This window comes from Leucobacter sp. gxy201 (genome assembly GCF_051043335.1).
GTDB lineage: Bacteria > Actinomycetota > Actinomycetes > Actinomycetales > Microbacteriaceae > Leucobacter.
The window spans coordinates 55,040-111,354 of the sequence record NZ_JAMXWS010000006.1; the positions used below are offsets into that span (position 1 = coordinate 55,040).

Sequence of the window (56,315 nt, forward strand, 5' to 3'; positions counted from 1 at the left end):
CGCACCATGCCGACATCGATGCCCATGCCGGTTCATCACGCATCCCGATCCTGTTCTGCGGGCCGCTGCTGCACCGGCTCGGAGAGGCGTTCATCCCCGATCTCGGCGGCTGCCGCATCGGCGACCGCCCGATCGACTTCCATCTCGACGCGCTGCGCAAGTTCGGCGCCGTCGTCGAGAAGCTGCCGAGCGGCATCAGCCTCTCGGCCCCGAACGGGCTCAAGGGTGCCAACATCGAGCTGCCCTACCCGTCGGTCGGCGCGACCGAGCAGGTACTGCTCACGAGCGTGCTCGCCGAGGGCCAGACCGAGCTGCGCAACGCGGCCATCGAGCCCGAGATCATCGACCTCATCTGCATCCTGCAGAAGATGGGCGCGATCATCAACGTGGAGCCGAACCGCGTCATCTTCATCGAGGGCGTCAAGGAGCTGCGCGGTTACGACCACCGCGCCATCTTCGACCGCAACGAGGCCGCGAGCTGGGCCTCCGCAGCCCTCGCCACCAAGGGCGACGTGTTCGTCGGCGGTGCGCAGCAGGAAGAGATGATGACCTTCCTCAACGTCTTCCGCAAGGTCGGCGGCGACTTCGATGTGCAGGACGACGGCATCCGCTTCTGGCACCCGGGCGGCGACCTCAAGCCGGTGACCATCGAGACCGATGTGCACCCGGGGTTCATGACCGACTGGCAGCAGCCGCTCGTGGTCGCGCTCACGCAGGCCCAGGGCGTCTCGACCATCCACGAGACCGTCTACGAGAACCGTTTCGGCTTCACCGACGCGCTCAACAAGATGGGCGCCGACATCCAGGTCTACGAAGACGGCCTGGCCGATGCGAACCGGCGCGTGAAGCGCCGCGAGTTCGAGCAGGCCGCGGTCATCACCGGCCCCAAGCCGCTCACGGGCGCCGAGATCGAGGTGCCCGACCTGCGCGGCGGCTTCAGCTACCTCATCGCCGGGCTCACCGCCGAGGGGCAGACGAAGGTCACGAACCTCGGCATCATCTCGCGCGGCTACGAGAACTTCATCGAGAAGCTGCGGCAGCTCGGCGCAGATTTCGTCTTCGAAGGCTGAGTTCTTCGGATTATCTCTCGGATTCCGCGCCTCCCGGCGGATATGCAGTCGGGAGGCCGCGGCTCCGGGATAATCGAGGTATGAGTCACACGGTGAAGCTGCGCAGTCGGCCATCTGCTGAGAAACGTCGTCCGTCGATGTTCTGGTTTCTCGCGTCGGCGATCCTGCCGATCTGGTCGCTGATGGTGCGCTACCGCTTCACGCCCACGTCGAAGCTGCCGCGGACCGGGCCGTTCATCCTCGCCCCGAACCATTACAGCGAGATCGACCCGATCGCCATGGGCGCCGCGGTCTGGCATCTCGGCCGGCTGCCCCGTTTCATGGCGAAGGCCAGCCTCTTCAAGGTCCCGGTGCTCGGCTGGGCGATGCGCCGTTCCGGTCAGATCCCGGTCGAGCGCCAGGGGTCGGCGCGCGGTGGGAGCCCCATGGGGGCCGCGAACCAGCTCATCGCGCAGGAGTCCGGCGTGATCGTCTACCCCGAGGGCAGCCTCACCCGAGACCCGCAGCTGTGGCCGATGCGCGGCAAGAGCGGCGCGGTGCGTCTCGCGATCGAGTCGGGCATCCCGTTGATCCCTGTCGCCCACTGGGGCACTCAGAAGCTCATGCCGCGCTACGGCAAGCGCATCCACCCCTTTCCCCGCAAGACCATCGAGGTGTCGGTCGGCGAGCCGATCGATCTCGACAAGTACCGGGGCCGCCCGCTCGATCAGCGCGTCGTCACCGAAGCGACGAAGGAGCTGATGGACGCGATCACCGTACTCCTCGTCGAACTGCGCGGCGAGCCCGCGCCGTCCGAGCAGTGGGATCCGAGCAAGCACGACCAGAGCGAGACGGGGCGCTTTTGAATACGCGCCCGATTCCCGTCGTCACCGGTAACGGCAAGCGCAATCGCGGCCGCAAGGTCGCCGTCATCGGCGGCGGCAGCTGGGGCACGACCTTCGCGAAGATCCTCTGCGATGCGGGCTGCGACGTGCGCATCTGGGCGCGCCGCCCCGAGGTCGCGAACGAGATCCGCGTCGCCAAGCGCAATTCGCAGTATCTCCCGGGCATCAACCTGCCCCGCTCGCTGCACGGAACCTCCGACCTCGCCGAGGCGCTGAAGGGCGCACGGCTCGTCTTCCTCGCAGTGCCGAGCCAGACGCTGCGGCAGAACCTGCTCGATATCGAGCCGTACCTCGACCGCCGCAGCGTGCTCGTGAGCCTCGTGAAGGGCGTCGAGAAGACGACGACCATGCGCATGTCCGAGGTCATCATGGACACGCTCGATGTCGGCCCCGAGCGCGTCGGCGTCGTCTCGGGCCCGAACATCGCCCTCGAGATCGCCAAGGAGCAGCCGACCGGCGCGGTCGCATCGTGCGTCTCGCTCGATGTGGCGCAGGAGATCGCGACGGCGGCCTCGGCCCCCTACTTCCGCACCTACGTCAACACAGACGTCGTCGGCACCGAGCTCGGCGGCGTGCTCAAGAACCTCATCGCGCTCGCGATCGGCATCGTCGACGGCGTCGGCTACGGCGAGAACACGAAGGCCGCCATCATCACACGCGGCCTCGCCGAGATGACGGAGTTCGCGATCGGGCAGGGCGCCGACCCGACGACGCTCTCGGGCCTCGCAGGTCTCGGCGACCTCATCACCACCTGCCAGTCGCCGCTATCGCGCAACAACACCGCCGGCCGTCTCATCGGCCAGGGGTATACGCAGGAGGAGACGCGCGAGCAGATGCAGCAGGTCGCCGAGGGCATCACCTCGGTGGCCCCGATCCTCGAGATCGCGCACGAGCGCGGCATCGCCATGCCGATCGTCGAACAGGTGCGCATGGTGCTCGACGGCCGCATGCCGCCGAAGAACCTCGGCCCGCACCTCGCGACCGAGGACGACGTGCCGCAGCCCGAGCTGAGCCTCAACGTCGCGAAACCCGGGCGCTGGCGCACACTGCTCGGACGCTTGAGGGGAGCCGCAGAATGATCACGTCCGTCACCGGGGCCGCGCCCCGCAAACGCACCGTCGTGCTGCTGTTCGGCGGCCGTTCGAGCGAGCACGGCATCAGCTGCGTCACCGCCGCCGGCGTGCTGCGCGCCATCGACCGCGAGGCCTTCGACGTCATCACGGTCGGCATCACCCGGCGCGGTGCGACCGTGCTGATGCGCGAGGACGACCTCGCCGACTACCGCCTCGACGCGGGAGCGCTGCCCGAGGTCGTCGACAACGGCACGCGCGTGCTGTGGCCGGCGTCGGTCGATGCGCACGCGCTGACCGTCGTACACGAGGACGGCTCCGTGCGATCCCTCGGCCATATCGACGCGGTGCTGCCGATGCTGCACGGCCCGTTCGGCGAGGACGGCACGATTCAGGGCCTCTTCGACCTCGTCGACCTGCCCTATGTGGGCAGCGGCGTGCTCGGTTCGGCGCTGTGCATGGACAAGCACGCCGTCAAGACGCTGCTGCAGGCCTCGGGAATTCGGGTGGCGCCGTGGCGCATGATCACCCGTGAAGAGCTCGATCGGGGCGACTCGGCCGTCGCCGGCCTCGACGCCGGCCTCGACTACCCCCTCTTCGTCAAGCCCGCCCGCGCCGGCTCCTCGGTCGGGGTGACTCGCGTGACCGAGCCATCGGGCCTGCCGGAAGCCCTCGAGACCGCGTTCGCGGAGGACCGCATGGTGCTCGTCGAGTCGGGGGTCACCGGCCGCGAGATCGAGATCGCGGTGCTCGAAGGGCGCGCAGGGGCGGCACCCCGCGCGAGCTCCGTGCTCGGCGAGATCGTATTCACGGGCCGCGAGTTCTACGACTTCGAGGCGAAGTACCTGGGAGCCTCGGGCGTCGAACTCGAACTGCCCGCCGACGTCACCCCGGAAGAACTCGCCGCGGTGCAGCAGGCCGCCATGCGCGCGTTCGAGGCGGCGCAGTGCGCCGGGCTCGCGCGCATCGACTTCTTCCTCACCGACGACGGTCCGGTGCTCAACGAGATCAACACCATGCCGGGCTTCACCCCGATCTCGATGTACCCGCGCCTGTGGGAGGAATCCGGGCTCGCCTACTCCGACCTCATCACCGAGCTCATCGAGCTCGCGCTCGAGAAGCCGCGCGCGCACTGACCCGCGACTCCGGGCGGACGCGCTCACGTCGTTACTTCATTCGGAGATGAGCGCTCGCTCGGATGAATTCGGCGGTTTTCGTCCGAACGAGCTCGCAACTCCGAGCGAGCTCGCGCGCCCGGCTGCGTTCGCCGAGAGTGCGGGCCGATTGCGGGCGGTGCGTACCGGGTCAGCCGGCGTCGGGGCCGAGCTCGAATGTGTCGTTCACGCTCGTGCACTGGCGCATCTGGGGCAGCTGCTTGACGACCGCGCTGAGGTCGAGCACGGCGGCGGTGCCGCTCGCCTTCTCGGAGTCCACGACGACCTGGAGGCCGGGTTCGCGGCCGTACGCCTCGAAGCGGTAGAGCGGGGCGCGGGTGTCATCGACGATCCAGTCGACGCCGTTCACATTGACGCACTCCTGCGTGGTGGGGCCCGTCGGCTCGATGCCGCAGTAGAGCAGCACGCCGGCCGGATCGCCCCACGCGCCCGTCGCCTGGGCGTTCGTGGTGCGCTTGTCAAGCTCGGCGACCGTCGCGGGCAGTCGCACGATGACGTCGGCGCATGCCGGGTCGTTCGAGTTCTCCGCAGACTCCATCGGCACGTCGCCGGCGCATCCGGCGAGAAGCGACACGGCCCCCGCGATGACGGCGATTGCGGCGATGAAGCGGGTGCGTCGAATGGTCACGGATTCAGCCTAGCGCGGGCCGCCTGCGCCGCAGCCGTGACGCCGATCGGTGCCCGCAGGCGCTAGCGTGGAGAGGTGCGAATCGAAGCGGAGAGCGAACCCCTGCAGGGCCCCGATGCGGGTGTCACCGTGGGCGACCTGGGGGAGTCGGGCGTGCTCGCGCGCGTGCTCGCGAAGCTCGGCGCTGCGGATGCCGCGGTGGTGGGCCCGGGCGACGACTGCGCCGTGATCAGCACCGATGCCTGCACCGTCGTGACGACCGACACCATGGTCGAGGGGCCCGACTTCAGGCGGGCCTGGCACGACGGGTTCGAGCTGGGGTGGAAGCTCGCGGCGACCAACCTCTCCGACGTCGCCGCGATGGGGGCCCGCCCGATCGCGCTCACCGCGGCGTTCGCCGTGCCCCGCGATACCCCCGTAGTGCTGCTCGAACGCATCGCCGAGGGGCTCGACGCTGCTTGCCGCGAACTCGCGCCCGGATGCGGTGTCGTGGGCGGCGACCTCGGTACGGCACCGGTCGTCATGGCCTCGGTGACTGCGCTGGGCGCGCTCGAGGGGCGACCGCCGGTGCCGCGCTCGGGCGCTCGCGCGGGCGATGTCGTCGCCTACGCCGGCGACCTGGGGCTCGCGGGTCTGGGGCTGTCGCTGCTCTTCGCCGAGGCGGCGGATGCCGATGGCACGGCGCACGCGCGCACGCTGGTCGAGCTGAAACGCGCGCATCCGGCCGAGCTCGCGGCCCAGCTCGCTCCGGCTCCGCCGATCGGGCTCGGTGCCGCGGCTGCAGACGCCGGTGCCACAGCGATGATGGACGTCTCGGATTCCCTCTCGATCGACGCAGCCCGCATGGCGCGCGCGAGTCGTGCCGACGTAGTGCTCGATACCGCCCTGCTCGAATCCGGATTCGGCGCGCAGCGGGGTGCGCAAGTGCCCGTCGCTGCCATGCTCACCGGGGGAGAAGACCACGGGCTCCTCGCAACGTTCCCGCCGGGCACGGTGCTCCCCGAGGGATTCCGTGAGATCGGCACGGTCGGCCCGGCTCAGGACCCGCGGCGGCCCGGCGTGCGACTCGACGGCGAACCGTTCGAACCGCGGGGCTGGGACCCGTATACGGTGCGCCTTCCGGGCTGGTGAACCGGGTGCGCTGATGGTGCTCGACCTCGCGATGAAGCGACACGCCCGGGATTCCCGGCCGTGAAGTGTCGGGCCGCTTCGGAGCAATACCCGGTATGAGACAGACGCACGTGCCGAATGATGCGCAGGTGATCATTCGCTCCAGGGATCGGCCCGAGGAGTTCAGCGAACTCTACCGGCGCCACGCCAGGGCGGTGTTCCGCTACGCGGCGTCGAGGCTCGGGCGCGAGCACGCCGACGATGTCGTTTCGGAAGCGCTGCTGGTCGCCTTCCAGCGACGCGGATCATTCGACCCGGAGGTGGAGTCGGCCCTGCCCTGGCTGCTCGGCATCGCGACGCGGCTCATCCGCAAGCGCCGGCGCGAGGAGACCGCAGCCTGGCGGGCGGTGGCGCGGGCGAGCGGGCTCGGCGGCGCCGGCACCGACCGCTCGGGGCACGACCCGGCCGAAGCCATCGACGACCGACTGGACGCTCATGCGTCGATCGAGCGCATCTCATCCGCGATTGCGGCGCTTCCTGCACGCGATCGCGACGTGCTCACGCTGACCGCCTGGTCAGACCTCGACGCCTCGGGCATCGCCGAGGCGCTCGCCATTCCCGAGGGCACCGTGTGGTCTCGGTTGAATCGGGCCCGCAGGGCCCTTCGCAACATCCTCGACGCGGATGCGGTCCGCATTTCGGAGAACGATCATGAATACACGACTGAACGATGACGAACTGCGGCTGATCCGCTCTGCACGCAGCGGCGCCGAGATCGAGATGAGCGATGACGAGTTCGCTCGGGGCCTGGCCGCGTTCGAGCGCACCATCGAGGCTTCATCACAGGGATCGCATCGTGCCGTTTCCCAGGCGCGCCGGAGTCGCCGTCGGCGTCGCGGCCTGATCTGGACGGGAGCCGGCGTCGTCGCAGTGGGCGCCCTCGCCGGAGTCGCCCTCGTCGCGACGCCCGCGCCGGTGCTGTCGCCCGTGCTGGGCCCCGCGACGCCAAAGGATCCGCACGCTGAGGCAGTCGAACTGCTGCAGCGCGCCGCCGATGAGGTGCTTGCCGTCGATACGGAGTTGCAGCCGGGCCAGTACCTGAAGCGGAGCTGTCGTGTCATCGGGGTGACTTTTCCGGGCACACCCGAGACTCTCTTTGAAGGGCAGCCACCGACTGTCTGGGAGCGTAGATCGATGAACACAGCGAACTACTTTCCCGCCGATGACTCTGATGATCATGTAGTCCGCACTTCACCCGAATACGGCACAGAAGCCATCGCAGGCGACTGGCCCGATGAGCCCGAAGGTGTGCCGTACGACGGCAAATCAGCATTAAACCCTGGCGAGTACTTCGAGATGCGGGTGCCGGCAGATCAGGCGTCTCCCGGTTTCGTGGTTCCGGACACTGCGGCCCAGCTGCAGGACGTCGCTCTGAAGCAGTGGGAAGAGATGCAGCGACAGGATGTCGAATATTCGGAGGATCAGGCACTTCCGAATGCTCTCCTGCCCTATTTCAACGACACAATGCCACAGGAGATCAGGGCTGAAGCATTTCGGTTGCTGTCCGAGCAACCCGGGGTCAGGTCGCAGGAGTTCTCGGGAAACGATGCGGAGCTCGGTATCAAGAACACCGAGGGCAGGATCGTCAGCTTCGAGATCATGGACGGTCATGCCATTGAGATGATCTTCGATGTGAAGCATGCGCGACTCATCGGTACACGGAATGTTCTGACGGCCCCGGATCCTTCGACACCGGGTTTGGAAATCGGCGAAGTGCTGAACGCGATAGCCTGCACGGCCTCGGTGGTCGACGAGATCCCTGATATCGAAACCTGGAAATGAAGCCTTCCGAGGCGCGGATCCTGTTGAGCGAGGGCCGCGCCCTGTTCCGCCCGAGCGACTTCGCGAAGCTCGGTGATCCGCGTCTCAGACCCGTCGAATGGTGCCGCGATGCGATCGGAGCTCTGGTCGAGGAGGCCTGCTGGGCTCCGGAGATCCATTGGATTCCGAGCGACGAAGTACGACTGGAGTTTCGTCGGGCCGGCAACGCGGAGTGGGCGTTGTCGGCGGCGAAACGGGCGGGCTTGGAGGCTCGGCATCTCGAAGCTGGGTGCGTCGTGTTCGTGAATTTCGAACACGAACGTCCTCGGGCGTAGAGTGCCGGGCTCAGATGGGCGGCGCGAGGAGGCGCAGCGCAGCCCAGAGCTCGGCGCGCGCGTCGGGGGAGTCGAGGTCCATGCGCAGCAGCTCGGCCGCCGTGCGCATGCGCGCGGTGAGCGTGTGGCGGTGCACGCCGAGCTCGAGCGCGGCGGGGCTCGTCTGGCCGTGGTGGGCGAGCCAGACGCGCAGGCTCGCCTCGATGGCGTCGCGCTGCTTCTCGTCGTGGCGTCGCAGCGGCTCGAGGAGCCCGGCGGCGCGGCGCGGCGCCTCGGGGTTCTCGTGCAGCAGGCGGATGACGCCGGGATGGAGCTCGGGAGAGTAGTCCGTAGGCGCATCGATCGCCTCGGCCGTCGCATGCTCGAACGCGCGCTCGGCCTGGTCGAGCATGAGTTCGAGCTGCTCGAGCGGTGCCCGCTCCGAGAGCCCGGCGGCCTCGTGGTGGGTGCGGAACCGTCGGCGCAGCGCCTCGGCCTGACGAGCCTCCGCGATGATGACGGCGGCGCCGTGGAGCGTCGCCGCGAAGACACCGCTCGATGCCCCTTCGAGTTCGCGCAGCTCGTCCACGAGCTCGAACGGCAGGCGCTCGCGATCCCTGTGGCGCACGACGACCGCGTCGCTCCTCGGCAGCGCCGTTCGGGCACCCGCGACGAGCCGCTCCGCGAGGGCGTACTCGTGCCCGAGCAGCAGCTCGACTACGGCCTCGCGCAGGGCCGCTTGCTCGGCATCGGCCCCGACGCGGCGCTCGAGATGCATCGTGGCGAGCGCAGCGACGAGCGCGAGCAGATTCCGCTCGGCGGCATCGGGCGGCCCGGCCTCCTCGACGACGAGCACGCCGCGCACCGGGCGCCCGAGCGCCTGCAGCTGCAGGCCGCCGCTCCGGGCGCCGATGCGGACGGCGCTCACACCGCGGTCGAGCATGCGCTGCACCTCGGTGCGCAGCAGCTGCGCCGGCGCGTCGGCACGCTCGGCGGCCGGCGCGAACTCGATGATGCGGCCGGTGCGATCCGTCACGCCGACCGGCCGGCCGAGTCGCGCCGCGGTTTCGGCGAGCACCGCCGAAAGACCCGTCGGGTGCAGCGACGCGTTCGACACGGCGCGCTGCGCATCGAGCGCCCAGAGATCGCGTTCGCGATCCCTGGCCTCGAGCAGTCGCACCGATGCCTGCACGATCGCGATGAACGGAGTGTCGTAGGGCACCCGGAAGAGCGGTAGCCCGAGGCGGTCGCAGGCCGACACGATGCGGGGCGGCACGCGGTCGAGATGCAGGCCGACGCCGACGCCGAGCGCGGCGACGCGGGCGTCGATGAGGCGCCCGATGTAGGCGTCGGCATCGCTCTGCCGTCGGATCGCCGAGAAGCGGGCGCCCGTCGTGAGCAGCACCGTGTCGGGGGTGAGGAAGGGCGCCGGGTCCTCGATCTCGCTGACGTGAACCCACTGCACCGCGCGTTCGCCGGTGCGGTCGTCGGCTCCGGCGATGAGCACGAGCCCGAGATGGTACTGGTGCAGCAGCCCGCCGAGCGGGATGATGCGCACGGCTGATTCCGTCGTCATGGGCAACCCCTCTCTTGGTGCCAGGCTGTAGAAAGTTGCTCCTAGAAATATACATTCTGGCACGAGGTTGTACGGTATCGCGAGATTAGGCTGAGACGGAAATCGCAGCATGCCGGCCCGACCGGGCCAGAACCGAAGCGCATGCCCGACCCAAGGAGAACATTCATCATGGTCGATGTCATCGGCGGACCGTCGCTTCCCCAGGAGCGCAAGCTCGTCACGAGCATTCCCGGACCGAAGTCGCAGGAGATCATCGCGCGCAAGAACGCTGCGGTCGCTGCGGGCGTCGGCGCGGCTCTGCCGATCTCGATCGTCGCGGGCGGCGACGGCGTGCTCGTCGACGCCGACGGCAACTCGCTCATCGACCTCGGCTCGGGCATCGCGGTCACCGGTGTCGGCAACTCCGCGCCGCGCGTCGTCGAAGCGGTGCAGCGCCAGGTCGCCCAGTTCACCCACACCTGCTTCACCGTGACCCCGTACGAGGGCTACATCGCCGTCGCCGAGAAGCTGAACGAGCTCACCCCCGGCGACCACGAGAAGCGCTCGGCCCTGTTCAACTCGGGCGCCGAGGCGGTCGAGAACGCGATCAAGATCGCGCGCCACTACACGAAGAAGAACGGCGTCGTCGTGTTCGACCACGCCTACCACGGACGCACCAACCTCACCATGGGAATGACGGCGAAGAACATGCCGTACAAGGACGGCTTCGGCCCGTTCGCGCCCGAGGTGCACCGCGTGGCCACCTCCTACCCGTTCCGCGACGGCCTCAGCGGCGCCGAGGCGGCAGCGGTCGCCCTGACCCAGATCGAGAAGCAGGTCGGCGCATCGAACCTCGCCGCCATCATCATCGAGCCCATCCAGGGCGAGGGCGGCTTCATCGCTCCCGCAGAGGGCTTCCTCCCCGCGCTGCAGGAGTGGGCGACCGCGAACGGCGTCGTCTTCATCCTCGACGAGGTGCAGACGGGCTTCGCCCGCACCGGCCAGATGTTCGCCGCCGAGCACGAGGGCGTCGTTCCCGACCTGGTGACCACGGCGAAGGGCATCGCGGGCGGCCTGCCGCTGTCGGCGGTCACCGGCCGCGCCGAGATCATGGATTCGGCGCACGCGGGCGGTCTCGGCGGCACCTACACCGGCAGCCCGATCGCCTGCGCCGCTGCGCTCGCCACGATCGAGACCTATGAGCAGGAGAACCTGCTCGAGAAGGCCACCGCCATCCAGGCCACCATCGAAGAGGTCTTCGGCGCACTCCAGCAGTCGGACGACCGCATCGGCGACATCCGCGGACGCGGCGCGATGATGGCGATCGAGCTCGTCGAGTCGGGTTCGAACACGCCGAACGCCGCGCTCACCTCGGCCGTGGCGAAGGCCGCCGCCGATCAGGGCGTGCTCGTGCTCACCTGCGGCACCTACGGCAACGTCATCCGCTTCCTGCCCGCGCTCACGATCTCCGACGCGCTGCTGCGCGACGGCCTGCAGGTCGTCGTCGACGCGATCACCAATAACTGAAGCGAACCCCCAGTACTCAGGCAGAGCGACGACAATCGAGTCGTCGACCCAGTGTGTAAGGAGCCACAGCATGGTACTCAAGCCCAATGAGCAGGATCTGCTCGATCGCGTCCAGTCCGGTCTCGGCATCGGCGGCAAGTGGGAGGCCTCGACCTCCGGCGCGACGTTCGACGTGCAGGATCCCGCGACCGGCGAGACCATCAAGACGATCGCCGATGCGACGGTCGAGGACGCCGTGCGCGCGCTCGACGCCGCGGTCGAGGCGCAGGCCGAGTGGGGTCGCACCCCGACCCGCGTGCGGTCGAACATTCTGCGCCGCGCGTTCGATCTGCTGATGGAGCGCAAGGAGGAGTTCGCGCTGCTCATGGCGATGGAGATGGGCAAGCCGATCGCCGAGGCGCGCGGCGAGGTCGTCTACGGCGGCGAGTTCCTCCGCTGGTTCTCGGAGGAGGCCGTACGCGTGCAGGGCGACTACCGCCAGAACCCCGAGGGCACCGGCAACATGGTCGTCTCGCACCTGCCGGTCGGCCCGTGCTACTTCGTGACGCCGTGGAACTTCCCGCTCGCGATGGCGACCCGCAAGATCGCGCCGGCGATCGCCGCCGGCTGCACTTCGGTCATCAAGCCCGCGGGGCTCACCCCCCTCACCACGATCTACTTCGTGCAGCTGCTCGAAGAGGCCGGCCTGCCCGCCGGCGTCGTGAACGTGGTGCCGACGACCAAGTCGAGCGCGCAGTCGAGCGCGCTGCTCTCTGACCCGCGCCTGCGCAAGCTCAGCTTCACCGGTTCGACCCCGGTCGGTGTGAAGCTGCTCGAAGCGGCAGCCCAGAACGTGCTGCGCACCTCGATGGAGCTCGGCGGCAACGCCCCGTTCGTCGTGTTCGAGGATGCCGATCTCGATCAGGCCGTCGAGGGCGCGATGCTCGCGAAGTTCCGCAACATCGGTCAGGCCTGCACTGCGGCGAACCGCATCATCGTGCACGAGTCGGTCGCCGACGAGTTCGCGAAGCGCGTCGGCGAGAGGGTCGCGGCGATGAAGGTCGGCCGCGGCGCCGACGAGGGCAACGATATCGGCGCGCTCGTCGAGGAGAAGGCCGTGGCGAACACGGCGCGCCTGGTCGCGGATGCGGTCGCCACCGGCGGCACGATCGTGACCGGCGGCGAAGCCGTCGAGGGGCCGGGCTACTTCTTCCAGCCGACCGTCATCGACCACATCAGCCCGCAGGCGGCGATCATGCGCGAAGAGATCTTCGGGCCGCTCCTGGGCATCGTGCGCTTCTCGACCGAGGAGGAGGCCGTGGAGATCGCGAACAGCACCGAGTACGGCCTCATCAGCTACGTGTTCACCGAGAACCTCGCACGCGGGCACCGTATGATCGAGCAGCTCGAGACCGGCATGATGGGCCTGAACACGGGCCTCGTGTCGAATGCGGCGGCGCCGTTCGGCGGCGTGAAGCAGTCGGGTGTCGGCCGCGAGGGCGGCTTCGACGGCATCCACGAGTTCCTCTCGACGAAGTACACGCTGATCCCTCGCTGATTCAGCACCGAGCGCTTCTCGGGCCCGCAGGGCACCGCGCATCCGTCACGGGTCGCGGTGCCCTGCGGCGTTCGCGGAGCGTTCAGCCCTCGCGCGAGGAGAGCTCGCACCACCACAGCACGGTCTCGCCGTAGCGGCGATCGCGAAGCGGTGAGAGCCCATCGGGCAGCGTCGGTTCGGGGGAGCGGCTGCTGCGCTCGACCAGCACCACCGCGTCATCCGCGAGCAGCGGGACGAGCGATGCGAGGTTCGCCGTGAGCTCGGCCTCGCCGAGATCGTAGGGCGGGTCGAGCATGACGACATCCCAGCGGTCCGGAGCCGCTGCGCCTCCGGCGGCGCGCTCGGCAGCCGCATCGACATAGCCCTGCGCCGATTGGCGCACCACGTCGATGACGGGCCGGGACTCCTCCCGCTCGAATGCCGTGAGCACCGTGCGGGCATTGCGTTGGGCCACCTGCGCCGCCGGGGCGTGCTTCTCGACGAGCACGACCGCCGACGCGCCGCGGCTCGCGGCCTCGAGACCGAGCGCGCCCGAGCCCGCATACAGGTCGAGCACCCGCGTGCCGTCGGTCATGCCCCACGACTCGAGCGCCGAGAAGATCGCCTCGCGCACGCGGTCGCTCGTCGGCCGGGTGCCCGCCTTCGGCACGTCGAGGCGCAGTGAGCCGGCACGGCCCGCAATGATTCTGGTCACCCGATGAGCGTACCGGGTGGTGCTTGGCCTCGGCGATGCCGCGGGGTACGATCGCCGCACCGATGTGCTCGATGCTCGCGACCCGACGCCGCTGCCCGTGCACGGAACGACTTACGGGGGAGGACGCGATGAGACCGCTGCGATACTCGATCAACGTCACGCTCGACGGATGCTGCCACCACGAGGCCGGGTTGCCGCCCGATGAGGAGTCGATGCTCTACTGGACCGTCGAGATGGAGCGCGCCGACGCACTGCTGCTCGGCCGCGTCACCTACGAGATGATGGAGTCGGCGTGGCGCCGGCCGGCGGCGGGCGGCTGGCCCGACTGGATGGAGTCGTGGGAGACGCCGTTCGCGGAGGCCATCGACGGGGCGCGGAAGTACGTCGTGTCGCGCACCCTCGACGCGGTCGATTGGAACGCCGAACTCATCGAAGGCGAGCTCGGCGAGACCGTGAGGGGCCTCAAGCAGGAGCCCGGCGACGGCCTGTGGGTCGGCGGGGTGACCCTGCCGCTGGCGCTCGCCGATCTCGGGCTGATCGACGAGTACGAATTCCTCGTGCACCCCGTGATCGCGGGGCGCGGGCCGACGCTGCTCGCGGGTCTGCGCGAGCGCACCCGCCTCGAGCTCGTGTCGCGCCGCGAGTTCAGTTCGGGCGTGGTCGCGGTGCGATACCGCCCCGTGCCGCGGACGGAGTGACCGACGGCTCCGTGACCGATCGAGCGCGTCGGATGCGGCCGATACGCTAGAACCATGGTGCATGCGACGCTCGACACGCCCCTCGACGGGGTCATCGGCGCGCGCACGGCGAAACCGCTCGCCAAGGCCTTCGACGTGCGCACTGTCGGCGAGCTGCTCATGCACCTGCCGCGCCGGTACTCCCGCCGCGGCGAGCTCACCCCGCTCACGGGTCTGCCCCCCGGCGAGCAGATCACGGTGGTGGCGCAGGTGCTCGATGTGCGCGAGCGGCAGATGCAGCGGCGGCGCGGTAGCATCCTCGAGGCGCGCATCACCGATGGTCAGGGATCGCTGACGCTCACCTTCTTCAACCAGGCCTGGCGCACCCGCGATCTGCGGCCCGGTCGGCGCGGCATCTTCGCCGGCAAGGTCAGCGACTACCGCGGCAGCCTGCAGCTGCAGCACCCCGAGTACGAGCTCTTCGAGGACCGCGACGATGCGCCGGGAGCCGAGAAGCTCGACGAGGCCGCCGCGAAGGCGTGGGCCGAGACGCCCGTTCCGATCTATCCGGCGACCGCGCAGGTGCCGAGCTGGACGGTGCAGAAATCGATCGTGCTCGTGCTCGATGCGGTCGCCGAGATTCCCGAACCCCTGCCCGCCGACATCGTGCGTGCGGAGGGCATCATGCCGCTCGGGCGCGCGCTCGAACTCGTGCATCGGCCGCAGAACGAGGCCGACTACCGCGAGGCCCGCCGCAGCCTGCTCTTCCGCGAGGCGTTCAAGCTGCAGCTCGCGCTGCTCGACCGGCGGCGACGGGCCGACGACGAGGCGAGCACGCCGCGCCCTGCTGCCGATGCCGGCGGTGCGCTCGCGCGCTTCGATGCGCAGCTGCCGTTCGAGCTGACGGGCGACCAGCGCAGCGCGGGCGCGGTGATCGCGAACGAACTGGCGCGGCCGCACCCGATGCACCGGCTGCTGCAGGGCGAAGTCGGTTCGGGCAAGACGCTCGTCGCACTGCGGGCGATGCTGCAGGTCGCCGCGAGCGGCGGCCAGAGCGCGCTGCTCGCCCCGACCGAGGTGCTCGCGTCGCAGCACTTCCGTTCGGTGGTCGAGGCGCTCGGGCCCGACCTCGCAGCCGAGATGAACCCGGTGCTGCACACCGGCCGCATGCCGGCAGCCGAGCGCAAGCGCGCGCTGCTGTCGCTCGCATCGGGGGCGTCGCACATCGCCGTCGGCACGCATGCGCTGCTCGGCGACGCCGTGAGCTTCTTCGACCTCGGGCTCGTCATTGTCGACGAACAGCACCGCTTCGGCGTCGACCAGCGCGAGGCGCTGCGCCAGAAGGGGCAGGCGCCGCACGTGCTCGCGATGACGGCGACCCCGATTCCCCGTACCGTCGCGCTCACCGCCTTCGGCGACCTCGAGGTGACGACCATCAGGGAGCTGCCGCCGGGCCGGCTCGGCATCGAAACCTTCACGGTGCCCGAGCTCGAAATGCCGAATCGTGCGGCCCGGGTATGGGCTCGAGCGCGCGAAGACATCGCCGCGGGGCTGCAGGTATACGTCGTCTGCCCGGCGATCTCGGCGGGCGTGGTCGAAGACGGAGATCTCGCAGATGCCGCAAGCGCCGACGGAGAAGGCGGTGCGCAGCGTCCCCTCGCGACGGTCGCCGACACGGTCGCGGAGCTGCGTGCGAGACCCGACTTCGAGGGGGTGGCCGTCGACGGGCTGCACGGCGGCATGGCGTCGGCCGACAAGGAGCGCGTCATGGGCGCGTTCGGCTCCGGAGAAACCGATGTGCTCGTCGCGACGACGGTCATCGAGGTCGGCGTGAACGTGCCGAACGCGACCATCATGATCGTGCGCGATGCCGACCGCTTCGGCGTTTCGCAGCTGCACCAGCTGCGCGGCCGCGTGGGGCGCGGCAGCCACGCCGGGCTCTGCCTGCTCATGACGACGGCCGAGCAGGGGTCCGTGGCGCGGGAGCGCATCGAAGCCGTCGCCGCCACCTCCAACGGATTCGCGCTCGCCGAGGTCGACCTCGAGCTGCGGCGCGAGGGCGACATCCTCGGCACGGCCCAGTCGGGCGGGCGGTCGACGCTGCGGCTGCTGCGCGTGACCGAGCACGGAGAGCTCATCGAGCACGCCCGAGCGGTCGCCGCCGGTCTGCTGGAGCGCGACCCGGAGCTCGAGACGGCGCCCGGAATGGCGGCGGTGCTCGCGAAGGATCGCGAAGCCGGCCTGCTCGACAACCTCGCGAAATCCTAGGGAGCACGGCGGAGCTGCGATGCGGCGCCGGGTACCCGGGTACTACGGGGTCGGTACCGTCGCACGATGAGCGGGCCGCCGTCGGCAAGTAAGGTGAACGCATGACCAGCATCAACGACGGGGCGGGCCGCGTCGTCGCCTCGGATGCGCGCCTGCCGAGGCCTCCGGGAATGTTCCGGCGCGCCCTCGCGGCGCATCCGGTCGCCGTCGATGTCTTCATCGTCGTCTGGTATTTCATCGGCACCGCGATGGGTGTCGGTCTCGATCTGCTCGCGGCTTCTGCGCAGACGGGTGATTCTTTCTCGTCGCTGTTCGGTGCGCCGCCCCATCTCGTCTGGCCCTGGTGGCCGCTCGCCGTCGTGCGCACGCTGGCAGTCGCTGCGGCGCTCCTGCTCCGTCGCAAGTACCCGTTGAGCGGCCTCGCGGTGACGGTGCTCGCGATGCTCGGCACCCAGGGGCTGACCGGTGCCGCGAACGCCGTCGCCCTGCTGTTCATGCTCTACGCCGTGCCGGTGTTCCGTAGTGCGGCGGCGGGGTGGGTCGGCTACGCCATGGCGCTTGCCGGCACGGCGCTGCAGTACCTGTGGGAGTTCGTAACCGGCGGGGGCGAAGCGGTCGATAGCGCGGCGGATATCCTCGCATCCGACACCACCACCATGGTCCGGTCCTTCGGCGACCTCGTCGTGCTGACGATCTTCTCAGCGCTCTGGTACCTCGCGGTGGTGCTGTTCGGCATCAATCTCGGCAATCGGCGCCGCTACCTCGAGGCGGTGATCGACCGCGCGCATCAGCTCGTGCGCGAGCGCGATCAGCTCGCCCGGCTCGCGGTGGCCGAGGAGCGCTCGCGCATCGCCCGCGAGATGCACGACATCGTCGCGCACTCGGTGTCGGTGATGATCGCTCTCTCGGAGGGGGCGGCGCGCGCCGCTTCGGCAGCGCCCGACAAGGCGGCCGAAGCGATGCAGCGCAGCGCCGAGACCGGCCGCACCGCGCTCGCCGAGATGCGCCGCCTGCTCGGCGCTCTGCAGGCCGAGGGGGAGAGCGCCGACCTCGTGCCGCAGCCCGGGGTCGATCAGCTGCCCGAGCTCGTGCGCGGGTTCGAGGATGCGGGCCTGACGGTCGTCTGCGAGGTCGCGGGCGCACCCTCGGGCGATCAGGGCCAGGAGCTCGCCGTGTACCGCATCGTGCAAGAGGGGCTCACGAACGTACTCCGGTACGCCGGGCCCGGCGCGCGAGCCGATGTGACGGTGCGTCACCAGGCCACCGGCGTCGAGATCGAGATCACCGACACGGGGCGGCCGTCGGGCACGACCGGGCCGAAGAGCGGCGTGGGCTCGGGCCGCGGGCTCGCGGGCCTCGCCGAGCGCGCCCGAGTGTTCGGCGGCCGCATCAAATCCGGGCCGTTCGCCCATGCCGACGGCAGGGTCGGCTGGCGCCTGCACGTCCATCTGCCCGCCCACGCGAGTACGCAACGACCATCGGCCCCGGTAGCGGGCCAGGAGGATCTCCCATGAATGACACCGCGATCCGCGTCATGCTGGTCGACGACCAGGAGCTGATCCGCACGGGATTCTCGCTCGTGCTGATGGGGGAGCCCGGTATCGAAGTCGTCGCCGAGGCGGCCGACGGCGAGGCCGCGCTCGCCGCGCTCGAACGGTTGCAGCACGAGGGCGGCGGCTGCGACGTCGTGCTCATGGACGTGCGCATGCCCGGCATGAACGGCATCGACGCGACCGCCGCCATCGTCGAACGGTTCGCCGAGACCCGGGTCGTGGTGCTCACGACCTTCGATCTCGACGAGTACGCCACCGGCGCCATCCAGGCCGGTGCCAGCGGCTTCCTGCTCAAGGACGCGAAGCCGACCGAGCTCGTCGACGCCATTCTCCGGGTGGCTTCGGGCGACGCCGCGATGGCGCCGAGCGTGACTCGGCGACTGATCGACCAGCTGCGCCGCTCCGACAGCGGGATCGGCGCGCCCGCGACCGGCGGAGACGCCGCGGCGCTCGACCCCGCCCTCGCAGTGCTGACCGAACGCGAGCTCGACGTGCTGCGGCTCATCGCGCGCGGCAGCAACAACGCCGAGATCGGCGCCGAGCTCTTCCTCTCGGAGTCGACAGTGAAGACCCACGTGGGGCGGGTGCTCGCGAAGCTGCAGCTGCGCGACCGGGTGCACGCGGTCATCTTCGCGGGGCAGCACGGGCTCTGACCGCCGCGCGGCGCGGAGAAGACCGGAGGATCGGCGATCCCTGTCGACCCGACCGCGCCGCCACCCGGTGCGACTTGAGCAAATTTTCGGCCTGAACCCCTAGGCTGAAGGCATGACGAGAATCGCAGTGGTACCCGGTTCGTTCGATCCGGTGACGATGGGGCACATGGACGTCATTCTTCGGGCGGCCGGCATTTTCGACGAGGTGCACGTGCTCGTCGTGCACAACCCGGGCAAGAACGCCATGCTCCCGATCTCGGAGCGCATGAATCTGCTGAAGCAGTCGCTCGAAGAGATGCACGCTCCGCAGAACATCACCGTCGCGTCGTGGTCGGTCGGGCTGCTCGTCGACTACTGCACCGAGGTCGGCGCATCCGTGCTGGTCAAGGGCATCCGATCGCAGGTCGACGTCGCGTACGAGACCCCGATGGCCATCATGAATCGCAGCCTCGCGGGCGTCGAGACCGTGTTCATGCTGCCCGACCCGGCCCACGCCCACGTGTCGAGCACGCTCGTGCGCCAGGTCTCGGAGATGGGCGGCGATGTCAGCACCTATGTGCCGGGCGCCGTCGCGAGCTTCCTGAACAAGCGGAGGCCCAGCTGATGCAGTCGACCCGTGTATACGAGGAGAACATTCGCGACCTCGTGGGCAAACCCGGCGAGATGCGCGAGCGTTCCCGCTCGTTCGCCGTGCCCGAGAAGCTCGGCGAAGCGCTGGCCGAGGTTCCCGCCGGCACCGTGCTCGACCTCGACGTGCGTCTGGAGTCGGTGCACGAGGGCATTCTCGTCTCCGCAGAGGTGAGCACCACCATGCACGCCGAATGCGGTCGCTGCCTGAAAGAATTCGCCACGCCGTTTCAGATCGAATTCCAGGAACTTTTCGCGTATACTCCTACGGAGGCCGACGAGTACGGGGTTCACGGTGATCACGTGGATCTTGAACCCCCGCTCCGAGATGCGGTAGTGCTTGCACTGCCGTTTCAGCCTGTGTGTCGCCCGGACTGCCCGGGGCTCGACCCCGAGTCCGGTGAGCTGCGCGATGCCGAGGTTGGAGGGCTGCCCGCAGAGGATCTGGATCCGAGGTGGGCGGCGCTGGCAGGCTTTCAGACGAATGCCGCCACGGCTCAAGATGAACCTGGCACGGGTGAGACTCCCGGGCCCGTAAGCAAGTAGGAAAGAGAACATCATGGCTGTTCCCAAGCGGAAGATGTCGCGCTCGAACACCCGTCACCGTCGTTCGGCGTGGAAGGCCGAGGCCCCCAAGCTGGTGAAGACCGTCGAGAACGGCCGCACCGTCTACAGCCTCCCGCACCGCGCTCGCGTGGTCGAGGACTCGCAGGGCAACGCCCTCTTCCTCGAGTACAAGGGCCGCAAGGTCGCTGACGCCTAAGTTGGCGTCGACTGAACGAAAGCCGCCGGAGCCGCCCCAGGGCGAACCCGGCGGCTTTCTCATCCCCTTCGGAGTGCGGCCCGACCCCGAGCTGCTCGAGCTCGCCCTCACGCACCGGTCGTGGGCGTACGAGCACGGAGGCGCCCCGCACAACGAGCGCCTCGAGTTTCTCGGCGACTCGATTCTCGGCCAGGCGGTCACGATCAAGCTCTACCGCGACCACCCCGACCTGACCGAGGGCGAGCTCGCGAAGCGCCGTGCCGCCCTCGTCTCGACCGTCGCGCTCGCCGAGATCGCCCGCGGACTCGACCTCGGCGCGCACCTGAAGCTCGGCAAGGGCGAGAAGCAGACCGGCGGCCGCAACAAGGATTCCATCCTCGCGGACACGGTGGAGGCGCTGATCGGCGCCGTCTTCCTGTCGACCGACGCGGCGACCGCCGACCGTTTCGTGCTCGACCTCGTCGCGCCGCTGCTCGCCGACCCCGAGCGCTTCACCGAGACGCTCGACCCGAAGACCGCGCTGCAGAAGATCGCGGCCGAGCGCGGGCTGCCGCACCCGCCCTACGAGACGACCGGCACCGGCCCCGACCACGACCGGCTCTACACGGCGGTCGTGACCCTCGACGGCGAAACCGGCACAGGCACCGGCACGAGCAAGAAGGTCGCCGAGCTCGCCGCCGCCCGCGACGCCGTCGAACGCCTGCGGCAGCGCAGGAGCCGGCGCAAGCGCCAGCGGAATGCCTGAGCTCCCCGAGGTCGAAGTCGTGCGTGCGGGTCTCGCGCCCGCCGTCACCGGCGCCCGCATCGCCGCCGTCGAGGTGCGCGACCCGCGCGCCCTGAAGCGGCACGTGCCGAGCGGCGGCGACGACGGTCTCGGCGGCCACAGCGTGACGCTGACGCCCGAGGCGGGCGCTGCGCGCGCAGCCGATTTCGAACGCCGCGCCGTCGGTCTGCAGCTCCAGGCGCCCGTACGGCGGGGCAAGTTCCTGTGGATCCCTGTCGAGGGCGAGGCCGGCTCGTCGGCCGCGCAACCCGCGGCTCTGCTCGCGCATCTCGGCATGAGCGGTCAGCTGCTGCTGAGATCGCACGAGGCGATCGACGATCGGCACGTGCGCATCAGGCTCTGGATCGAGCATGCGGAGCACGGCGAATTGCGCGTCGACTTCGCCGATCAGCGGCTGTTCGGTTCGCTCGCGATCGATGCGCTCGCGCCGGCACCCGATGGGCACGGCGAGCTGCCGGCCCAGGCGCTGCATATCGCCAGGGATCCGATCGACCCGCACTTCGACGACCTCTCGTTCTTGTCGAAGCTGGTCTCGCGCTCGACCGGTGTGAAGAAGCTGCTGCTCGACCAGACCCTCGTGAGCGGCGTCGGCAACATCTACGCCGACGAGGCGCTCTGGCGTGCGCGCGTGCACCCGGAGACGCCGGGCAGTGCGCTCAGCGGTCGGAAGGCGAGCGAGCTGTTCGTCGCGCTGCGCGACGTATTCGCTCAGGCGCTCGCCGAGGGCGGCACGAGCTTCGACGCGCAGTACGTGAACGTCAACGGCCAGGCCGGCTATTTCGCGCACTCCTTGAACGCCTACGGGCGCACGGGAGAGCCGTGCCCGCGCTGCGGCACGGCGATCAAACGCATTCCGTTCGCCGGTAGGTCTTCCCATTTCTGTCCGAGGTGCCAGCGGCTCCGCTGACACTGCCGACGGGGAGCTCGTGCCCCGATATCCTTCCCTGATGCAGTTCTGTGCGTTACATGAGTTCTTCGACATCGTCGGCGACCGTTATGGGGTGCCGGGTGCGCCCCAGGCGGAAGATCAGAGCGGTGACTACGAATCCGGCACCGTGATGATCGGCGCTGAACACTGGCGGATACGTACGGCGCGGGTGACGCCCAGGAAGCCAGGGGCGTTTGTTGCCGTATGGAAGCGCGACGAGGCGGGGGAGACGAAGCCGTTCGCTTCGGACGAGGAAGTTGACGGACTTCTTGTGTTCGTGCGTGAGGCAGAGAACTTCGGGGTTTTTCGATTTGCTGCCTCCCATCTCGAGGTTCTGGGCGTCACTCGCTCGTCCGCGTATCCCGGTAAGCGAGGGTTCCGTGTATATCCCCATTGGAGTGAGGGTCTGAACCCACAGGCCACCCGCGCGCAGAAGGCGCAGTCCGAAGCCTTCATCATGCTCCGATAGATAGATGGGGTACGTCGCGCGCTCCTCGGTATTTACGGTCTCGAGCGCGTCGTGGAGACCCGCGACTCCTGGTCGCCCGACGGCCCCCGCAGGTCGTCCAAGGTCACGGTGGGTGCGCTCGACTCCTCGGGCGACCGTCTGCTCGTCGTCACGACGTTCGACTGAACCCCGGGGATCCGCGCCTGTGGAAGCTCGGCCAGCTCAGGCCGAATTGCGGTGCTCTGCGCTCGTGGTGACGAGTGCCCGACTCCGGGTGCGCCACGGCGATACTTGTGCCGTGCCCGTCGGCGCGCAGGCGCTCCGAGCAGACCGCCTCGCCGCTGATGAGGCGCAGCGGGCCATCTTCGCCACGAGAATCTGCTCTTCGTCGCCCCAATCGATGTTGTCGATCACATGGATCTCAACGGCGAACTCGCTCGTGCCGCCCAGTATCACCGAGGTGTCGGTGCGTCGCGCCTCGAGGGCAGCCGGGTTGTACTCGTCGACGAACATCGCAGTGCAGCCGTGGCGGGCGAGCTCGCAGAAGCCCGCGGCGGCGCAGCGCACACGTCCCGTTGCCGCCGATTCTCACTCCATCTTCAGCGTCATCAGGTGCTCGCGTGCCCGTGCGGCCGCCGCCTGGTCGTCCCGTGCGGCGATCGCCTCCAGGACGCTCGTGTGCGCGTGCTGGTCGGCGTCGCCCCCGAACTCGCCGCGCAGCCGCAGCATGTCCACCATCGCCTGACGGCTGCGCGGTGTGAAGCTGTCGAAGAGGTCGACCAGGATCGGATTGTGCGCGGCCACGACGATCGTGCGGTGAAAGGCGATGTCCGCATCGACGTGCGACTCGACATCGACCTGATGTTCGGAGCGCTCGTTCACGGCACGCCGCATGGCGCGCAGCTCGGTCGACGTGCGCCGCTGGGCGGCGAGCATCGCCGCTTCGACCTCGATCGCGATGCGGGCCTCGATGACTGCATCGATGTCGGCCCGCTGCAGCGCCTCGCTCCAGTCCTCGACGACGTCGAGCGAGGCCACGAACACGCCCGCCCCCTGACGGGTCGTCAGAACGCCCTGTCCGGCGAGCCGTCGGATGGCCTCGCGCACCGTCGACCTGCCCACGCCGAGCTGGGGTCCGAGGGAGTTCTCCCCGGGAATCTTCGACCCCAGCGGCCATTCGCCGCCCCGGATGCGCTCGAGGAGCAGATCGGCCGCCTGCTCGGCGAGCGGTGCTCGCGACACTTGCACCATGAGACCCCACCTCACTACTTGTCTGAGAAGTTGTGTATAGTCTAGCCTATGTCTCAGCGAAATCTCCTTCTTCGCCGCGCCAGGAATTGACTCGACCCAACGACCGGACGACCTGCGCGCGGAGCGACCCCTGACCACTGCCGGTCCCATCCGTGCGGCGCCGCGCCCGAGCGCGCCCGATCCGAAAGAACTCCATGAGCACGTCCTCTCATCGCACCCGCCGCAGGCTCGGCCTGTGGGCTCTCACGGTCACCCATGCCGCGAACGACTTCTACACCGGCGCGGTTGCCGCCCTGCTGCCGTTCTTCGTGCTCCAGGCGGACTACTCCTACGCGGCGATCGCCGGCATCACCCTCGCGGCGACCGCCCTGTCGAGCGTCGCCCAGCCCGTATTCGGATACCTCAGCGACCGCTACGGCATGAGGTGGATGAGCCTCGCCGGGCTCCTCGCCGCCGGCACGGGAATCGCTCTGAGCGGGATCGTCGCCGACTCCTACGCCGCGGTCTGGATCGTCATGGCCGTCTCCGGCATCGGCGTCGCAGCGTACCACCCGGCGGCGACGGTGGAGGCGCGCGAGCTCGGCGGCGGCACGAGCGGCTCGATGAGCCTGTTCTCCGTCGGCGGCAACTTCGGCGTCGCGCTCGCGCCGTCGGCCGTGATCCTCGTCATCGGCACGTTCGGGCTCTCGGGCACGGGCTTCCTCATCATCCCGGCCCTCGTGCTCGGGCTGGTGTTCGCGATGGTCTCCGGGAAGCACCTGTTCTCGCGAACTGCGCCCACCGAGCGCGCGTCCGCGACATCGAGGCCGTCCGTTCCCGATGACTGGAAGGCGTTCCTCTGGCTCACCGTCGTGCTGGCCACCTGGTCGGTCGCCTACGTCGGTACCTCAACCTTCATCGCGCTCTACTCGATCGAGCGCTTCTCGGTCAGCACCGGCTTCGCGTCGATCGCGCTCTCGCTGTTCCCGGCCGCCGGCGCAGCGGGGACCCTGGCCGGCGGTTGGCTGGCCGACCGCTTCGGGCGGTTGCGCATCATCCGCACCGGCTATCTGCTGGCCGCCGTCTCGACCATCGCGATCGTACTCGCGCCCTCGCCGACCGTGGTCATCGTCGCGACCGCGGTCCTGGGCGCGAGCCTGTTCCTGCCATTCGCGGTGCAGATCACGCTGTCGCATTCGTACCTGCCCAATCGGATCGGCGTGGCCAGCGGCGTCACCCTCGGGCTGACCCTATCGTTCGGAGGGCTGGTCAGCCCGCTGCTGGGGTCCGTCGCGGACCAGTCGAGCGTTCAGACGGTCTTCCTGATCTTGGCCGGGCTGCTGGTCGCAGGCTTCGCGCTCTCGTTCGTTCTCAAAGAGCGACGGAGCACTCCTGCCGAGAATGCCGAGCGGCCGGACCCGGCCGTCGAGCTGGAGCGGGCCAACGGCTGAGCCGGAGATCCTCCGCCTCGACGGCATCGACTTCATCCGGCAGTCCCAGCAGATCCTTGCCGGGATCGACCTGACCGTCCGGTCGGGGGAGCGGTGGGCCCTGATCGGCCCGAACGGCGCGGGTAAGAGCACGATCTTGAGCATGTGCGGCGCGGTCGAGCACCCGAGCCGCGGCACCGTGCACGTGCTCGGCCGTCGGCTCGGGCGAGTCGACATCAGGGAGTTGCGCGAGTCGATCGGACACGTCAACCCGCGGCACCCGCTGCGATCGCCCCTCTCCGTCCGCCAGGTGGTCCTCACTGGAGCGACCGGGACCACGGAGCTCATGCCCCGATGGGAGCCCGACCAGCACACCCTCGCCAAAGCCGACGAACTCATCGACCTGCTCGGGTTGGCCGGCAGCGAGTCCGCGACCTGGCCGACGATGTCGCAGGGGGAACGCGGCCGTGCGCTCATCGCCTGCGCGTTGCTCAGCAACCCGCCCCTCCTGCTCCTCGACGAGCCTACGACCGGGCTCGACGTCGCCGCGCGCGAGCAGTTCCTCACCACGATCGACGTGCTGCACCGCGCCCGGCCAGAGCTCGCGACCGTCCTGGTGACGCACCACTTCGAGGAACTGCCCAGCACGACCACCCATGCCATGCTGGTCAAAGGCGGCCGGGTGCACGCGTCGGGAGCGGCCCGTGACATGCTGACGACCCGGCTCGTGAGCGAGTGCTTCGACCATCCGATCGAAATCGCGCACCGCGCCGGACGATGGCAGGCGCGAACGCCCGTCGCTCGCTGAACTGCTGCCGCACTGAAGCTCGTGCTACGCCCATCCGGTGGCGAATCCGACGCAGCTCGCGGACACGCCAGCCGGAAGACCCGCCTCGCTGCACACCTGCGGTCGCACGGGGGAGCCTTGCTCGTGCTGCGGTGGGCGATCGACCTGAGCCGAGCGCAGCAGCCGAACGCATCGGACCGATTCGTCGGAGAACTCGCCGGACGGCTCGGGAAGCCCGCCGTACTGCACGACGCGTACCCCGACGAGTGAGCCCTGAGGAACGGCCGCCTACGGGACGAATCGGGCCAGAATCTGGCTGACGATCGCTCCTGGGAGGAGGAGAGCGGCGCCCCGGGCGGAATCCCGTGCCCGAATCGGGATCCCATCGCGTTCCAGCTCCCTGCGTGCGAGGATCGCGCCGGGCAGCATGACGGGAACAGCCGTCGCGACACCGGCGGTGTATCGTCGCTGGGCGACCGATGCGGCGAGATGCGTGTAGACGTGCCATTCGAGACCGGCGACCGCGGCTCGATAGAGCTTCGAACGGCCGCCGGTTCTGCTGCCCCGCCAGCAGGCGACCGCGATCACGATTCCCATGAGACCGACCGCGACCCACGACTGCCGTCTGCCGATGCGCAGCCCGTCGATTCCGGTGCGTTCGGCCAGTGCATCGCAGGTCGAGGGGAATGCCAGCGCCTCCTCGACGTCGTGAAGCGCCCAGGCGGTGAAGAGCAGTGCGGGCCCGCGTGCGATCATGCCTGCATTCTAGTAACTGACCGACTGGTTCAAAAGGCATATACGCTTGTCTGCATGCACATCAACGAGACTCGTGCCTGGAATCGCTTCTACGCGCCCGGCACTCCCGTGGACATCGAACCCGTCACCGGCTCGCTCATCGACCTCCTCGAAGAGCGCTGCACGCAGTGGTCCGTACGCGACGCCATCAGCTTCTTCGGCCGCACCCTGAGCTACCGCGAACTCGGCGACCAGGTGTCGCGCGTCGCACGGGGTCTGCGCAGCATCGGCGTCAAGGCCGGCGACCGCGTCGCCCTGATCATGCCGAATGCTCCGCAGCATGTGATCGCGTTCTACGCGGTGCTGCGCCTCGGAGCGACGGTCGTCGAGCATAATCCGCTCTACACCCCGGATGAGCTCGAGACCCAGTTCCGCGACCACGGCGCGACCGTCGTCATCGCCTGGAGCAACGTCGTCGAGCAGGTGCAGGCGCTCCCGAAAGATCTCGGTATCCGCACGATCGTGTCCGTCGACGTGACGGAGGCCATGCCGGTCGGCATGCGTATCGCCCTCCGGCTGCCGATCGCGAAGGCGCGCGAGTCGCGGGCGAAGCTCTGGTCGTCGACCGTCGGCACCATCCCGTTCTCGAAGCTGCAGCGCTCGGCGCCGATCCCTGCCGACCACCCGCGGCCCGGGCGCGACGACATCGCCTGCCTCCAGTACACCTCGGGCACGACCGGGGCGCCGAAGGGCGCCATGATCTCGCACGGCAACCTCTGGGCGAACGCCCGCATGGGGGCCGCGTGGATGCCCGACTTCGAGCACGGTTCGGGCAGCATCTACGGGCTGCTGCCGATGTTCCACTCGTTCGGGCTGCTGCTCTCGGTGATCTACTCGGTCGAGACCGGCTCGCGCGCCGTGCTCTTCCCGACCTTCGACCCCGAGCTCGTCGCGACGGCCGCGAAGCGGTTCCCGCCGACCTTCATCCCCGCGGTGCCGCCCATGTTCGACCGGCTCGCGCGCGTCGCCCGCGACGGCGATCTGAACCTCGACGAGGTGGTGTACTCGATCTCGGGCGCCATGACGCTGACCCCCGCCGTCGTCAAGCGGTGGGAGGGCCTTGCCGGCAGCATGCTCAACGAAGGCTACGGGCTCACCGAGACGAGCCCGATCGCGCTCGCGAATCCCTTCACCGACGAACGCCGGATCGGGGCGATCGGCCTCCCGTTCCCGTCGACCGAGATCCGTGTCGTGAACCCGGAAAGGCCGACCGAGCAGGTCGAGTTGGGCGAGGTCGGCGAGCTGCTCATCGGCGGCCCGCAGGTCTTCACGGGCTACTGGAATCGGCCGGAGGAGACGGCGGCGACGCTGCTCGACGGCGGCTGGGTGCGCACCGGCGACCTGGTGGTGCAGGATGAGGACGGCTTCGTCACGGTCGTCGACCGGAAGAAGGAGCTCATCATCACGGGCGGTTTCAACGTCTCGCCGAGCGAGGTCGAGCGCGTCGTGAACACCGTGGCCGGGGTCGCGGAGTCGGCAGTGGTCGGGGTGCCGCGCGGCGGTGGCGCCGAGGTCGTGACCGCCGCGGTCGTGCTCGAGCCCGGTGCGTCGTTCGACGAGGCGGCGGCGCGGGAGGCCGCGCGCGAGCACCTCGCGGAGTTCAAACGGCCGACCACCTACGTCGTGTGGGAGGAGCTGCCGAAGTCGCTCATCGGCAAGGTGCTGCGCCGCCGCGTGCGCGATACTCTCGTAGCAGATCGCGGTGCCGTGCGCGCGATCGAACTCGCAGAGGAATAGGCGGGCGGTATGGGCGACGTGCGCGAGGGCGCGGGCGTTGGTCGTGCCCGGGCACTGCTCCCGTTCCTTCCGTATGCGCTCGCCTCGGTCGTGCACTGCGTGCTGATCGTCTTCGATCTGCCCGGCAAGGGGTTCGAGACGAAGCAGCTGCTGATGCCGGCGCTCGCTCTTGCGGTGGTGTGGGCGACTTGGAGGGAGCGTCCGTGGCCGCGCTGCGCCATGGTGCTCGTGCTCATCGCACTACTCGCCTCGTGGATCGGCGACGGCGCCGGCCTCTTCTTCCCGAGCCTGCCGGCACTGCCGATGATGATCCTGTTCTTCGCGATCGCGCACCTGGCGTACATCGCCCTGTTCTGGCGGGCGCCCGGCATCGACGGCGTGCGTCGCGTGCCCGGATGGTCGTTCGTCTACGCGATCTGGTGGGTCGCGACACTGATCGTCGTCGGGCCGCACGCAGGCGCGCTGTTGGTGCCGTTGGCCGTGTACGGCGTGGTGCTCGGGCTGACCGCCGCGCTGTCTCCGCGATTCGGCCGTGGCGTCGCGGTCGGCGGCGCCTTCTTCCTCGTGTCGGACACCTGCATCGCGCTCAAGGAGTTCGTCGGCCTGCCGGTCTGGCTCGGCGACCTGATGATCATGCCGACGTACACGCTGGGTCAGGGGCTCATCGTGTACGGCACGCTCGCGCTGCTGCGCCGACAATCGGGTGATTTCTCCAGGGATCAACGAGTGTTCTGAGCTTCACTCTTCCTCCACAGGGTGGCGTTTCGGGCGGTTTCGCTCGAATCGGGCGAGTTATCCACAATTCCTGATCAGAAGCACTTTTCGGGGTGCGGATGTCGGTGGGAACTGGGACAATAGAAGCATGTTCACCACCTCAGACCACGCGCCCCAGGGCCCGGGTTTTTCGCCCGCGGCACCTGGTGTGTTGGGCGTGCGTGCCGGGGTTCGTGCGGGTGCGGTACCGGTGGGGGTGTTCGGGCCGGGCCGTCCGAATCTGGGTGCTCTGGATCGGGCGGTGTCGTGGGTCGAGGATATCGAGCGGCGCTCCCGCGCGTTGGAGGCGGAGCGTCTGCGGGCGCATGCGTATGTGCGGGCCGTCGCTGCCGCCGAGGATGCGGGCCTCGTGGTGGGGGAGCCGGGCAGCATTGCCGAGGAGGATTCTGCTGGGGCGGGGAAGGCAGGGGATGGTCCGGTAGAGCGGTCGCTCGCATACCGGAGCGCGGTCGCCGATGTCGCGGCGTCTGCGCGGTTGTCGGAGCAGTCGGTGCAGCAGCGCATCGAGAAAGCAGTCGAGCTCACCACCCAGTACGCGCAGGTCGTCACCGCGCTCGAGGCGGGGGAGGTGGCGCCGCAGCATGCGGGCGTGATCGCGGAGGCCGGCCGCATCATCGGTATCCCTGGCAGTGCAGATACTTCGGAGATCTCGCAGCGTCGTGCGGTGTATGAGCGGCTCGTGCTCGAGAAAGCCCGCACCGTGTCTCCGAACCAGCTCCGCCCCTACGCCCGCAGGATCGCGGAACGGTATGCGCTGGAATCGATCGATGACCGGCATGCACGCGAACAACGACACCGGCGGGTGTGGCTGGAGACCGCGGGGGACGGTATGGCGCTGTTGTGCGCGTACCTGCCGGTGGATCGGGCACAGGCGATCTACACCCGCCTGACTCGGATGGCGCAGGCTACCGCCCAGGCCGAAGCCGCCGCAGCACGCGCAGCGCGGGAGGACGCCCAGAAGCAGGGCACTGAACCGCCGGTGGTGCGGCCGCGGGGTGTGGGGGAGGTCCGGGCGGATCTGCTCGCCGATTTCCTCGGCATCGACTTCACCACCGAAGACGGCGCGCAGATTGTCGCGGATGCGGCAGCGCAGGCGGAGTCGACGGCTGCGGGGAATGTGCAGGGCATCGTGCAGGTGATCGTCCACGCGGACGACCTCGACCCCGGCCTCGACCCCGGCCTCGACCCCGACCTCGGCCTCGGCCCCGGCCTCGACACCGACATGGCACGCGACCCCGATACTGAAGCATCCTCGGGCCCCGGTGCACGACCGCAGTCCACGCTCCAGCCCGAGCTCGAGGGCTGCGGCCCCATCCCGGCCGACATGGCGCGCCGGATCGCGGGGGCCGCGACCTCGTGGACGGAGGTCACCGTGAATCCCGGTACCGGCGACATCCGGAAGGTGGAGTCGCGGGTGCCGTCGGCGGATCAGAAGCGCAAGCTCCAGGTCCGAGACGCGCATTGCCGGTGGCCGGGCTGCCGGATGCCGGGGTTCCGGTGCGATATCGACCACACGGTCGCCGTGCAAGACGGCGGCGAGACCGCGATGACGAACCTCGGGTACCTGTGCCGTAACCATCATCTCGTGAAGCATCACGGCGGCTGGCGGGTGGTCCAATTGCCGGACGCGACCTACGAATGGACCTCGCCGACCGCCCGGAAGACCCGGACCGTGGCGGAGAGCCGGGTCAGGTTCGTCGAGACCGGCGAACCACCACCGTTCTAACGCGAGCACCGACCGCAGGACCGGTCAGTGCGGTGGGTTCGGTCCGGTCACATCCACTTCTTGTACTTGAAGACGGCGTACAGCACGCCGCCGAGCCCGACCATCGCGCCGATCGCGAGCGGGTAGCCGAACGTCCAGTGCAGCTCGGGCATATCGTCGAAGTTCATGCCGTAGATCGCGCCGATGAGCGTCGGCGCGAACAGGATCGCCGCCCATCCCGAGATCTTCTTCATATCCTCGTTCTGACGCTGGCCGACGAGCGTCGCATTGACGCTGAGAATCTGACCGAGCGACTCCCGGAGCGCCATCACACGCGTTTCGATGCGCGTGAGGTGGTCGGCGACATCCTGCAGGTAGGCCTTCAGCGCCTCGGGAATCCGGTAGCGCTCGAACCCGTCGCTCAACGCAGCGAGCACTTCGGTGAGCGATGAGGTCGCATGCTCCAGGTCGATGACCTCCTGGCTCAGGCGGTAGATGCGTTCGGCCACTGCCGCATCGCCGCTGAACACCTGACGCTCGATCTGCTCCTTGTCGATCGCGATGCCGCGCAGCACCGGAACATAGCCGTCGACGATCGCATCCAGCAGCCGATAGAGCACGGCCTCCGACCCGAGCTGCAAGAGGCCCGAATCGTCGAGCAGCGTCTCGTCGCCGCGAGCGACCGTATCGATCGAGTTCTCCGGCAACTGCGCAGCGTCGGTCCCGTCGATCCATCGGCCGCTCTGGCAGAGCACGGCGATGGCGTTCGGTCGCAGCAGCACGTGGAACTCGGAGAACTCGACGCCCTCGGCCTCGTCATCGTAGCGGGCGGAGCGTACGACGATGAACAGCACATCGCCGTAGCGTTCGAGCTTCGCCCGTTGCCCGCCGCGCTGCAGATCTTCGACGAGCAGCGGGTGCAGCCTCCAGGCCTCTGCCAGCTCGTCGATGTCGCGCGCCCGCGGCGACGGGAAGAGGTTGAGCGCGATCCGATGCGGCCCCGCCTGCGCGAACTCCTGCGCATCGGCGATCGACGCATCCGCCGGCGCAGGAGTCAGACGGCCGTCGACGATGTAGCGCGTGCGGCGCCCGGCGACGGCGCGATCGGTCACCGGCGGTGTGCCGGGCGTCCGGAAACGACGCGCACGCCCGCTCGCGTCGTCGCTGCTCCTAGTGCGCATGGGCGTGGTCGCCTGCCTCTGCGTACGATCGGTCCATCATTCGAACCAGGGGACCGCGGTTATCGGGGCAGGGGTTTCTGAACCCGCGTCCCGCCACGTCAACCGGAAGACCGATTCCTCCCCGGGATCCTGAGCGAGGGTCACCAGATACGAACCCGCCGCGACGGGGAGCCGTACCGCGTAATTCGCGAGCGGGCCGGAGTCCGAGAACTGTGCGGCCATCGTGAGCTGCATGTAGTCGGTGAGCCACAGGCCGCCGGCTCCGACATGCACGATGCCGTCGATCTCGCGAAGCGCATGCGTCGGCCGCGGCGCTCCGGGGTCGACGACGAGACGATCGTCAGCGTGATCCGGGCCCGGGTAGGCGATGAAGAGAGACCCGAGATTGCACTGCTCGACGAAGCGCTCGAGCAGTGCATCGAGCTCCCAGTCCTCGTCGACGAATCCCGCATAGGTATCGGGTGAGACGAGGCAGACGAAACCGTCCTCGTCGACTCGCGTGTCCGCTGCTGCTTCGGCCGTCATGGGGCCACTGTACCGGGCAGAGGGATCGACGGGGCCGCATAGCGACCGCGAATCGATCATCGTGCCGGGCCGTGACCGGCCCGGCACCGCTCGGCCCGGCTCAGAGGCAGGTGCCCGTGTAGAAATCGACCAGCTTCTCGCTCGCGCCCGTCACCTCGGGCTCGCCGAACTTTGTCACGATAGCGCCCGGATCGGAATCGAAGTTCGCCGCAGCGAACTCCCGGTAGTCCATCCAAGTCGCCCACTCGGCCTCGAGGCCGGCGGGGGGCTGCTCGATCTGCGCGAGCAGCGCATTCTGCGCCTCCACGCGCGAGAGATCGGTCATGCCGGGAATAGCGGGGGAGAATACGGTCGACGAGAGCGCGGTATCGGAGGTGAGCACGTCGCAGACCGCGTCATCGGAGCCGGCAGCGCTCTTCGAAGTCTCCGAGCTCTGCGGGTTCGGCGCGCTGCTCGAGCTCTCGGCGCTGTTCGTGGCGCTCGAGCCCGAACAACCGGTGAGACCGATGGCGGCCGCGGCGAAGAAAACAGCGAGGGCGGGTACTGGACGTCGTGCATGCATGGTCCACAGCGTACCGGTCCTCCGGACGCCCCCGCACCGTCGCGTGCATGCGGAAGCCCTGGATCCGTTCGAACGCCACGTCCCGTAGGTGAGCCGCCGTATCGCCTGCCACCCAATAGAGTGGAGTCCATGAATCCTGTGCGCGTGAGTTGGGGCATGAGCGGTGCGGTGTGGCTCGTCATGGCCATCATGTGCTGCATGTATTGGGGCTGGCCGGCGGTCGGCATCACCGTGCTGTTCGGCCTCGTGCCCGATCTTCCGCTCATCGGCGGCTTCGTCGAGAAGGGACGGCTGAACCCCGACCGGGTGAAGCTGTACAACACGCTGCACGTTACGACGATCCCTGTCGCGCTGCTCGTGCTCGGCATCGTCGTGCTGTTTCTCACCGGCGGTTTCGAGACCGGCTTCTGGCCGCTCGCCCTCGCCGGCGTCGCCTGGTTCGTGCACATCGCCGCCGATCGCGCCTTCGGGTTCGGCCTGCGCGACGCCGACGGCAGCATGCTGCCCGTGGGAGTGGAGCTCCGCTAACTCCCATGCATCTCAAGAGTCTCACCCTGAAGGGCTTCAAATCCTTCGCGCAGCCGACGGTCTTCCAGTTCGAACCGGGAGTGACCGCCATCGTCGGCCCGAACGGCTCGGGCAAGTCGAACGTCGTCGACGCGCTCGCATGGGTGATGGGGGAGCAGGGGGCGAAGACGCTGCGCGGCGGCAAGATGGAGGACGTCATCTTCGCGGGCACCTCCACGCGCGGCCCGCTCGGACGCGCAGAGGTCAAGCTCACGATCGACAACTCCGACGGCGCGCTCCCGATCGAGTACTCCGAGGTGACGATCAGCCGCACGCTCTTCCGCAACGGCTCGAGCGAATACGCGATCAACGGCGACAGCTGCCGTCTGCTCGACGTGCAGGAGCTCTTGAGCGACTCGGGTCTCGGCCGCGAGATGCACGTCATCGTCGGCCAGGGCCAGCTCGATGCGGTGCTGCGGGCGACCCCGGAAGACCGGCGCGGCTTCATCGAAGAAGCCGCAGGCATTCTGAAGCATCGCCGCCGCAAGGAGCGCACGCTGCGCAAGCTCGATGCGATGGAGACGAACCTCACCCGTCTGAACGATCTCGCGGGCGAGATCAGGCGGCAGCTGAAGCCGCTCGGACGCCAGGCCGAAGTCGCGCGGCAGGCGCAGGAGATCGCCGCCGATGTGCGCGACGCGAAGGCCCGCCTCCTCGCCGACGACGTGTTCAGGCTGCGACGAGAGCTCGAGGAGCTCTCGCGCGACGAGTCCGAACGGCACTCCGAGCGCATCGTCATGCAGGAGCAGCTGGAGCAGAAGCAGCTGCGCATTGCGAGGCTCGAGCAGGAGCAGCAGGGCGACGAGCTCGACGCGGCGCGGCGCGTCACGATCGGGCTCGAAGCCGCCCAGTCGAAGCTCCGCGGTCTGCTGTCGCAGGCGCAGCAGCGCCTGACCTTCCTCGCGACGCAGGGCGAGGGCGCCGCGCAGACGGCACGCCTCGGCCGAGCCGCGGTCGACGAGGCGGCCGCCGAAGCGGCCAGGCTCGAAGAGCTCATCCCGGAGGCGGAAGGCGCCTGGGAGCAGCGCGCCGCCGCGACGCGCGAGGCGCAGCGCTCCCTCGACGCGATCGACGAGCACATCGCCGCGCAGAGCGCGCTCGTATCGAAGCACGACCTGCAGCTCTCGCAGCTGCGCGGGCGCGCCGAAACGGCTGCGGCGAAGCGCGCCGCGGTCGCGCAGGATGCGTCGCGTCGCGCGCAGGCCGTCGAGCAGGCGGAGGCGCGCGCAGCGGAAGCGCAGGGCGAACTCGCCGAGTTCGAGGCCCAGGAGGGCAACGATGGCGGAGGCGATGGCGACCGGCCCGCGACCGGCCGCGAGACCGCGCACCGCGAGGCCGACGAACGCCAGGCCGCGGCGGAGCAGGCGCGCGACGCCGCCCGGGAGCGACTGCACGCGCTCGAGCAGGAGCGCGCCGGGCTCGAGGCCCGAGTGGGCGCGCTCACCCGGTCGCTCGACCAGCGCGACGCCTCGGGGCAGATCATCGAGGATGCCCCCCGCGGCGTGACCGGACGCGTCGCCGACCATGTGCGCGTCGAGCCCGGGCACGAGGCCGCGATCGGGGCTGCCCTCGGCGTGTTCGCCGATGCGCTGCTCGTCGAGCAGCAGGACGATGCCGCCGCCGCCGTGGCGGCCGCGACGGAGCGGGATCTCGGTCGGCTGCGCGCCGTGATCGCGGGCGCCGCGGCGTTCGACGAAGCACCGCGCATCGACGGGCTCACCCGCGCGACCGACGTCATCACCGAAGCGCCGCAGGGCGTGATCGGCCTCCTCGGCCGCAGCTACCTCGCCGACACCATCGACCAGGCGGTGGCGGGTGCCGCGGCGCTGCGCGAGCGCTGGCCGAATGAGAGCTTCACAGTCGTATCGGGTGAAGGGCATATCGTCACCCGCCATACCCTGTCGGGCGGCTCCGGCGGCGCTCCGTCGCGCATCGAGCTCACGGCCGAGCTCGAGCAGGCCGAGACCGAACGCGAACAGGTCATCGCGCGCATCGGCGACCTCGAGATCGAGCTCGCCGATCTGCGCACGGCCGCGGCCCGCGCCAAGGTCGATGCCCAGCAGGCGTTCGCCGAACTGCGCGCCGCCGACGCCCGGCTCGCCGAGGCGGCGAAGCACCGCAATCGGCTGCTCGCCCGTGCCGAAGCGGCCCAGGCGGAGGCCGAGCGAGCCCGGCAGGCGCGTGCGTCGGTCGCTGCGTCGGTCGAGGACGCGGAGAAGGACGAAGCGCGCGCCGCGCAGGCGTTCGCCGAGGCGGAGGCCGCGCCGCGCCCGATCCTCGATGTCGGCCAGCGAGACACGCTGCAGCAGGAGGTCGACGCGGCCCGCACCGCCGAAGTGGAGGCCCGACTCGCGCTCGAAACCGCGCGCGAACGCGCCCGCGCGGGGGCTGCGCACCACGTCACGCTCAGCGAGCAGTTCGCTTCCGAGGAACGCGCTGCCGAGGAGGCCGCACGCCGATCGGTGCTGCGTGCGCGCCAGATGGCGCGGGCCGAACGCGTGGCCCAGATGCTGCCCGCGATCCTCGACGCCTGCGACCGCTCGTTGCTCGAGGCGCGCACGGTGCAGCAGGCCGCCGAGCAGGAGCGCGCCCGGCACAGCCAGGAACTGACGCTGCTGCGCTCCGAGGATTCGGAGCTGCGTCATCAACTGCAGTCGCTCACGGAGCGCGTGCACGGCTCGGAGCTCAAGAGCTACGAGCGCAAGCTGCAGCTCTCGGGGCTGCTCGAACGCTCGGGCAGCGAGCTCGGCCTCGTCGAAGACGTGCTGCTCGCGGAGTACGGCCCGGACCAGTTGATCCCTGTCGCTGCGGCACGCCCCGCGGCACCCGACCCCGACACGGGACCCGATCGGGATCCCGGTGCGGAGCTCACCCTCGAGGAGCAGCTGGAGGCAGAGCTCGGGCTGCGCGACGCCGCAACCGCGGACTCCTCGGGCGACGACAGCACGCCGGGCGCGGGCGACCCCGCTCTCGCAGAGGAGGGCACGCCGTACGTGCGGGCGGAGCAGGAGCAGCGCCTTGCACGGGCCGAGAAGCGCCTCGCCCAGCTCGGCCGCATCAACCCGCTCGCGCTCGAGGAGTTCGCGGCGCTCGAGCAGCGCCACAGCTTCCTCTCGGAGCAGTTGCAGGATCTCGCGAAGACCCGCACCGACCTGCTCTCGATCATCGAGGGGCTCGACGAGCAGATGCAGGGCATCTTCGCAGCCGCATTCGCCGACACGAAGGCGGCGTTCTCCGAAGTCTTCCCGATCCTCTTCCCGGGAGGCTCGGGAGAGGTCGCGCTGACCGACCCCGACGATCTGCTGAACACCGGCATCGAGATGGCGGTGCGGCCGGCCGGCAAGAAGGTCGAGCGACTGTCGCTGCTGTCGGGCGGCGAGCGATCCCTGGCCGCGGTCGCCTGGCTCATCGCGATCTTCCAGGCGCGCCCGAGCCCGTTCTACATCATGGACGAAGTCGAAGCGGCGCTCGACGACGCGAATCTCGGGCGGCTGCTGCAGGTATTCGAACGGTTGCGCGAGAGCTCCCAGCTCATCGTGATCACGCACCAGAAGCGCACGATGGAGATCGCGGACGCCCTCTACGGCGTTTCCATGCGCCAGGACGGCATCTCGGCCGTCGTCGGGCAGCGCGTCGGCCACGAGCAATAGGCCCCCGTCTTCCGACGCCGGAGTCGGGCCCGCGTACGAGATTTTCGGATTTTCCGGATGCGGCTCGAACCGCTCCTCGAAGGGAACCCACCGCTGCGACTCTGGAAGCGGGGTGCCTCGACCGTCGCGGCACCGCTTCCGGGTCTGCAGGGAGTTCATCTTGAGAAATCGTCGATTCGTCGCCGCGGCAGCGGTTCTGTTCTCCCTCGCCGTGCTCGCCGCGTGCTCGTCTGACCCCGATCCCGGGCCGGACGAGTCCTCCGAGAAGCGGACCGAGGAGCCGGCACCCGCGGCCATGCCCTTCGGCGCGACCTCGACCTGTTCCGAGATCCTCGACGTTCCCGAGGACGAACGGCTCGAGAAGGTCGAGGGGCTGCTCATCGGTGCGCACGGCTTCTCCGATGACAGCGATACGCAGACCTTCATCGACGACTGGTGCGCGACGAGCAGCGACAGCCTGATGAGCACCTGGACCGCGTACGTCGAGGCGAACCGCGAGCGCCTGGTCTACGCGTTCGAGAACGCCGACGGCTACACCTACACGATCGATGTCGCGGTGCCCGACGGGATCGAGGTGAGTCGCGATGTCGCGAGCCAGAAGCCTGGGGAAGTGGAACTCACCGCCTCGTACCCCATCACGGCGACGGTCGAGAACACCACGGAGGGGCGCGACACCCCGTACTCGGCGCTCGGACTCATGCCGGTCTGGGCACCGGGCTCCGATGTGTGCGCGCAGGCGCACGAGCAGCTGCTCCTCGAGACCGACTACGAGGTCAACGGGTACTGCCGCGTGGGAGTCACCGAGCTCGCGGTCCTGGATCGCGAACCCCGCGAGAACGGGCAGTTCGGGGGCGGCCGGGCGACGCTCCTGGCCGGAGAGACCGTGCAGCTCGGCCCCACGGACGGCTCCTTCGCGCCGACGGAGCGCGCGAGCATCGCACTCGTCGTCTCCGAGGAGAGCGAGGAGCGGGTCGCGGAACAGCTGCGCTCACCCGCGTTCTGGACCCTCGTGGAGCGGCAGGAGGGCAGCGGCGACGGCGGCCCCGGATGCTCCTCGTCGGCCGGTCTCGGCACGTGGTGGACGCTCACGTCGACCGCGACGGGAGCGACGGTCTGCACTCCGCGTTGAGTTCGGCGAGCGGCGCCCGTTCGCCAGCTAGACTCGTGAGCATGGCAGCAGAGGGCAAATGGTCATTCGGTAAGGCGTTCCGCAATCTCTTCACCGGTCCCGAACTGATCACCGACGAGACCTGGGACGATCTCGAGGCCGCCCTGATCACCGCCGACTTCGGGCCCGACATCACCGAGTCGATCCTCGACCAGCTGCGCGCCGACACCGAGCGCCATCGCGTCACCGAGGTCAAGGAGATGCGGCGCATGCTGCGCGACGCGATCGAGGAGCGGCTCGCCGCATACGACCCGACGCTGAAGCTGTCGGAGCGGCCCGCCGTGATCCTCGTCGTCGGCGTCAACGGAGTCGGCAAGACCACCACCATCGGCAAGTTCGCGAAGTATCTGACCGCGTTCGACAAGAAGATCATCGTCGGGGCGGCGGACACCTTCCGTGCCGCGGCCGTCGAGCAGCTCGCGACCTGGGCCGAGCGTGCGGGCGTCGACATCGTGAGGCCGCAGCAGCAGGGGCAGGATCCGGCCTCCGTCGCCTTCCAGACCGTGCAGAAGGCGATCGACGAGAGCTACGACATCGCCATCATCGACACTGCCGGCCGGCTGCAGACCAAGGGTGGCCTCATGGACGAGCTCGGCAAGGTGCGGCGCGTCATCGAGAAGCTCGCCCCGGTGTCGGAGGTGCTGCTCGTGCTCGACGCGACGACCGGCCAGAACGGGCTCTCGCAGGCCGAAGCCTTCATCGAGCACGCCGGCGTCACGGGGCTCGTGCTCACGAAGCTCGACGGATCGGCGAAGGGCGGCTTCGTGCTCTCGGTGCAGCAGAAGACCGGCCTCGCGATCAAGCTCGTGGGCCAGGGCGAAGGCATCTCAGACCTCACCGGTTTCACCCCGCACGTCTTCGCCGGGCAGCTGGTCGGCTGACGCCGCTCACGATCTCAGCAGCCGCGCGTCAGCCATTCGTCGAAGGTCTCGACGCCCTTCAGCGCCTCGGGCCCGGGCAGCAGGGATCCGTCGCGCTGAGCACGGCCGAACGCGCCGCCGAGATTGATCGGGATCACCGGGCGACCGGCACCGCTCGCCCGGGCGTACGCCCGCACCATCCGCACCAGCGACTCCTCTTGCGGGCCTCCAAGATCCGGGGCGCGGCCGGCGGGCGCCGCTTCGGCGAGATCGACGAGACGCGCCCCGACCTCCCGCACGGCGACCGGGTTCGTGCGCATGCGCGGACTGAACCTGAACGGGCCGCGAGCCCCCATGCGCAGCACTTGCGCTGCGAACTCGTGGAACTGCGTGGTGCGGGCGATCGTGAACGGCACGCCGCTCGTCTCGGCGGCGCGCTCCTGCGCGAATTTGCCGCCGTACAGCGGATACTCCGCGGCGCGATCGCAGCCCACGATCGACAGCACGACGAGATGGGGCGGCCGCGCGCCCGCGACGGTACCGATGACGGCTTCGTGGAATGCCGCCGGGTCGTCGCCGGGCCGCACTCCCGACGCGTCGATGACGGCGTCCGCTCCCTCCAGCGCCGCCGCCGCGCCCGTTCCGCCGACGAGATCCACGCCCGCCGAACGCGCCAGCACGACGACCTCGTGACCCCGCTCCCGCGCGATGCGCGCCGCCTGCGCTCCCGCCTGCCCCGTTCCTCCTGCGATCGCGATCCTCATGGTCCCTACCTAGGCGCCCGATGCGCGCCCGGGTAGAGGTGCCCCTCACCCGCCGAGCAGCATCGGAATGCGCACCTCGCGCCACCACCGCATCGCGACGACGCCCGCCGACATGCCGTGACCGGGATTCAGCTCGGGAACCTGAGCGAGACCGTCGCCTTCGACCGAATCGAGCGGGATGCCGGTGATCTCGGTGATCACACGCGCCAGAAGCGCAGACGTCTCCGCCGGGTCCGCCGGTTGCGGGGTCTGCGCCAGCCTGCCGCGCAGCAGGGCCTCGAGGTACGTGTCGCCCCGAAGCGGGCCGAGGTCGGAGTGCGGTGGATCGGTCATCGCCGGGACGCGGTCGAAGAGGGCACCGATCGATCCCTCCGCGGTCGCCGGCGGCCGACGCGACCACAGCATCGCCTGCAGCCGCGCCTCCATCGAGCGCTCGTGCGCGACGAAAACGATCTCGTCGGCCGTCGTGATGCCCGAGGCATCGGCATCGATCACCGCGTGGATAGCGGTACCGACGGCTTCGCCGAGGGGCCAGCCGTAGATGCCCGACGAGATGATCGGGAATGCGATGCTGCGTGCCCCGAGCGATGCTGCGACCTCGAGCGAGCGCCGGTAGCAGGAGGCCAGCAGGGCCGCGTCGCGTTCACCGGCATGGAAGTCCGGGCCGACCGTGTGCACCACCCAGCGGGCGTGCAGGTCTCCGCCCGGGGTCCAGCCTGCGTCGCCCGTCTCCAGGCCGTTCGGGAAGCGCTCGACGCACTCGCGCAGGAGGGCGGGCCCGGCGGCCCGGTGGATCGCGCCGTCGACGCCCCCGCCTCCGCGCATCGCGCGGTTCGCGGCGTTGACGATGACGTCGACGCGCTGCTCGGTGATGTCCCCACGCGCGATGCTGATGCCGGCCATGGGTCCAGTATTGCGCGCTCGGCGCGACCTGCGGCGGCGCCCGCGTGCACGGGATAGAATATGAGCCACTATGGCTACTTTCGGAAACCTGTCCTCGCGACTCACCGACACCTTCAAGAATCTGCGCGCGAAGGGCAAGCTGTCGGCCTCGGACGTCGACAGCACGGTTCGCGAGATCCGTCGTGCGCTGCTCGAGGCCGACGTCGCGCTCGACGTGGTCAAGGACTTCACCGGCAAGGTGCGCGAGCGCGCCCTCGGTGACGAGGTCAACCAGGCGCTGAACCCGGCGCAGCAGGTCGTGCAGATCGTCAACGAGGAGCTCGTGGCGATTCTCGGCGGCGAGCAGCGCCGGCTCGAGTTCGCGAAGAACCCGCCGACCGTCATCATGCTCGCCGGCCTGCAGGGCGCCGGCAAGACGACGCTCGCGGGCAAGCTCGCGAAGTGGCTGAAGGGCCAGGGGCACACGCCGCTGCTCGTCGCCTGCGACCTGCAGCGCCCGAACGCGGTCACGCAGCTCGGCGTCGTCGCCGAGCAGGCGGGCGTCGCGATCTACGCGCCCGAGCCGGGCAACGGCGTCGGCGACCCGGTGCAGGTCGCGAAGAACGGCGTCGCCGAGGCGAAGAGCAAGCAGTACGACTTCGTCATCATCGATACTGCCGGCCGCCTCGGCGTCGATGCCGAACTGATGCAGCAGGCTTCCGATATCCGCCGGGCCACGAACCCGGACGAGGTGCTCTTCGTCATCGACGCCATGATCGGACAGGACGCGGTGGCGACGGCGCGCGCCTTCCAGGAGGGCGTCGATTTCACCGGCGTCGTGCTCACCAAGCTCGACGGCGACCAGCGCGGCGGTGCGGCGCTGTCGATCCGCGGCACGACCGGCAGGCCGATCCTCTTCGCATCGACCGGTGAGGGGCTCGGCGACTTCGAGCCCTTCCATCCCGACCGCATGGCGAGCCGCATCCTCGACCTCGGCGACATCCTCACCCTCATCGAGCAGGCCCAGCAGGCCTTCGACGAGGACGAGGCGCGCAAGGTCGCGGAGAAGATCGCGAAGGACGCGTTCACGCTCGACGACTTCCTCGGTCAGATGCAGCAGCTGCGCAAGGCCGGCTCCATCAAGAAGATGATGGGCATGCTGCCCGGCATGGGCAAGATGAAGGAGCAGCTCGACAATTTCGACGAGCGCGAGATCGTGCGCACCGAGGCGATCATCCAGTCGATGACGAAGGCCGAGCGCGACAACCCGAAGCTGCTGAACGGTTCGCGCCGCCTGCGCATCGCCAAGGGCTCGGGCGTGACCGTGACCGAGGTGAACTCGCTCGTGCAGCGCTTCGAGCAGGCCGCCAAGATGATGAAGACCGTCGCCAAAGGCGGTGTTCCGCAGATTCCGGGCATGGGACCGATGCCCGGAATGGGCCACGGCGGTAAGAAGAAGCCGCAGACCAAGGGCAAGGGCAAGAAGCAGTCGGGCAACCCGGCGAAGCGCGCGCAGCAGGCCGCGGGCACCGCGGCGCAGACCAGCCCCGCGGCCGCGGGTTCCGGCTTCGGGCTCGGTGCGGGCGGTGCCGCCGCGCCCACCGAGGAGGACATGGCGAAGCTGCAGCAGATGCTCGGCAAGGGCCTCCGGTAGTCCGCGAGCTCGGGCAGCGGGCGACGTCGAGGCTCTAAAACCCCCGATCGCAACATAAATTGCGTTTCCGCGCCATTCTGTGGCAGAATTGTTGAGTTCGCGCGGCTCCGCGCGCCCAGGCTTCCGCACTGGCTTTCGGTGCGGCACATCATTTCCACTGTTCTGAAGGAGTCAGTCATGGCTGTCAAGATTCGTCTGAAGCGCTTCGGCAAGATCCGTTCGCCCTACTACCGAGTCGTCGTCGCCGACTCGCGCACCAAGCGCGATGGCCGCGTCATCGAGGAGATCGGCAAGTACGACCCCACCCAGCACCCCTCGTTCATCGAGATCACCTCGGACCGCGCGCAGTACTGGCTGTCGGTCGGCGCTCAGCCCACCGAGCAGGTCGCGGCGCTCCTGAAGCTCACCGGCGACTGGGGCAAGTTCACGGGCGAGGGCGACACCGAGTCGAAGGTGCTCGCACCCGAGGCCAAGGCCGCGTTCGAGGCCGATGCTTCGAAGAAGACCGTGCTGCGCCCCAAGGCCGAGAAGCCCGCTCCGGCAGCCGAAGAGGCCGCAGAGGCTCCCGCTGAAGAGGCCGCAGAGGCCGAGACCACCGAAGGCTGACTCCTTTGGCTGACCAGGCACTGGCCCAGGCCCTCGACCATCTGGTGCGGGGCATCGTGGACCACCCCGACCGCGTGCGCGTCGAATTGCGCGAGGCCTCGCGCGGCGATGTGCTCGAGGTGCGCGTGCATCCGAGCGACCTCGGTCGCGTGATCGGTCGCGGCGGGCGCACCGCGCAGTCGCTGCGCACGGTGGTCGGTTCGCTGTCCCAGGGCGAGCGCGTTCGCGTCGATGTCGTCGATACGGACGCCGATGGCGTCGACGAGCACGACGCGGCCGGTGCCGAGACGAGCCTGGACTCGGAGGTCTCGGCCTGATGGCAGATGCTTCCGAGCGTCAGCGCGCTCCCCGTCCCGCTAGCGGGACGGGGAGTTTGCGCGTCGGCAGGCTCACCAAGCCGCACGGCCTGAAGGGCGGGCTCAAGCTCGAACTCTTCACCGACAACCCCGAAGCGCGATTCGTGCCGGGCGCCGAGTTCCACCTGCAGGTGCCCGAGGCATCGCCGTGGTTCGGCCGCACGATCACGATGCGCGAACTGCGCTGGTTCAACAATGCCCCCGTCGGCTTCTTCGAGCAGGTGCCCGATCGCACCTCCGCCGAGAGCATCGTGCGCGCGATCCTCTGGATCGATGCGGAGACCGTCGCCAGCAGCGCAGAGGCGAACGCCTGGTACAACCACGAGCTCGTCGGGCTCGACGTCGTACGCCAATCCGAGAGCGGCGCGCCCGAGAAGCTCGGGGTCATCGCCGAGGTGCAGCACTTCCCGGCGCAGGATCTGCTCGCCGTGACTACCGCATCGGGCACCGTGCTCGTGCCGTTCGTCGAGGCCATCGTGCCGAGCGTCGATATCGAAGCCGGAGTCGTGCGGGTCACGCCGCCGGCAGGGCTCTTCGATGCGATACCCGAGACAGAGGGAGACGTCGACGAGTCGGTCCGGGCCGAAGCCGGCCCGGAGGCTGCGACCGACGGCGAGCCGACTGCATGAGGATCGATGTCGTCTCGATCTTCCCGGGATACTTCGACGCGCTCGAGATCTCGCTGCTCGGCAAGGCCAAGCGGCAGGGGCTGATCGACCTGCGCGTGCACGACCTGCGCGACTCCGCGCACGACAGGCACCGCACGGTCGACGACACCCCGACCGGCGGCGGCGCCGGAATGGTCATGAAGCCCGAACCGTGGGGCGAGGCCCTCGACGGCATCCTGGGCTCCGCCGACGCCGACTCGCTCATCGTCTTCCCGTCGCCGGCAGGCGATGTGTTCACGCAGAAGATGGCGCGCGAACTCGCGGGGGAGTCGCACCTCGTGTTCGGCTGCGGCCGATACGAGGGCATCGATCAGCGCGTGTTCGACGAGTACGCCGAGCGCGGGCGCGTGCGCCTCGTGAGCATCGGCGACTACGTGCTCAACGGCGGCGAGGTCGCGACGATCGCGATGGTCGAGGCGATCGGCCGGCTGATTCCGGGAGTCGTGGGCAACCCCGAGAGCCTCGTCGAGGAGTCGCACGAGGCCGACGGCCTGCTCGAGTACCCGAGCTATACGAAGCCCGCCGAGTGGCGGGGGCGCGAGGTGCCTCCGGTGCTGCTCAGCGGCAATCATGCCGCGATCGAGGCCTGGCGCCACGAGCAGCGCGTCGAGCGCACGCGCCGCGTGAGGCCCGATCTGCTGCCCCGCGACTTCGACGGCGGGCGTCGCGGCCGGCACGCCGCCGAATAGTGCGGCTTCGTCGCAGGTGAAGCCCGATATCCTTATTCGCATGCGCGACGCTCTTTCGGCCATCATCGGCAAATCAGTGCGGCAGGCGGCCAGGCTGCGCGGCGGAGGGTCGGCGCTGCCCGGGCTCGTCGTCGAGAAGATCGACCCCGGGTTCCTCTCCCGCGTGCTCGGCCGGCTGCCCTACGGCGTGATCGCGGTGAGCGGCACGAACGGCAAGACGACGACCACGAAGATGATCACCGAGATGCTCGAGGCCCAGGGGCTGCGGGTGTTCACGAACAAGACCGGGTCGAATTTCTCGCGCGGCGTCGTCGCCGCGGCCATTCAGGAATGCTCGATGGGCGGCCGCCTCGACGCCGATATCGCGGTGCTCGAGCTCGACGAGGCCCACGCGATGTACTTCATCGATCGGGTGAAGCCCCGGTTCACGCTGCTGCTGAACGTGCTGCGCGACCAGCTCGACCGCTTCGGCGAGATCGACACCACCGCCCGCCTGCTGCAGCGCATCGCCGATGCCACGACCGACGGCCTGGTGGTCAATCGCGAGGACCGGCTCGTGGCCGAGATCGGGCAGCGCACGCGAGCCCGCCAGGCGTCGGCGGGCGAGCATCCCGAGGTGCGCGAATTCGGCCTCTCGGACGAGCTGCTCGCGACCTTCCCGGGCGACGACGACTTCCACTCCGGTGCTGCTGCACCGGGCGGCCCCCGCGAGGCGTGCGACGTCACCCTCGTCGGGCTCGGCGACCACGCCGCCGAGTTCGAGTTCGACGGTGCGACCCACCGCACGACGTTGAAGCTCGAAGGGCTCTACAATACCTTCAACGCCGCTGCGGCCCTCTCGACCGTGCGCATGGTGCTCGACGCCGGGCCGCGCACCGGCGGCGGACGCGCGCCGCGCGATGCCTCGGCCGCCGCGGTGCTCGCCTCCCTCGCCGAGGTCAAGCCCGCATTCGGGCGCGGCGAGCAGCTCGAGCTCGACGGGGCGCCCCTCGAACTCGTGCTCGTCAAGAACCCGGCCGGTTTCAGGCTCGGCCTCGCCTCGTTCGATGCTCGCGACGTCGAAGCGATGATCGCGATCAACGATCAGTACGCCGATGGCCGCGACATGTCGTGGCTGTGGGACGTCGACTTCGGGTCCCTCGCCGAAGCCGGGGTCGACACCGTCTCCGGGGTGCGGGCCTGGGATATGGCGCTGCGCCTCGAGCACGACGACGTCGCGGTACGGCACGTCGAGGAGGACCTGGCGCTCGCGCTCTCGGGGTTCCGCGAGCGCACGATGGGGCATCCGCGGCGCATCTACTGCACCTACACGGCGATGCTGGCGCTGCGCAAGATGCTCGGCGAGATGACCGATGTGGAGGATATCTGGTGACCGGGAACCCCTCGAGCGAGCTCGTCATCGTCTCGCTCTACCCGCGCGACATGAACATCTACGGCGACCGCGGCAACGTGCTCTCGCTCGTGCGGCGCGCTCGCGCCCACGGGTTCGCACCGCGCATCGTCGAAGTGAACCCGGGCGACCCGATGCCCGACCGCGTCGACATCGTCATCGGCGGTGGCGGGCAGGACTCGGGGCAGGGCCGTGTCGCCGACGACCTGCAGCACCGTGCCGATGAGCTGCGCGATCTCGCGACGAGCGGTGTTCCCATGCTCATGATCTGCGGCCTGTTCCAGCTGTTCGGCCACCGCTTCGTCACGCAGACCGGCTCGGAGCTCAAGGGCATCGGCGTCCTCGACGTCGAGACCCGCGGCGGCGATGAGCGGATGATCGGCAACATCGTGCTGCACTCCGACGAGTTCGGCGAGATCATCGGCTACGAGAACCACAGCGGCAACACGAAGCTCGGACCGGGCTCGCAGCCGCTCGGGCGGGTGCTGCAGGGATCGGGCAACAACCCCGACGACGGCACCGAGGGCGCCCGCACCGGCAACGTCATCGGCAGTTACCTGCACGGTGCGCTCCTGCCGAAGAATCCCGCGATCAGCGACTTCCTCATCGGCACGGCCGCGGAGCGCCGCTACGGTTCGTTCGCGCCGTCGGCCGCGATGCCCGAATCGGTGGAGCGGGCCCGCGCCAGCGCGAAGAGGCGCCCGCGCTGATCGCCCGCGCCCCCGTGCAGCCGGCCTGCGCGGCGGTCCGCGCTGCGCGATCGCAGCGACCGGGGCCGGAGCACCACGCGCGGCGTCGGCCCCGAAGAACTTTCTCGAAAAAATTTACATGCACGGGAATATAGTTTGCGGGGGTCCCGTTGTTCCCCTGTGACAGGCCGGCGACCCGGCCGAACCCGTGAAACGAAAGGCGCTTCTATGACCATCACCGCTGAGCAGATTCCCGGCTACCGTGCGGGCACCTGGACCATCGACCCGACGCACTCGGAGGTCGGCTTCACCGTTCGCCACCTCGCGATCAGCAAGGTGCGCGGCAAGTTCGAGAACTTCGACGCAACGTTCGTCACCGGCGAGAACCCGATCGATTCGACGGTGACCGCTACGGCGGATGTCGCCTCGATCAACACGAGTCAGGCGCAGCGCGACGAGCACCTGCGCACCGGCGATTTCTTCTCGGCCGACGAATTCCCGAAGCTGAGCTTCGTCTCGACCGGCGTCCGCACCGAGGGCGGCGACTTCAAGGTGGACGGCGACCTGACCCTGCGCGGCGTGACCCAGCCCGTCACCTTCGACTTCGACTTCGGGGGCTTCGGCGAGGATCCCTACGGCAACTACAAGGCCGGCTTCACCGCGACTGCAGTGGTCAAGCGCGAGGACTTCGGTCTGAACTGGAACGCCGCGCTCGAGAAGGGCGGCTTCATGCTCGGTTCGGACGTCACGATCACCCTGGATGTTCAGGCAGCTCTCGCTGGGGAGTGAACCCGAGCCAGGGTTCGCTCGCGAGAGCTGCCGGGGCCACTGCCCCGGCTCAACGCGTAAGGTCCGCACTGCGGAGCGCTGAGCTCTGACCCGCGCGACAACGGCGGCCCGCCTCCTCTCGAGGAGTGCGGGCCGCCGTTGCCGTTGCCGGCGTCAGATGAGGTCGAGCCGCCGCAGCTCCTCGCGCAGTTTCGCGCCGTCGGGGCCGTAGAGCCAGGGCACTCCGCTCGAGGTGCGGTGCACGCGGGCCTTCGATCGGCCGCCGGCGAGCACCGCCTCGCCGATGGAGAGCTGCCGGATGGCGACGGCCGCGACGTTCTCGGGGTGGCGGATCGCGAACTCGTGGTACAGCGTCTCGTCGTGCTGCCCGTCATCGCCGAAGAGCACCCATTTCACGGACGGGAACTCTCGGGCGAGCCGGAGCAGCTCGAGCCGCTTGTGCTCCTTGCCGCTGCGGAACCACCGGTCGTGCGTCGGGCCCCAGTCGGTGAGCAGCAGCGGACCCATCGGGTAGAGATTGCGCGCGAGGAAGCGGCTGAGGGCGGGCGCCGCGTTCCAGGCGCCCGTCGAGAGATAGATCACGGGTGCGCCGGGGTGCGCCGCCACGAGGTGATCGAGCATCACGGCCATGCCGGGGGTCGCCGCACGCGCGTGCTCGTCGAGCACGAAGCTGTTCCAGGCCGCGAGGAACGGCCGCGGCAGCGCGGTGATGAGGACCGTGTCGTCCACATCGGAGATGACGCCGACCCTCGCCTCCGGGTCGACGATCGAGACGGGGGCATCGGCCGTCTCGCCGTCACCGGTGCGCAGTGTGAGCGTGTGCCATCCGGGTGCGAGCTCGACCGGGACGTTCGAATCGATGACTCCGCCGCGGTCGGCCCGAACGGTGCCGATCAGGCGGTCGCCGATCAGCACGTCGACCTGCTCGTGCGGCGCGTAGAGGCTCGTGAAGGTGCGCCATCCGCGCACGCGCGAAACCGCGGCGACATCGGGGCGGAACCGGGTGTGCTCGCGGGTCTCGGGCTTCAGATAGAGCACCCGGCCGAGCACGCGCACCCACTGCGTGCTGCCGTAGCCGATGTACGGGATGACCGAGGGGGTCTTGCCGCGCGAGGTCGCGCGCTTCGTGCGCTTGCCGTGGAGCCAATCCTCCAGGCGCGCGGCCATGCGCGGGCGCGAAGCTGCTGACGAAGTCACGCAGCCAGTCTAGGGCGTGGGGTCGCCCGCTTCGCCGCGCGACTCGCGTTGCCCCGTATCGTCGGCGATGAGATGCACGCGTTCGAGGCGCAGGAGCAGCCGCTTCACGAGCCAGACGCCCCCGACGACGACCAGTGCGGCGGCGACGAAGACGTAGCCCGCGCCTTTCACATGGCGGGCGAGCTGCTCGTACCCGGCGGCCGCCCCCGACCCGAGCCCGACGACGAGCACCGCCCAGATCACGCTCGCGGAGGAGGTCCAGGCGAGGAAGCGACGGTACGACATGCCGATCATGCCGGCCGAGAGCGGGATGAGCGAGTGGAACACCGGGAGGAAGCGGGAGAGGAAGACGGCGAAGCCGCCGCGCCTGCCGAGGTACCGATCGGCCATCTGCCAGTTGCGGTCTCCGAGCCTGCGGCCGAGGCGGCTCGTCCTGATCTTCGGCCCGAGCCAGCGGCCGATCGCGAAGCCGATCGACTCGCCGGCGATGGCGCCGAGCACGAGTGCGACGACGAGCAGCGCGAACTCGAGCGGGCCCTGGACGCCGACGGCCGAGACGAGCGCGATCGTGTCACCCGGAATGATCAGGCCGATGAAGATGGAGGTCTCGAGCATCATGCCGATCCCTGCCACGAGCGTACGCAGCAGGGGATCGAGGTCGCGCACGAACTCGATCAACGTCTGCAGTACCTCGGTCACGAGACGAGTGTATGCGAGGTGACACCGGTGGGCCCGGGGAGCCGCTCGGATACGGGGTCTCTCGACATCGAGAGGAATGTATTTCGAGGCCGAGAGGAATGTATTTCGAGGCCGAGATATTGATGTCTCGACGTCGAGACGCATTCGTAGGAAACTCTCAGAATCGATAAAATCGAGGCAGTCGGTCGTCGACCGGCCCCTTCCGGAGCGCACCGCTCCGCGTCGGAATCCACTACGGAAGTGCGATCGCCTCCGTGGTCGATCGCGCACCTCGATCGACCTGGAGCAACAGGTGAACGAACTCCTCCGCACGGCGGCACTCGACCCGCTCGCCCTCGCCCGCTGGCAATTCGGGCTCACGACGCTGTACCACTTCATCTTCGTGCCGCTGACGATCGGCATGGCGCTGCTCGTCGCGCTGCTGCAGACCGCGTGGGTGCGCACCGGCAAGACGAAGTACCTGCGCCTCACCAAGCTCTTCGGCAAGATATTCCTCATCAACTTCGCGATGGGCGTCGTCACCGGAATCGTGCAGGAATTCCAGTTCGGCATGAACTGGTCGGAGTACTCGCGCTTCGTCGGCGACATCTTCGGCGCACCGCTCGCGATGGAGGGGCTCTTCGCCTTCTTCTTCGAAGCGACCTTCATCGGCGTCTGGATCTTCGGCTGGGACAAGCTGCCGAAGCGGGTGCACGTGCTCTCGATCTGGTTCGTCTGGATCGGCACGGTGCTCTCGGGCTACTTCATCCTCGCGGCGAACGCATTCATGCAGAACCCGGTCGGCTTCGAGATCAACGCCGAGCGCGGCAGAGCCGAACTCACCGACATCATGGCGGTGCTGACGAACCCGGTCGCGGTCACGCAGTTCCCGCACACCATCTTCGCCGCCATCATGTTCGCGGCCGTCGTCGTGGTGGCCACCGCCGCCTGGCATCTGCAGCGGGGCCAGTACGTCGACGAGATGCGCACCGCGCTGCGCTTCGGCGCCTGGGCGAACATCGTCTCGTTCATGGGCGTCGGCCTCACCGGGCACTCGCTCGGCATGGTCATGACCGAGACCCAGCCGATGAAGATGGCCGCCGCCGAGGCGCTGTACAACAACGCGAGCGGCGCCGATGCCTCGTTCTCGATCTTCAGCTGGGGAACGCCCGATGGCGCGCACGAGATCTTCTCGATCCGCATCCCGTACCTGCTCTCGTTCCTGTCGAACGGCACCTTCGACGGCAGCGTCGAGGGCATCCGCGATCTGCAGGCCGACTACGAGGCGCTGTACTGCGGAGCCGATTCGATGCTCACCTGCCCGAGCGACGGCAGCTTCGTGCCGATCGTCTGGGTCACCTACTGGGCCTTTCGCTGGATGATCGGCCTCGGCGCCCTCGCCGCGCTCGTGTCGGCCGTCGGGCTCTGGGTCACCCGCAAGAACGCCGAACTGCCGAAGTGGGTCTGGCAGGTCGCCGTGTGGTCGGCGCCCCTGCCGATGCTGGCCTCGCTCGTCGGCTGGGTCTTCACCGAGATGGGGCGCCAGCCCTGGATCGTGTTCGGCGTGATGACGACGGAGAACGGCGTCTCGCCCGGCGTGCCCGGATGGGCGGTGCTCGTATCGCTCATCGTCTTCACCGTGGTGTACGGCGCCCTCGCGGTCGTCGAATTCAAGCTGATCACGAAGGCCGCGAAAGACGGCCCGCCCGACATCGAAGCGCCAGAGGGGCCCGACGGCGCACCGGGGGCTCCCGATGCGCGCAGCCTCGCGACGGTCTACTAGGAGCGCAGGATTATGGAACTCACGACACTCTGGTTCTTCATCGTCGGCATCATGCTCATCGGCTACCTGGTGCTCGACGGATTCGACTTCGGAGTCGGTATCTCACTCCCGTTCCTCGGCAGGGACGACACCGACCGCCGCGTCATCATCAACACGATCGGCCCGGTCTGGGACCTCAACGAGACCTGGCTCATCGTGGCCGGCGCCTCGCTCTTCGCCGCCTTCCCCGAGTGGTACGCGACCATGTTCTCGGGGCTCTATCTCGCTCTGCTCGTGATCCTCGTCGCACTCATCCTGCGCGGCGTCTCGTTCGAATACCGCCATCTCGGCAAGGGGCGCGAGTGGACGCGCTGGTTCGACCAGTTCATCTTCTGGGGGTCGGTCGTGCCTCCGCTCCTGTGGGGCGTCGCGTTCGCGAATCTCGCGCAGGGGCTGCCCATCCGCCCGACCGAGACCGGCGGATGGCTGTACGAGGGCACGCTCCTCACGCTGCTGAACCCGTACGGGCTGCTCGGCGGCCTGACGCTGCTCCTGATCGTGTGGACGCACGGGCTCGTCTTCATCTCGTTGAAGACCGCCGGCGAGATGCGGCTGCGGGCGCGGGCGCTCGCGTCGAAGGTCGGCGTCGCGGCGATCAGCGCCGGCGCCGTCTTCCTCGGCTGGACCGTGGTGCAGCATCTCGGCAGTGAGACGGCCGGGGTCGTCGCGCTCTGCTCCGCCATCGCCGCGATCGGGCTCATCGGCGCCTGGATCGCGAACTTCCGGGGCCGGGAGGGGTGGGCCTTCACCGGCAATGCCCTCGGCATCGTGTTCGCGCTGCTCGCGATCTTCATGGCCATGTTCCCGCACCTCATGCGTTCGACCATCGATCCGACGTTCTCCATGTCGATCGAGGGAGCGGCGAGCTCGCAGCAGACCCTCGAGCTGATGACCTGGCTCGCGCTCCTGACGCTGCCGCTCGTCATCGCCTACCAGGCCTGGACGTACTGGATCTTCCGCAAGCGGCTGACACGGGAGATGATCCCTGTCGAGGCCCACGCGTAGGAGCGCGACGATGAAACCGTTCGACCCGCGGCTGCTGCGCTCGGCCCGCGCCTCGCGGTGGGTGCTGGGCGCGGGGGCCGCGCTCGGCCTCGTGCGCGCCGTCGCGATCACGGCCTGGTGCTGGTGCCTCGCCCAGGCCCTCGCGATCGCGGTGCTGCCGGTGCTGGGGGGCGAACCGGCCGGGCGCCCGCTCGAATACGCCGCCCACGCCTCGGCCCTGCCGCAGATCATCGCCGTCGGCCTCACGGCGCTCGTGGTGCGCTCCGCCGCGGGCTGGGGGATGGACATCGTGGCGAGTCGCGGCGCCGCGCTCGTGAAGACGCAGTTGCGCGAAGCGGCGCTCGATGCGCTCGACGCCCGCTCGCCGTTGCGGGCCGGCGGGAGACCGGACGCGGAGCTCGCGACGGTGCTCGGGCGCGGGCTCGATGCGCTCGACGGGTACTTCTCGGGCTACGTGCCCCAGCTGATCCTCACCGCGGTGTCGACGCCCGTGCTCGTCCTCGGTGTGCTGCTCGCCGACCCCGTGAGCGGTGCCATCGTGATCGCGGTGTTCCCGATCATCCCCGTCTTCATGATCCTCATCGGCCTCGCCACGCAGGCGGTGCAGGACCGGCAGTGGCGCCAGCTGCAGCGGCTCTCGTCATCGTTCATGGACGCCGTCTCGGGAGTGCCGACGCTGAAGCTGTACCGGCGGGAGGGGCGCCAGTCGTCGCGCATCGCCCGTGAGACCGAGGAGTACCGGTCGCGCACGATGCAGGTGCTGCGCGTGACCTTCCTCTCGGGGTTCGTGCTCGATCTCGCCGGTACCTTCTCGATCGCGCTCGTCGCCGTCACCGTCGGTACCCGGTTGGTCGACGGCGCCTTTCCGATCGCGCTCGGGCTCTTCGTGCTGCTCCTGCTGCCCGAGACCTTCATCCCGATCCGGCAGGTCGGCGCCGCCTATCACTCATCCGCCGAGGGGCTCGCCGCTTCGGCCGATGTGTTCTCGATCATCGACGGCGACGGCGACGGCGACGGCGAGGGCGACGGCGAGGCCGAGCCGGCCGTACGCACGGCGGGGCTCGCGCCATCGGCCGCCGTCGTCGAGGCAGGCGCGGGCCGCGCGGCGCTCCGCATCGATCGGCTCGAGATCCGTCGGGGCGACCGCCGGATCGGCCCGGTGAGCCTCGCGGTCGAGCCGGGCAGCGTCGTCGCGCTCGCAGGGCCCTCGGGGGCGGGCAAATCCTCGATCGTCGCCGCGCTCCTCGGATTCGTGCCGCCGGCCTCGGGGTCGATCTCGCGCTCCGTCGAGCTCGCGTGGTGCGGGCAGCGGCCCGGGCTGCTGCAGGGATCGCTGGCGCAGAACATCGCGATCGGCGATGCGGCCCCGGACCGTGCGCGCGCGGCGCGGGCGCTCGCTCGTGTCGGGCTCGAGGGCCTCGGCATCGACCACGAGCTCGGCGCCGGCGGTTCGGGGGTCTCGGGAGGCCAGGCGCAGCGCGTCGCGATCGCACGGGCCCTCTACCGGGCCGACTCCCGACCCGGGGCCGCCCTCGTGCTCGACGAACCGACCTCGGCGCTCGACGCGGAGAGCGAGGCGCGCATCATCCGCGTCGTGCGCGAGGCCGCCGAACTCGAGCGGCGCCCGGTGCTCGTCGTCAGTCACCGGCCGGCCGTGCTCGCTGCGGCCGACCGTATCGTGCGCGTCGGCGCCCCCTGCGCGGCCGCCGTCGGCCTCGAGGCGGAGGCCGCCCGGTGAGCGCGGCGGATGCGGCGATGCGGCGACGGGTGATCGCCCGTGCGATGCCGCCGCGCGCGAAGCGGCTCATGGGCATCGTGCTCGGGGTGCTCGCCGACGTCTGCGTCGTCGGGCTGCTCGGCCTGAGCATGTGGTTGATCGTCAGGGCGGGGGAGCAGCCGCCCATTCTCTACCTGACTTTCGCGATCGTCGGCGTGCGCGCGTTCGCCGTCGGCCGCGCGGGCCTCCGCTACGCCGAACGGCTGTCGAGCCACGATGCGGCGCTGACCGAGCTCGCCGGGCTGCGCGCCGGCACGTTCGAGGCGCTGGTGCCGCGGGTGCCCGGCGCCATCGAGTCGAGCCGCCGGGGCGACGTGCTCGCCGCCTTCGTCGAAGACGTCGACCAGCTGCAGGACGAGCCGTTGCGCGTGCGGCAGCCGCTCGTCGTCGGCACGGTCGTCGTGGCACTGAGCCTCATCGCGATGGCGTGCGCGTCGCCGCTCGCGGCCCTGATCGTGCTCGGGATGCTGCTGCTGAGCGGTGGCGCCGCGGTCGTCCTGTCGCGACGGATGGCGAGCCGCTTCGACCGCGCGCTGGGCGCGGCGCGCGCCGCCCTCGTCGACGCGCTGCTCGAGCACCTCGCATCGGCCGACGTGCTCGCCGCGTTCGGCGCGCTGCCGCAGCACCGCGAACGGGTGCGCTCGGCCGAAGCACGGCTGCAGCGGGTGCAGCTGCGGCGCGCACGCTCGGCCGGCCTCACCGGCGCGCTGCTGGCGCTCGGGTCGGGGGTCGCCTCCGTGCTCGTACTGCTGCTCGTGATGCCGCAGCTCGGGGCGCAGATCTCGGCCCCGCTCTTCGCCGCCGCGGTCGTCGTGCCCGCCGCCGTGTTCGAAGTCTTCGCGCAGGTGCCGGCCGCGCTCGTCGCCCGTCGAGCCGTCGCGGCGAGCGCCGATCGCGTCGCCGCGCTGACCGAGACTCCGATCGCGCCGGAGGTGGTGTCGCATACGGCGGGCGCCCGGCTCGATGGGCCTGCCGACCCCGCGGCCCCCGTGATCTCGGTGCGCGGCCTCGCCGTGCGCCACGCCGGGGCCGCGCGCGATGCCGTGTCGGGCGTCTCGTTCGACGTGAGCGCGGGCGAGGCGGTGGTCGTGCGGGGGCCGAGCGGCTCGGGCAAGAGCACGCTCGCGCAGGCGCTCGTGCGGTTCATCGACTACCGCGGCTCGTATCGCCTGCACGGCGTCGAGGCTCGCGGCCTCGCCCCCGAGGAGGTGCGCCGCTTCGTCGGCCTCTGCGAACAGACGCCGCACCTCTTCGACACCGATCTGCGGCAGAATCTGAAGTTCGCACGCGACACCGCGAGCGACGACGCACTGCAGTCGGTGCTCGATCGGGTCGGGCTCGGCGACTGGGCCGTGGAGCGGGGCGGGCTCGACGCGCCGGTCGGCGAACGCGGTGCACTCGTCTCGGGCGGGCAGGCGCAGCGCATCGCGCTCGCGCGGGCGATCCTCGCCGACTTCCCCGTGGTCGTGCTCGACGAGCCGACCGCGGGCGTCGATCGCGACCTGGCGGATCGGCTGCTCATCGACCTGCTCGGGTCCGTGCCCGCAGACCGGGCCGTGATCCTGATCACGCACACCGAACTGCCCGAGGGCCTGCCGATCGCGCGCGTCATCGACCTCCCGGCCGGGCGCGCCTGAGTCAGAACTCTTCGCCGAGCACCGGGTGCCAGGTCGCTTCGAGCGCCCGCCGGTACTGCGCCAGCCGGGCCCGTTCCGGGGTGCGCAGTGCCACTCCGTCGATGGTGCGCACCGGGCGGATGCCGTGCAGCGCGTTGAGCGCCCAGACCTCGTGCGCCGCGAGCTGCGCAGGTGCGATCGTCGCGCGATGCACCGCTACCCCGGCATGCTCGGCGATGACGGTGATGAGCGCCTCGCAGACCGATGCCACGCGGGAGGGCGACTCGACGACGCACAGCGCACCGTCGTCCCACCATACGATCGCCGTGGTCGCCCCTTCGAGCGCTTCGCCGGCGTCGCCGAGCAGCAGGGCCTCCGCTCCGATCGTACGGTTCAGCGCGGTGTGGCGCGCGAGGTTCGGCCCCTTCACCCACGGGGTGCGGGCGTTCTCGAACGCGGCCGAGACGAGGTCGACGCGGCGGCCGAGCGCGGGCAGCGGGCGCACCCGCAGGTCGAGGGCGAACGGGGCGGCATCCCGGCGCGCCTCGAGCTCGCGGTCGGTTCGCAGCTCCAATCGCGGGAAGCCGGCACCGCCGCGCGAGATCCGCTCGGGCGTCGATGCGAGGAAGGGGTCGCAGACGCGTTCGAACCAGTCGGTGCCGACCGCGTTCTCCGC

The 56,315-nt window shown here is 69.6% G+C and carries 54 protein-coding genes (2 of these 54 running past the window's edge); 40 read left to right on the forward strand and 14 right to left on the reverse strand.

The window, feature by feature from the left end:
• The 4 genes from murA to NHL51_RS10925 form a co-directional block, all read left to right on the forward strand.
• A protein-coding gene (gene murA / locus NHL51_RS10910) for a UDP-N-acetylglucosamine 1-carboxyvinyltransferase (protein ID WP_434143942.1) crosses the window boundary here: on the forward strand, positions 1–1,070 show its 3' portion. It extends 259 nt beyond the left edge of the window; the window shows 1,070 of its 1,329 coding nt (coding positions 260–1,329); its start codon lies off the left edge, out of view; the stop codon is at positions 1,068–1,070.
• Positions 1,071–1,150: 80 nt separating this feature from the next.
• On the forward strand, positions 1,151–1,915 hold the full coding sequence (locus NHL51_RS10915) for a lysophospholipid acyltransferase family protein (RefSeq protein ID WP_434143720.1): 765 nt from the start codon (positions 1,151–1,153) through the stop codon (positions 1,913–1,915).
• Positions 1,912–3,033 carry an NAD(P)H-dependent glycerol-3-phosphate dehydrogenase gene (locus NHL51_RS10920; protein WP_434143722.1) on the forward strand — a complete coding sequence of 374 codons (1,122 nt, stop codon included), beginning with the start codon at positions 1,912–1,914 and terminating at the stop codon, positions 3,031–3,033. Before NHL51_RS10915 ends, NHL51_RS10920 begins: the two co-directional genes overlap by 4 nt.
• A complete protein-coding gene (locus NHL51_RS10925; RefSeq protein WP_434143724.1) occupies positions 3,030–4,160 on the forward strand; it encodes a D-alanine--D-alanine ligase family protein in 1,131 nt (376 codons plus the stop codon). The genes NHL51_RS10920 and NHL51_RS10925 overlap by 4 nt, the downstream gene beginning before the upstream one ends.
• A gap of 169 nt (positions 4,161–4,329) precedes the next feature.
• Here NHL51_RS10925 and NHL51_RS10930 read toward each other — a convergent pair whose 3' ends face one another.
• A complete protein-coding gene (locus NHL51_RS10930) occupies positions 4,330–4,827 on the reverse strand; it encodes a DUF3515 family protein (RefSeq protein WP_434143726.1) in 498 nt (165 codons plus the stop codon).
• 75 nt (positions 4,828–4,902) lie between these two features.
• Here NHL51_RS10930 and thiL point away from each other — a divergent pair, with 75 nt between their 5' ends.
• The 3 genes from thiL to NHL51_RS10945 all read left to right on the forward strand — a co-directional run bounded on the left by thiL (position 4,903) and on the right by NHL51_RS10945 (position 7,779).
• On the forward strand, positions 4,903–5,958 hold the full coding sequence (gene thiL / locus NHL51_RS10935) for a thiamine-phosphate kinase (protein WP_434143728.1): 1,056 nt from the start codon (positions 4,903–4,905) through the stop codon (positions 5,956–5,958).
• Positions 5,959–6,053: 95 nt separating this feature from the next.
• Positions 6,054–6,671: an RNA polymerase sigma factor gene (locus NHL51_RS10940; protein WP_434143730.1), complete on the forward strand. Its 618-nt coding sequence runs from the start codon at positions 6,054–6,056 to the stop codon at positions 6,669–6,671.
• Entirely contained in the window at positions 6,649–7,779 is a 1,131-nt protein-coding gene (locus tag NHL51_RS10945) for a hypothetical protein (protein WP_434143731.1), read from the forward strand. The genes NHL51_RS10940 and NHL51_RS10945 overlap by 23 nt, the downstream gene beginning before the upstream one ends.
• A 324-nt stretch (positions 7,780–8,103) precedes the next feature.
• Here the strand turns inward: NHL51_RS10945 and NHL51_RS10950 are convergent, their stop codons facing one another.
• The gene (locus NHL51_RS10950; RefSeq protein WP_434143733.1) at positions 8,104–9,648 is read right to left on the reverse strand and encodes a PucR family transcriptional regulator; all 1,545 of its coding nucleotides are present in this window, start codon (positions 9,646–9,648) and stop codon (positions 8,104–8,106) included.
• Positions 9,649–9,816: 168 nt separating this feature from the next.
• On the opposite strand from NHL51_RS10950, the gene gabT reads away from it, so the two are divergent.
• A complete protein-coding gene (gabT, locus tag NHL51_RS10955) occupies positions 9,817–11,154 on the forward strand; it encodes a 4-aminobutyrate--2-oxoglutarate transaminase (RefSeq protein ID WP_434143735.1) in 1,338 nt (445 codons plus the stop codon).
• A gap of 70 nt (positions 11,155–11,224) precedes the next feature.
• On the forward strand, positions 11,225–12,691 hold the full coding sequence (locus tag NHL51_RS10960; RefSeq protein ID WP_434143737.1) for an NAD-dependent succinate-semialdehyde dehydrogenase: 1,467 nt from the start codon (positions 11,225–11,227) through the stop codon (positions 12,689–12,691).
• 82 nt (positions 12,692–12,773) lie between these two features.
• Here NHL51_RS10960 and NHL51_RS10965 read toward each other — a convergent pair whose 3' ends face one another.
• Positions 12,774–13,385, reverse strand: coding sequence for an RsmD family RNA methyltransferase (locus tag NHL51_RS10965; protein ID WP_434143738.1), 612 nt, complete (start codon positions 13,383–13,385; stop codon positions 12,774–12,776).
• 128 nt (positions 13,386–13,513) lie between these two features.
• On the opposite strand from NHL51_RS10965, the gene NHL51_RS10970 reads away from it, so the two are divergent.
• The 10 genes from NHL51_RS10970 to NHL51_RS11015 all read left to right on the forward strand — a co-directional run bounded on the left by NHL51_RS10970 (position 13,514) and on the right by NHL51_RS11015 (position 22,107).
• Complete coding sequence (locus NHL51_RS10970) at positions 13,514–14,083, forward strand: dihydrofolate reductase family protein (protein ID WP_434143740.1); 570 nt, start codon at positions 13,514–13,516, stop codon at positions 14,081–14,083.
• Positions 14,084–14,137: 54 nt separating this feature from the next.
• Positions 14,138–16,330, forward strand: a complete 2,193-nt coding sequence (locus NHL51_RS10975; RefSeq protein WP_434143742.1) for an ATP-dependent DNA helicase RecG — start codon at positions 14,138–14,140, stop codon at positions 16,328–16,330.
• A 101-nt stretch (positions 16,331–16,431) separates the two neighbouring features.
• The gene (locus NHL51_RS10980) at positions 16,432–17,844 is read left to right on the forward strand and encodes a sensor histidine kinase (protein WP_434143743.1); all 1,413 of its coding nucleotides are present in this window, start codon (positions 16,432–16,434) and stop codon (positions 17,842–17,844) included.
• A complete protein-coding gene (locus NHL51_RS10985) occupies positions 17,841–18,536 on the forward strand; it encodes a response regulator (RefSeq protein ID WP_434143745.1) in 696 nt (231 codons plus the stop codon). The genes NHL51_RS10980 and NHL51_RS10985 overlap by 4 nt, the downstream gene beginning before the upstream one ends.
• A 112-nt stretch (positions 18,537–18,648) precedes the next feature.
• Positions 18,649–19,140: a pantetheine-phosphate adenylyltransferase gene (gene coaD / locus NHL51_RS10990; protein WP_434143746.1), complete on the forward strand. Its 492-nt coding sequence runs from the start codon at positions 18,649–18,651 to the stop codon at positions 19,138–19,140.
• Positions 19,140–19,709, forward strand: a complete 570-nt coding sequence (locus NHL51_RS10995; protein WP_434143747.1) for a YceD family protein — start codon at positions 19,140–19,142, stop codon at positions 19,707–19,709. The genes coaD and NHL51_RS10995 overlap by 1 nt, the downstream gene beginning before the upstream one ends.
• A gap of 13 nt (positions 19,710–19,722) precedes the next feature.
• On the forward strand, positions 19,723–19,926 hold the full coding sequence (rpmF, locus tag NHL51_RS11000; protein ID WP_017885009.1) for a 50S ribosomal protein L32: 204 nt from the start codon (positions 19,723–19,725) through the stop codon (positions 19,924–19,926).
• Positions 19,927–19,987: 61 nt separating this feature from the next.
• Complete coding sequence (rnc, locus tag NHL51_RS11005) at positions 19,988–20,671, forward strand: ribonuclease III (RefSeq protein WP_434143944.1); 684 nt, start codon at positions 19,988–19,990, stop codon at positions 20,669–20,671.
• Positions 20,664–21,617: a bifunctional DNA-formamidopyrimidine glycosylase/DNA-(apurinic or apyrimidinic site) lyase gene (mutM, locus tag NHL51_RS11010; RefSeq protein WP_434143749.1), complete on the forward strand. Its 954-nt coding sequence runs from the start codon at positions 20,664–20,666 to the stop codon at positions 21,615–21,617. The genes rnc and mutM overlap by 8 nt, the downstream gene beginning before the upstream one ends.
• 40 nt (positions 21,618–21,657) lie before the next feature.
• Positions 21,658–22,107, forward strand: a complete 450-nt coding sequence (locus NHL51_RS11015) for a MepB family protein (protein ID WP_434143751.1) — start codon at positions 21,658–21,660, stop codon at positions 22,105–22,107.
• 201 nt (positions 22,108–22,308) lie between these two features.
• Here the strand turns inward: NHL51_RS11015 and NHL51_RS11020 are convergent, their stop codons facing one another.
• A complete protein-coding gene (locus NHL51_RS11020; protein WP_434143753.1) occupies positions 22,309–22,653 on the reverse strand; it encodes a hypothetical protein in 345 nt (114 codons plus the stop codon).
• Positions 22,654–22,674: 21 nt separating this feature from the next.
• A complete protein-coding gene (locus NHL51_RS11025) occupies positions 22,675–23,337 on the reverse strand; it encodes a FadR/GntR family transcriptional regulator (protein WP_434143755.1) in 663 nt (220 codons plus the stop codon).
• 194 nt (positions 23,338–23,531) lie between these two features.
• Here NHL51_RS11025 and NHL51_RS11030 point away from each other — a divergent pair, with 194 nt between their 5' ends.
• On the forward strand, positions 23,532–24,767 hold the full coding sequence (locus NHL51_RS11030; RefSeq protein WP_434143757.1) for an MFS transporter: 1,236 nt from the start codon (positions 23,532–23,534) through the stop codon (positions 24,765–24,767).
• Positions 24,718–25,554, forward strand: a complete 837-nt coding sequence (locus NHL51_RS11035; protein WP_434143759.1) for an ABC transporter ATP-binding protein — start codon at positions 24,718–24,720, stop codon at positions 25,552–25,554. The genes NHL51_RS11030 and NHL51_RS11035 overlap by 50 nt, the downstream gene beginning before the upstream one ends.
• 267 nt (positions 25,555–25,821) lie before the next feature.
• Here NHL51_RS11035 and NHL51_RS11040 read toward each other — a convergent pair whose 3' ends face one another.
• Positions 25,822–26,289: an HXXEE domain-containing protein gene (locus NHL51_RS11040; RefSeq protein WP_434143760.1), complete on the reverse strand. Its 468-nt coding sequence runs from the start codon at positions 26,287–26,289 to the stop codon at positions 25,822–25,824.
• A gap of 54 nt (positions 26,290–26,343) precedes the next feature.
• Here NHL51_RS11040 and NHL51_RS11045 point away from each other — a divergent pair, with 54 nt between their 5' ends.
• The 3 genes from NHL51_RS11045 (at position 26,344) to NHL51_RS11055 (ending at position 30,565) form a co-directional block, all read left to right on the forward strand.
• Positions 26,344–28,065, forward strand: coding sequence for an AMP-binding protein (locus NHL51_RS11045; RefSeq protein WP_434143762.1), 1,722 nt, complete (start codon positions 26,344–26,346; stop codon positions 28,063–28,065).
• A 9-nt stretch (positions 28,066–28,074) separates the two neighbouring features.
• The gene (locus tag NHL51_RS11050; protein ID WP_434143763.1) at positions 28,075–28,800 is read left to right on the forward strand and encodes a lysoplasmalogenase family protein; all 726 of its coding nucleotides are present in this window, start codon (positions 28,075–28,077) and stop codon (positions 28,798–28,800) included.
• Between the two features lie 280 nt (positions 28,801–29,080).
• Entirely contained in the window at positions 29,081–30,565 is a 1,485-nt protein-coding gene (locus NHL51_RS11055) for a DUF222 domain-containing protein (protein WP_434143765.1), read from the forward strand.
• Positions 30,566–30,612: 47 nt separating this feature from the next.
• Here NHL51_RS11055 and NHL51_RS11060 read toward each other — a convergent pair whose 3' ends face one another.
• The 3 genes from NHL51_RS11060 to NHL51_RS11070 all read right to left on the reverse strand — a co-directional run bounded on the left by NHL51_RS11060 (position 30,613) and on the right by NHL51_RS11070 (position 32,812).
• Positions 30,613–31,656, reverse strand: a complete 1,044-nt coding sequence (locus NHL51_RS11060) for a magnesium and cobalt transport protein CorA (RefSeq protein WP_434143767.1) — start codon at positions 31,654–31,656, stop codon at positions 30,613–30,615.
• Between the two features lie 105 nt (positions 31,657–31,761).
• Positions 31,762–32,250: a hypothetical protein gene (locus NHL51_RS11065; RefSeq protein ID WP_434143769.1), complete on the reverse strand. Its 489-nt coding sequence runs from the start codon at positions 32,248–32,250 to the stop codon at positions 31,762–31,764.
• A 100-nt stretch (positions 32,251–32,350) separates the two neighbouring features.
• Positions 32,351–32,812, reverse strand: coding sequence for a hypothetical protein (locus NHL51_RS11070; RefSeq protein WP_434143771.1), 462 nt, complete (start codon positions 32,810–32,812; stop codon positions 32,351–32,353).
• Positions 32,813–32,941: 129 nt separating this feature from the next.
• Between NHL51_RS11070 and NHL51_RS11075 the strand changes: the two genes are divergently transcribed.
• The 4 genes from NHL51_RS11075 to ftsY all read left to right on the forward strand — a co-directional run bounded on the left by NHL51_RS11075 (position 32,942) and on the right by ftsY (position 39,078).
• The gene (locus tag NHL51_RS11075) at positions 32,942–33,340 is read left to right on the forward strand and encodes a DUF4260 family protein (protein WP_434143772.1); all 399 of its coding nucleotides are present in this window, start codon (positions 32,942–32,944) and stop codon (positions 33,338–33,340) included.
• A 5-nt stretch (positions 33,341–33,345) separates the two neighbouring features.
• Positions 33,346–37,029: a chromosome segregation SMC family protein gene (locus NHL51_RS11080; protein WP_434143774.1), complete on the forward strand. Its 3,684-nt coding sequence runs from the start codon at positions 33,346–33,348 to the stop codon at positions 37,027–37,029.
• Between the two features lie 160 nt (positions 37,030–37,189).
• Positions 37,190–38,158 (forward strand): hypothetical protein, encoded by a 969-nt coding sequence (locus tag NHL51_RS11085; protein ID WP_434143776.1) that lies wholly within the window; start codon positions 37,190–37,192, stop codon positions 38,156–38,158.
• A gap of 41 nt (positions 38,159–38,199) precedes the next feature.
• Complete coding sequence (gene ftsY, locus NHL51_RS11090; RefSeq protein WP_434143778.1) at positions 38,200–39,078, forward strand: signal recognition particle-docking protein FtsY; 879 nt, start codon at positions 38,200–38,202, stop codon at positions 39,076–39,078.
• A 14-nt stretch (positions 39,079–39,092) separates the two neighbouring features.
• On the opposite strand, the gene NHL51_RS11095 is transcribed toward ftsY, so the two are convergent.
• Positions 39,093–39,821 (reverse strand): SDR family oxidoreductase, encoded by a 729-nt coding sequence (locus NHL51_RS11095; protein ID WP_434143780.1) that lies wholly within the window; start codon positions 39,819–39,821, stop codon positions 39,093–39,095.
• A 45-nt stretch (positions 39,822–39,866) separates the two neighbouring features.
• Complete coding sequence (locus tag NHL51_RS11100; protein ID WP_434143782.1) at positions 39,867–40,724, reverse strand: O-acetyl-ADP-ribose deacetylase; 858 nt, start codon at positions 40,722–40,724, stop codon at positions 39,867–39,869.
• 70 nt (positions 40,725–40,794) lie between these two features.
• On the opposite strand from NHL51_RS11100, the gene ffh reads away from it, so the two are divergent.
• The 8 genes from ffh to NHL51_RS11140 all read left to right on the forward strand — a co-directional run bounded on the left by ffh (position 40,795) and on the right by NHL51_RS11140 (position 47,544).
• Positions 40,795–42,357 (forward strand): signal recognition particle protein, encoded by a 1,563-nt coding sequence (gene ffh / locus NHL51_RS11105; protein ID WP_434143783.1) that lies wholly within the window; start codon positions 40,795–40,797, stop codon positions 42,355–42,357.
• A 177-nt stretch (positions 42,358–42,534) separates the two neighbouring features.
• On the forward strand, positions 42,535–42,963 hold the full coding sequence (rpsP, locus tag NHL51_RS11110) for a 30S ribosomal protein S16 (RefSeq protein ID WP_434143785.1): 429 nt from the start codon (positions 42,535–42,537) through the stop codon (positions 42,961–42,963).
• 5 nt (positions 42,964–42,968) lie between these two features.
• Positions 42,969–43,280, forward strand: a complete 312-nt coding sequence (locus NHL51_RS11115; protein ID WP_434143786.1) for an RNA-binding protein — start codon at positions 42,969–42,971, stop codon at positions 43,278–43,280.
• Positions 43,280–43,948, forward strand: coding sequence for a ribosome maturation factor RimM (gene rimM, locus NHL51_RS11120; protein ID WP_434143788.1), 669 nt, complete (start codon positions 43,280–43,282; stop codon positions 43,946–43,948). The genes NHL51_RS11115 and rimM overlap by 1 nt, the downstream gene beginning before the upstream one ends.
• A complete protein-coding gene (gene trmD, locus NHL51_RS11125) occupies positions 43,945–44,676 on the forward strand; it encodes a tRNA (guanosine(37)-N1)-methyltransferase TrmD (RefSeq protein ID WP_434143789.1) in 732 nt (243 codons plus the stop codon). Before rimM ends, trmD begins: the two co-directional genes overlap by 4 nt.
• 40 nt (positions 44,677–44,716) lie before the next feature.
• The gene (locus NHL51_RS11130) at positions 44,717–46,048 is read left to right on the forward strand and encodes a MurT ligase domain-containing protein (RefSeq protein ID WP_434143790.1); all 1,332 of its coding nucleotides are present in this window, start codon (positions 44,717–44,719) and stop codon (positions 46,046–46,048) included.
• Complete coding sequence (locus NHL51_RS11135) at positions 46,045–46,776, forward strand: type 1 glutamine amidotransferase (RefSeq protein WP_434143791.1); 732 nt, start codon at positions 46,045–46,047, stop codon at positions 46,774–46,776. The genes NHL51_RS11130 and NHL51_RS11135 overlap by 4 nt, the downstream gene beginning before the upstream one ends.
• 207 nt (positions 46,777–46,983) lie before the next feature.
• Positions 46,984–47,544 carry a YceI family protein gene (locus tag NHL51_RS11140; protein ID WP_434143792.1) on the forward strand — a complete coding sequence of 187 codons (561 nt, stop codon included), beginning with the start codon at positions 46,984–46,986 and terminating at the stop codon, positions 47,542–47,544.
• Between the two features lie 153 nt (positions 47,545–47,697).
• Here the strand turns inward: NHL51_RS11140 and NHL51_RS11145 are convergent, their stop codons facing one another.
• The gene (locus NHL51_RS11145; protein ID WP_434143793.1) at positions 47,698–48,741 is read right to left on the reverse strand and encodes an App1 family protein; all 1,044 of its coding nucleotides are present in this window, start codon (positions 48,739–48,741) and stop codon (positions 47,698–47,700) included.
• 9 nt (positions 48,742–48,750) lie between these two features.
• Entirely contained in the window at positions 48,751–49,440 is a 690-nt protein-coding gene (locus NHL51_RS11150; RefSeq protein WP_434143795.1) for a DedA family protein, read from the reverse strand.
• Between the two features lie 292 nt (positions 49,441–49,732).
• Here NHL51_RS11150 and NHL51_RS11155 point away from each other — a divergent pair, with 292 nt between their 5' ends.
• The 4 genes from NHL51_RS11155 to cydC are packed head-to-tail and all read left to right on the forward strand — an operon-like array spanning position 49,733 to position 55,660.
• Positions 49,733–51,202: a cytochrome ubiquinol oxidase subunit I gene (locus NHL51_RS11155; protein ID WP_434143796.1), complete on the forward strand. Its 1,470-nt coding sequence runs from the start codon at positions 49,733–49,735 to the stop codon at positions 51,200–51,202.
• Positions 51,203–51,214: 12 nt separating this feature from the next.
• Positions 51,215–52,246, forward strand: coding sequence for a cytochrome d ubiquinol oxidase subunit II (gene cydB, locus NHL51_RS11160; protein WP_434143798.1), 1,032 nt, complete (start codon positions 51,215–51,217; stop codon positions 52,244–52,246).
• Between the two features lie 10 nt (positions 52,247–52,256).
• On the forward strand, positions 52,257–53,984 hold the full coding sequence (cydD, locus tag NHL51_RS11165) for a thiol reductant ABC exporter subunit CydD (RefSeq protein ID WP_434143800.1): 1,728 nt from the start codon (positions 52,257–52,259) through the stop codon (positions 53,982–53,984).
• Positions 53,981–55,660, forward strand: coding sequence for a thiol reductant ABC exporter subunit CydC (gene cydC / locus NHL51_RS11170; protein ID WP_434143802.1), 1,680 nt, complete (start codon positions 53,981–53,983; stop codon positions 55,658–55,660). Before cydD ends, cydC begins: the two co-directional genes overlap by 4 nt.
• Position 55,661: 1 nt before the next feature.
• Here the strand turns inward: cydC and NHL51_RS11175 are convergent, their stop codons facing one another.
• Positions 55,662–56,315, reverse strand: partial view of an aminotransferase class IV gene (locus NHL51_RS11175; RefSeq protein WP_434143803.1) — the 3' portion only. The gene runs 153 nt beyond the window's last position; 654 of the gene's 807 nt are visible here — the last part of the coding sequence; its start codon lies off the right edge, out of view; the stop codon is at positions 55,662–55,664.

Bases quoted from the DNA above. Each gene is read 5' to 3' on its own strand.
- NHL51_RS11035 (WP_434143759.1), top strand. From the start codon at position 24,718: ATGCCGAGCGGCCGGACCCGGCCGTCGAGCTGGAGCGGGCCAACGGCT.
- NHL51_RS11075 (WP_434143772.1), top strand. From the start codon at position 32,942: ATGAATCCTGTGCGCGTGAGTTGGGGCATGAGCGGTGCGGTGTGGCTC.
- ftsY (WP_434143778.1), top strand. From the start codon at position 38,200: ATGGCAGCAGAGGGCAAATGGTCATTCGGTAAGGCGTTCCGCAATCTC.
- mutM (WP_434143749.1), top strand. From the start codon at position 20,664: ATGCCTGAGCTCCCCGAGGTCGAAGTCGTGCGTGCGGGTCTCGCGCCC.
- rpmF (WP_017885009.1), top strand. From the start codon at position 19,723: ATGGCTGTTCCCAAGCGGAAGATGTCGCGCTCGAACACCCGTCACCGT.
- NHL51_RS10985 (WP_434143745.1), top strand. From the start codon at position 17,841: ATGAATGACACCGCGATCCGCGTCATGCTGGTCGACGACCAGGAGCTG.
- NHL51_RS11025 (WP_434143755.1), bottom strand. From the start codon at position 23,337: ATGGTGCAAGTGTCGCGAGCACCGCTCGCCGAGCAGGCGGCCGATCTG.
- rpsP (WP_434143785.1), top strand. From the start codon at position 42,535: ATGGCTGTCAAGATTCGTCTGAAGCGCTTCGGCAAGATCCGTTCGCCC.
- trmD (WP_434143789.1), top strand. From the start codon at position 43,945: ATGAGGATCGATGTCGTCTCGATCTTCCCGGGATACTTCGACGCGCTC.
- NHL51_RS10915 (WP_434143720.1), top strand. From the start codon at position 1,151: ATGAGTCACACGGTGAAGCTGCGCAGTCGGCCATCTGCTGAGAAACGT.
- NHL51_RS11045 (WP_434143762.1), top strand. From the start codon at position 26,344: ATGCACATCAACGAGACTCGTGCCTGGAATCGCTTCTACGCGCCCGGC.
- coaD (WP_434143746.1), top strand. From the start codon at position 18,649: ATGACGAGAATCGCAGTGGTACCCGGTTCGTTCGATCCGGTGACGATG.
- NHL51_RS11040 (WP_434143760.1), bottom strand. From the start codon at position 26,289: ATGATCGCACGCGGGCCCGCACTGCTCTTCACCGCCTGGGCGCTTCAC.
- NHL51_RS10975 (WP_434143742.1), top strand. From the start codon at position 14,138: ATGGTGCATGCGACGCTCGACACGCCCCTCGACGGGGTCATCGGCGCG.
- NHL51_RS10960 (WP_434143737.1), top strand. From the start codon at position 11,225: ATGGTACTCAAGCCCAATGAGCAGGATCTGCTCGATCGCGTCCAGTCC.
- NHL51_RS10925 (WP_434143724.1), top strand. From the start codon at position 3,030: ATGATCACGTCCGTCACCGGGGCCGCGCCCCGCAAACGCACCGTCGTG.
- NHL51_RS10940 (WP_434143730.1), top strand. From the start codon at position 6,054: ATGAGACAGACGCACGTGCCGAATGATGCGCAGGTGATCATTCGCTCC.
- cydB (WP_434143798.1), top strand. From the start codon at position 51,215: ATGGAACTCACGACACTCTGGTTCTTCATCGTCGGCATCATGCTCATC.
- ffh (WP_434143783.1), top strand. From the start codon at position 40,795: ATGGCTACTTTCGGAAACCTGTCCTCGCGACTCACCGACACCTTCAAG.
- NHL51_RS11130 (WP_434143790.1), top strand. From the start codon at position 44,717: ATGCGCGACGCTCTTTCGGCCATCATCGGCAAATCAGTGCGGCAGGCG.
- NHL51_RS11095 (WP_434143780.1), bottom strand. From the start codon at position 39,821: ATGAGGATCGCGATCGCAGGAGGAACGGGGCAGGCGGGAGCGCAGGCG.
- NHL51_RS11050 (WP_434143763.1), top strand. From the start codon at position 28,075: ATGGGCGACGTGCGCGAGGGCGCGGGCGTTGGTCGTGCCCGGGCACTG.
- NHL51_RS11030 (WP_434143757.1), top strand. From the start codon at position 23,532: ATGAGCACGTCCTCTCATCGCACCCGCCGCAGGCTCGGCCTGTGGGCT.
- NHL51_RS10945 (WP_434143731.1), top strand. From the start codon at position 6,649: ATGAATACACGACTGAACGATGACGAACTGCGGCTGATCCGCTCTGCA.
- NHL51_RS10970 (WP_434143740.1), top strand. From the start codon at position 13,514: ATGAGACCGCTGCGATACTCGATCAACGTCACGCTCGACGGATGCTGC.
- NHL51_RS11140 (WP_434143792.1), top strand. From the start codon at position 46,984: ATGACCATCACCGCTGAGCAGATTCCCGGCTACCGTGCGGGCACCTGG.
- NHL51_RS10980 (WP_434143743.1), top strand. From the start codon at position 16,432: ATGACCAGCATCAACGACGGGGCGGGCCGCGTCGTCGCCTCGGATGCG.
- NHL51_RS11015 (WP_434143751.1), top strand. From the start codon at position 21,658: ATGCAGTTCTGTGCGTTACATGAGTTCTTCGACATCGTCGGCGACCGT.
- NHL51_RS11065 (WP_434143769.1), bottom strand. From the start codon at position 32,250: ATGACGGCCGAAGCAGCAGCGGACACGCGAGTCGACGAGGACGGTTTC.
- NHL51_RS11070 (WP_434143771.1), bottom strand. From the start codon at position 32,812: ATGCATGCACGACGTCCAGTACCCGCCCTCGCTGTTTTCTTCGCCGCG.
- gabT (WP_434143735.1), top strand. From the start codon at position 9,817: ATGGTCGATGTCATCGGCGGACCGTCGCTTCCCCAGGAGCGCAAGCTC.
- rimM (WP_434143788.1), top strand. From the start codon at position 43,280: ATGGCAGATGCTTCCGAGCGTCAGCGCGCTCCCCGTCCCGCTAGCGGG.
- NHL51_RS11080 (WP_434143774.1), top strand. From the start codon at position 33,346: ATGCATCTCAAGAGTCTCACCCTGAAGGGCTTCAAATCCTTCGCGCAG.
- NHL51_RS10995 (WP_434143747.1), top strand. From the start codon at position 19,140: ATGCAGTCGACCCGTGTATACGAGGAGAACATTCGCGACCTCGTGGGC.
- NHL51_RS10950 (WP_434143733.1), bottom strand. From the start codon at position 9,648: ATGACGACGGAATCAGCCGTGCGCATCATCCCGCTCGGCGGGCTGCTG.
- NHL51_RS11100 (WP_434143782.1), bottom strand. From the start codon at position 40,724: ATGGCCGGCATCAGCATCGCGCGTGGGGACATCACCGAGCAGCGCGTC.
- cydD (WP_434143800.1), top strand. From the start codon at position 52,257: ATGAAACCGTTCGACCCGCGGCTGCTGCGCTCGGCCCGCGCCTCGCGG.